We start from the raw sequence: 57671 nt of genomic DNA, 5'->3' as shown, positions 1-57671 counted from the left end.
CCACCGGCCTGCGGTTGCGGATCTCCACCCGCAGCCCGTCACCGGGCCCCCCGTCGAGGCCGACGGTGACCGCGGCACCGTGGGCGTGCTTGCGGGCGTTGGTGAGCCCCTCCTGCACGATGCGGTAGACGCTGCGTCCCACAGCCACCGGTAGCCGGTCCGGCGCGGACACCTGCTCCCGCAGGTCGACGCGGGTTCCGGCCGCCCGGGACTCGGCGATCAGGGCGGGTAGGTCGTCGAGGGTCGGCTGGGGGCGTTCCGGGTCGTCGGGCAGCGAGGTCTCGGCGCGCAGTACGCCGATCACCTGGCGCAGATCCTGGAGGGCGGCGTGTGCGCTGTCCCGGATCACCCCGGCCGCCCGGGCCACCTCCGGGGCGGGCGCGTCGGGGCGGAACTCCAGCGCCCCGGCGTGCAGGCTGAGCAGTGAGATCCGGTGGGCGAGCACGTCGTGCATCTCCCGGGCGATGCGGGTCCGCTCCAACTGCCGCGCCTGGGCGACCCGTAGCTGCTGCTCGGCCTCGGCCCGCTCGGCGCGCTCACGCAGCGACAGCACAAGTTGCCGGCGCGCCCGCACGAACATGCCCCAGGCCAGCACCAGCAGGGTGATCACCACGCCCCAGAGGGTGGATATCCAGTATCCGCTGACGGGATCGGGACGCAGCAGGGCGAAGAAGAAGTTGGTGACCAGCCCGGCCCCGGTGACGGCCAGGGCGACCGCCGTCCGACGGTGCACCACCACCGTGAAGTAGATGATCAACAATGCGATGCTGGAGGCGACGGAGAACATCGCCAACGGCAGCGTCGCCAGGGCCACCCCCACCGGCCAGCGACGCCGCAACCAGAGCGCCGCCGTGCAGAGCTGGCCGAAGCTGGCGTCGACCGCGATCATCCAGTCGTGGGGTAGCCGATCGGCGAAGGTCGGGTTCGGGGAGGCGGCGTCGAAGGTGGCCAGCACCACCCAGGCCAGGGAGACCAGGAAGGCGAGGCTGTCGACAAGCCAGTCGCGGGGAGTACGCCGCGGCCGACGGCCTACCCCGGGGTCCAGCGCCCCGGGCAGCAGACCCGGGTGATCGAGTACGACAGCGCTGGTCACAGGCGCAATGGTAGGCAGCCTGCCGGGCACCGGACCAGCTACCAAAGTCGAGACCTCAACATCGACCTTGGTCTGCGCGGGGCAGACCGATGGCCGCTGTGGATGGCCGGCCGGCTCGGACAGGCTGGCAGCCATGATCGCCGTACATCAGCTCACCAAACGGTACGGGCGGCACACCGCCGTCGAGGACGTGTCGTTCCACTGCGAACCGGGCACGGTGACCGGGTTCCTGGGCCCCAACGGGGCCGGCAAGTCCACCACCATGCGCATGATCTGCGGGCTCACCCCGCCGACCGCCGGCGCCGCCACCGTCGACGGTCAGCCGTACCGGCACCTACCCAACCCGGGCCGTACGGTCGGGGTGCTGCTGGACGCCTCCGCCCAGCACGCCGGGCGGACCGGCCGGGAGGCGCTGGCCGTGGCCGCGGCGACGATGGGCGTCGACCGACGCCGGGTCGGCGAGCTGCTCGACCGGGTGGGGCTGGGCCCGACAGCGGCCCGGCGGCGGGTGCGGGCGTACTCGCTGGGCATGCGTCAGCGGCTCGGCCTGGCGCACGCGCTGCTGGGTGACCCCCGGGTGCTGATCCTCGACGAGCCGGCGAACGGCCTGGACCCGGAAGGGATCTTCTGGATGCGCGGCCTGCTGCGCGACTTCGCCGACCGGGGCGGCACCGTGCTGCTCTCCTCCCACCTGTTGCGCGAGGTGGAGGCGGTCGCGGACCGGCTGGTGGTTATCGGGGGCGGCCGGATCGTGGCCCAGGGCGGCAAGGACGAGTTGCTGGCCGGCGCCGGCGCGGTCGTGCGGGCTCGCGACGATGCGGCGTTGCGCGGCGCGTTGCACCGAGCCGGCCTGACGGTCAGCGAGGGCTCCGAAGGGCTGCTGGTCGGTGCCGACACCGAGGCCGTCGGGCAGGCCGCACTGGCCGCCGGGGTGGTGCTCACCGAGTTGCGCCCGGCCGGCGGCGGCCTGGAGCAGTTGTTCCTCACCCTGACCGCAAGCGCGCCCGGTCCGGTCGTGCCCGCCACCACCACCGTCGAACCGACCGGGGAGGCCCTCCGATGACCACCGTCACCACCGCGCCCGGAACCGCCGTCCCGGGTCACCGCCGGGCCGAGCAGCGGCCGTCGCTGGTCCGGCTGACCGCCGTGGAGCTGCGCAAACTCGTCGACACCCGAGCGGGTCGCTGGCTGCTGATCACCATCGGCCTGGTCAGCGCCGCCATCGTCGCGCTCCTCCTGGTGTACGCCGAAGCGCCGGAACAGAACTTCACCATCTTCTTCACCACGTCCCTGTTGCCGGTCGGGGTACTGCTTCCGGTGCTCGGCATCCTGTCGATCACCAGTGAGTGGTCACAGCGCACGGCGCTGACGACGTTCGCCCTGGTACCTCGGCGGGAACGGGTGATCACCGCCAAGCTCGTCGCGGCGGTCCTGGCGGCGCTCGGAGCGGTGCTGAGCAGCCTGGCGTTCGCCGCCGCCGGCACGGCGATCGCCGGTGCCACGGGTGGCGCGGGCACGTGGCGGATCGAGGCGGCCCTGGTGGCGCACGCCGTGGTGTTCCAGGTGGCGAGTGTGCTCATGGGCGCTGGGTTCGGGCTGCTGCTGCTGAACACTCCGTTGGCCATCGTGGCCTATCTGGTGCTGCCGATCATCTGGTCGATCGTGGGCGGACTGGTCCGGCCGCTGAACCGCGCGGCCGAGTGGCTGGACACCGGACGGACCATGGAGCCGCTGTTCACCGCCGAGGTGACCGCCGGGCAGTGGCAGCGCCTCGCGGTGTCACTGGTGCTGTGGTTGGTTGTACCGGTGGTAGCCGGTACGGTCCGCACCATGCGGCGGGAGGTGGCGTGAGGGCGTACGGCACGCCGACCGTGGTCAGTGGTGGCCTCACCGAGCTGGTCGTGCTCTGGGGCGGCATTCCGCTGGTCGGCGGCGCACTGGGTGGGCTGCTGGTGGCCGGGTCCGGCTGGGTGGCCGACCTGCCCTGGGCTCCGGTGCAGGGCCTGTTCCGGGCGCTCGACGGCCTGCCCGACCGGTACGCACTACCCGGTGGGGTGGGTGTCGGCATCCTGATCGGGCTGGTAATCGCCGCCATCGGCACCGCCGAGCGGGTACGGGTGACCGTCTCCGGCACCGGGGTGCGGCTGCGGGAGGGCAACTCCGAACGGGAGATCGACCGGCGAAACACCCGGGCGGTGTACCTGGACGGCAAGCACCTGGTGCTGCTCGACGCGGACGACGCCGAGCTGGCCCGGCAGGCGAGCGACCTGCCGGCGAGGGAGCTGGCCGGGGCCTTCCGGGAGCACGGTTGGCCGTGGGCGGAGACGGATCCGCACCGCGCGGCGTACCGGCTCTGGGTGCCTGACCTGCCCGGCCTGCCGGCGGGCGCGGATGCGCTGCTGCGGGCCCGGCAGGAGGCGTTGCGGCACGACCGGGGCGGCGAGGCCAGGGAGCTGCGCGCCGAGCTGTCCCGCTACGGCGTGGTGGTCCGCGACGACGGCAAACGGCAGCACTTCCGGCTGACCCGGTCGGCCCGGCCACCGGCCTGACGCCCGCGACGTCCCGCCCGTGATCGACTTGCCGCCGGACGGCCGGCTACCGTCAGTCGTCTTGGGGAGGTACGTCGATGTACGTCGTGTCCGTGATCAACTACAAGGGTGGGGTCGGAAAGACCACGGTGACCGCCAACCTCGGTGCCGAATTGGCCAACCGGGGGATGAAGGTGCTGCTCATCGACCTCGACCCGCAGGCCAGCCTGACCTTCGGCTTCTACGACCCGGACGACTGGCGGGAGCGACTGCGGGACAGCCGTACGGTGAAACGCTGGTACGACGGCCTGCGTGAGGGCAGCCCGTCGGTCACGCTCGGTGAACTCGTGGTGTCACCGGGCCCGGCGAATTCGCGACTCAGCGGCGCCGGCCGGCTCGACCTGATCGCGTCGCACCTGCAACTCGTGGACATCGACCTGGCCCTGGCCCGCAGCGTCGCCGGTGGCGAGGAGTACGACGCCGAACTGTTCCGGGTGCGCGGTTCGCTCGCCGAGGGGCTGCTCGCCGACGGGCTCGACCCGTACGACATGGTGCTGATCGACTGCCCGCCGAACTTCAACGTGGTCACCCAGTCGGCCATCATCGCCAGCGACCACCTGGTCATCCCGGCCCGCGCCGACTACCTGTCCACCCTGGGCATCGACTACCTGCACGGCAACGTGCGGGAACTGGTCGAGCAGTACAACGCCGACGCGCGCCGGTTCGCCACCGTACGCCGGCACCAGAAGGTGGCCCCCGGCGTGGCCGGCGTGGTCTTCACGATGATCCAGTTGCTCTCCCAGCAACCCATCGCCACCCACCAGACCTACATGGACCAGGTCCGCAACCTGGGCCTGCCGGTCTTCCCCACCGCGCTGCGGGAGAACGTCACCCTCTACGCGACGAACACCCCGCGCGGCGTGCCGGTGGTGTTGCGGGACCGGGTCACCGTGCCCGCCGTACGCGACGAACTGCGGCGCCTGGCCACCGAGTTCCTCGACCATCTCCAGCCGGACCGGCAACCGGCATGAGCGAGCGCCAGCGAGCGAATCATCAACTCAGCGGCCCGGACGACGTGACCGGTGCCGTCGACCGGTTGGCGACGATGAGCAGCCGCGCCGACGGCACCGCGTACCTCTCCGGCTGGCCGCTGCGCGACCTGCGGGAGCTGGCCGCGCAGCTCGGGTTGCGCGGCGTCGGCGGGCTGCGCAAGGCGGACCTGGTCGAACGGTTGGTCGAGCACACCATCGGCTACCGCCTCACCTCCACCGCCCTGCGGCAACGCTGATTGGCGGACTTGACCTCGAGTGCGCTCGAAGACGCAGGCTGGTGCCGCGTCCATACGTCGGGCGCAGGAGAGGAGTTTCCATGCGGTACCGCACGATCGGCAGTGACCCACGTACCCGGCGCGAGGTAAGTGTGCTGAGCCTCGGGGCGATGCTGTTCGGTACCAAGACCGACGAGGCCACCTCCTACGCGATTCTCGACCGCTTCGTCGAGGCCGGTGGCACCTTCATCGACACGTCGGACAACTACGCGTTCTGGATGAACGGCGGGCAGGGTGGCGAGAGCGAGGAACTGCTCGGCCGGTGGCGGCGCAGCCGGGGCATCGGCGACGAGATCGTCATCGCCACGAAGCTCGGCGCCCGGCCACTGGCCCCCGGCACCAGCTACCTGGACAACGCTGAAGGGCTGTCGGCCAAGGTGATCCGGGAGTCCGCCGAACGCAGCCGGGAACGCCTCGGCCTGGATCGGCTGGACCTGCTCTACGCCCACATCGAGGACCACAAGGTGCCGCTGCGGGAGACCGTGGAGGGGTTCGCCGAGTTGGTCGCCGAGGGCACCGTGGGGCTGCTCGGCGCGAGCAACCACCGCACCTGGCGGGTGGAGCGGGCCCGCGCGCTGGCCGCGGCGGCCGGTCTGCCCGGGTACGAGGTGCTCCAGTACCACCGCAGCTACCTGCCGGCCCGGCTCGACGGGCCGGCCGACCTCGACGTCGACGGCAACGTGGGCGCGGTCGGCGGCGAGCTGACCAGCTACCTGCGGGCCGAGCCGGGCCTGACCCTGGTGTCGTACGGGTCACTGCTCTGGGGCGCCTACGTCCGCGACGACAAGCCGCTGGGGCCGGAGTACGACCTGCCGAGCGCGCCGGTGCGGCTGGCCGTGCTGCGCGAGGTGGCGGAGCAGACCGGCGCGACGGTCAACCAGGTGGTGCTGGCCTGGCTGATCGACGGCGACATCCCCACCATCCCGCTGGTGGGGGTCTCCTCGGTGGCGCAGTTGGACGAGAACCTCGCCGCGGTGGACCTGACGCTGACGCCCGAGCAACGGCACCGGCTCGACACCGCCTGGTGACGGGGGCCGGCAGCGCGCCGTGCCGGTGCACTGCCGACAGGTGGGGTCGGGACAGCCGCCGCTAGATCTGATCTAGCGGCGGCTGTCCGCCGTCTCGCGCCTGGGGGTGAGCCGACCACTCCCGTCGGCCAGCGTCGTTGTAGCTGGCGGGTGGCCACGGGAGGGAGCATTCTGTCGTACCCGTGGGGTGTGGTGGGGCGCCGGGTCGCGGCGGTCCGGCTCGCAGGCGTGACGAACGGAAGGACACTTCGCAATCATGAGTAGACGCACCACCGGCCTCGCCATCGAGGCCGAGGGTCTGACCCGGTCCTTCGGCGAGACCCGCGCGCTCGCCGGCATCGACCTCCAGGTTCCGGCCGGTGCCGTGTACGGGCTGCTCGGTCCGAACGGGGCCGGCAAGACCACCGCGGTACGCGTGCTGGCCACCCTGCTTCGTCCGGACGGCGGGCAGGCCCGGGTGTTCGGTCACGATGTGGTGGCCGAGGCCGACGCGGTACGCGCCCGGGTCAGCCTCACCGGTCAGTACGCCTCGGTGGACGAGGACCTGACCGGCACCGAGAATCTCATCCTGCTCGGTCGATTGCTCGGGCTGCCCAAGTCCGCCGCCCGGCAACGGGCGGAGCAGCTGCTTGGCGCGTTCGGGTTGACCGAGGCGGCCGGACGGCAGGTGAAGAAGTACTCGGGCGGCATGCGGCGACGCATCGACATCGCGGCGAGCATCCTCAACACCCCCGACCTGTTGTTCCTCGACGAGCCGACGACCGGGTTGGATCCGCGCAGCCGGAACCAGGTGTGGGAGATCATCCGGGCGGTCGTGGCGCACGGCACCACCGTGCTGCTGACCACGCAGTATCTGGACGAGGCCGACAAGCTGGCCAGCCGGATCGCGGTGGTCGACCACGGCCGGGTGATCGCGGAGGGCACCCCGGGCGAGTTGAAGTCGTCGGTCGGCTCCGGCACGGTCCACCTGCGGCTGCGCAACGCCGACCAGCGACCCGAGGCCGAACGGCTGTTGCAGGCGGCGCTGAGCGTGCCGGTCCAGTTGGAGGCCGACCCGGTGGCGATCACCGCCCGGGTGGGTGGCGACGGCAGTGAGCTGGACGCCAGCGCCCAGGCCGCCCGAGCCCTTGGCGAGTTGTCCCGGGCCGGGATCGTGGTCGACGACTTCTCCCTCGGCCAGCCCAGCCTGGACGAGGTCTTCCTGGCCCTGACCGACCACCCCGCCGTGCCGGCCGACGAGCGGGACGACGAGCTGGAGGCAGCCCGATGAGCAGCGACACCGCCACCTCGACCGGCCGGGCGCCGACGGTCTTCGTACCCTCCTCCGAGGCGCTGGCGACGGTCCTCGCGCCGGGCGCGCGACCGCCCCGGCCGAGCCCGCTGTCGGCGTCGCTCACCTTCAGCTGGCGTGCCCTGCTGAAGATCAAGCACGTGCCGGAGCAGCTGTTCGACGTGACCGCGTTCCCGATCATCATGGTGCTGATGTTCACGTACCTGTTCGGTGGCGCGCTCGCCGACAGCCCTCGTGACTACCTGCAGTTCTTCCTGCCGGGCATCATGGTGACAAGCGTCGTGATGATCACCATGTACACCGGGGTCGGGTTGAACACCGACATCGAGAAGGGCGTCTTCGACCGGTTCCGGACGCTGCCGGTCTGGCGACCCGCCGCGCTGGTCGGCATGATCGTCGGCGACGTGCTGCGCTACGTCCTCGCCGCGCTGGTGATCCTGACCGTCGGGTTGGTGCTCGGTTTCCGCCCCGACGGCGGCGTGCTCGGCGTCCTCGCCGGGATCGGCCTGCTGGTGGTCTTCTCCTTCGCGTTCTCCTGGGTGTGGACGTTCTTCGGGCTGATCCTGCGCAGCGAGAAGTCGGTGATGGGGGTCAGCATGATGGTGCTGTTCCCGCTGACCTTCCTGAGCAACGTCTTCGTCGACCCGTCCACCATGCCCGGCTGGCTCCAGGCGTTCGTCAAGGCCAACCCGATCACACATCTGGTCTCGTCCGTACGCGCAGCCATGGCCGGCACCACCGACGCCTCCGCGATGATGTGGATCACCGCCTGGAGCGCGGTGTTCATCGTGGTCTTCGGCAGCCTCACCATGTACCGCTACAACCGCCGCTGACCCACCCCACCCACCGCCCTGTTGATCATGAGGTTAGCGGCACTCACAGAGATCGAGTACGCCGCTAACCTCATGATCGACCCGCCGAAAGGGGGCTAGAGGCGCCAGGGGAGGGCAGTAGGTGGGAGGTAGCGGCAGGCGGCGCCGGTGGCGATCGTGGCGCGTAGGTGGGTGGCCAGGGGTGGGTGGCGCTGGTCGAGGCGGCGGAGCGTGTCGCGGATGCGGGCGGTGACCGTCTTGCGGGCCCGTTCCGCCTCGTCGCCGAGCCGACGGGTCCGGCCGGCCAGCCCGGCGGCGGCCCGCAACTGGTCGATCAACGCCTGCCGCTCGGCGTCCAGGGCCGCCACCCGGCCCTGGTCGTCACGCCCGGCCGCCAGGTCGATCTCGTCGTCGAGCCGGGTGAGGTGCCGCCGGTAGCGGCTTCTCGCTTCGTCGTCGAGCACCTGATCACCGCCCATCCTGCGAGCCGCGACGAGTTCCGGCCCGGCGGCCGGATCGAGCAGTTCGACGGCGGGCACGTCGACGCCGGGTCGGCCGAGCAGCAGGTGCAGATCGTGCAGCCCCTTGGCATCGGGCAGATGCACGGTGCTGCCGTCGAAGGTGAGTCGCCAGACGGCCCCCTCGCGTCGGAACTCGTACGCCGATCCCACCGCACCACCGTTGCCGGCCGTGGCCGAGCCGAGAACCGGGCCCGCCTCGGCGGGCCGCTCGGCTACCTCGGTAGCCGGCCGGGCCGATCCGGCGGCGAGTCGGGCCAGGATCTGTGGCATGTCCAGCTCGCGGGCCTCGCGCTCGACATCGACGCGCAGAGCGGCGGCGGTCGGGGCGTCGCCAGGCTCACCACGGGCGGTCAGGGCATCGGCCAGCGCGGCCCGGGCGATGAGCGACCAGGGGCGGGCACCCATCCGGTCGGCGGCGGCGCGGGCGGCGGAGAAACCGGCGACGGCGTCGTCCCAGCGCCGCTCGGCGGCATCGACCACGGCGAGCCAGTGATCCACCGGACCGCTGAGGTCGCAGCCGTAGAGCGAGACGAGCCACTGGCCCCGGTACGGCGACAGGGCCTGCCGGGCCTCGGCGCAGCGGCTCGGGTCGGCGACCGTGGCCTGGGCGCGCGCCCGCAACCACATGGGCGAGATCGACCCGGCGAAGCGGGTACCCGCGGCTTCGAGCTCCGCGATGAGATCGGCCGCCGTGCGGTGGTCACCGCGTTCGGCGGCGGTGATCGCCCGCAGTAAGCCGAGATGCGGATGATCAGTCTTGGCGAGCCCGTCGAGCAACGCGTCGGCGTCGTCGAGTCGGCCCCGCAGCAGCAGCAACGCCCAGCGCAGGTGGTGCCCGAGGAAGGCGTGGTCGGCGTGTTCCCACTCGTCCAGCTCACCGAATTCGGCATAGCAGGCCTGCGCACCGGCGAAGTCGCCGCGGAAGGCGCCGATGATCCCGCCGTCGATGGCCGCCGCCATCTGGTGCCGGGGCTTGCCGGTCTGTCGTCCACCGGTGACGAAGGCGGTGAGTTCGTCGAGATAGCGCGGGTCACCTAGTTCCAGCAACGCGACCCAGCGCAGGGAGGTCGACCACAGCTCGGTCTCCCGGTCGCCGTTGCGGCGCGCGACCTCGCGGATCTCGCCGGTGAGGGCGGCCCGGTCGGCCGCGGTGCCCAACCCCCAGGTGGAGTCGTGTCGCACCCACAGGCTGAACGTGAGTGCCTCGTCGTCCCGCGTCGACCGGGCGAGCGTCTCGGTGGCAGTGATCAGGTCGGCTTCCAGCACGGCCGACCCGGCACTGGCGTCGGGCTCGCCGATGAGTCGCCGGTACGCCTCGCGCAGCAGCGCCTCGCCGTCGATGCCTGGTACCGGCTCGAGCTGCCAGTGACGACGCACGTTGAGCGCGAACCGGGCCAGCGTCGCCTCGTCGTCGACGGTCAGGGCCAGCGCCGTGGCGTCGCGGAGCAGGTGGCGCGCCTCCTCCCGGGCACCGCAGTGGAAGAGCTGATCGGTCAACGCCGTCATGAGCTTCACCCGCTGGAGATCGTCCTGGACCACCTCCAGCGCCCGCCGCAGGTGAACGGTCGACTCCTCAAGCGCCAGCCGGCATCTGGCGTCCCGGGCCGCGTCGAGCAGCAACTCGGTGACGCGGAAAGCGTCCAGGTGCGCACCGGCCAGCCACGCGTGACGGGCCACATCGGCCGGGATCAGCAGCCGGCCCAGCGTGTCGTGTTCCTCGACGGCCCGCACCACGGCGGCGTGGCCCGCTCTGCGGTCGTCCTCGGTCAGCGTGTCGTAGAGCGTCTCGCGGACCAGGTCGTGCACGAAGGCGTAGCGGCCGTCACCCAGCCCGAGCAGCAGTCGCGCGGTGACCGCGACCTCCAGCAACTCACCGACCCGGGTCGGTGGCAGGCCGGCACTGGCCGCGAGCACCTCGCCGTGGAATTCACGGCCCAGCACGGCGGCGACGGTGAGCGCGTCGGCCACCATGGCGGGCAGATGCTCCAACCGCCGCCGCACCACCTCACGTACGCCGGGAGGGATGGTGGCCAGCCCGCCGTCGGCGTGCCAGAGCCGGGCGGTCTGCTCCACGAAGAACGGGTTGCCGCCGGTGCGCCGGTGCACGTCGTCGACGCAGTTCGCATCGGGCACCCGACCGGCGGTGCGGGTCATCAGCTCGCCGACCTCGTCCCGGGGCAGGCCGGCGAGGCTGATCGTGGTGGCCTTGGCCACCAGCGACATCAGCAGCGGCCGCAGCGGATGGTCGGCCGCCTCCACCTCGGCGTCACGGTAGGTCCCGACGAGCAGCAGCCGCTCGAACCAGGTGTGCTGGGCGGCGAACCGCAGCAGTCGCATCGACGCCGGGTCGGCCCAGTGCAGGTCGTCGAGGATCACCATGACCGGCCGGCGCTGCGAGACGGCGACCAACGCGGTGGTGACCGCGTCGAAGAGGGCGAACGCCTCCTGCTCAGCCGCATCGGCCCCACCACCCGCCGCCGTCACGGCGCTGCCCGCACCGTGCCCGCCACCGGCCGCCGTCAGGACGCTGCCCGCACCGTGGTGACCAGCAGCCGGTATCGGATCGCTGCCGGCACCATGCGCGGCAGCCGGCACCAAGGCGCCAGCCTCACCGCCTGCGCTGCCCGCCACGAGAGAACCGGGCTCGCCGCGGGGGCTGGCCGGCGCCAGTGAACTCGCCTCACCGAGCAGCAGGGCGAGCGCCGGCTCGGCCGACTCGCGCGCCACCGCCCAGTCCGCCGCCGACCGGCGCAGCCGGCGCAACACCTGCGTCCATGGCCAGTAGCCGGGTGCGCTGGCCGAGTCCCAGCAGGCGCCGCCGAGCACCAGCGCACCCTGGCGACGGGCCTCGTCGGCGGCGGCGGTCACCAGTGTCGTCTTGCCGATCCCGGGCTCCCCGGCGACCAGGACCAGCCCGCCGTGGCTGGCGGTGGCCCGGTCGACCTCGGCCCGCAACAGACCGGCCGGATGATCCCGCCCGATCATGAATCCGCCCGCCTGCCCGCCCATGGCAACCGACGGTAGCCGACCGGGCCGACACCCGGTGCCGTCGCGGCTCAGCGGGCGTCGGTGACCACGTGGGCGCAGGCGGCGCAGGCGGCCGACCCCTGCTCGGCGAACCAGCGGCAGGTGCGTCGGATGGCGCAGCGGGGCAGTTCCACCTCCGGTTCGCCGACGGTCTGCGCGTACGACGCGACGAGGCGTTCGCCGAGCCCACAGTGATCACCGGTCCAGAACCCGCACCGGCTGGTGACGCAGGGACCGGCGAGCCGGTAGCGGGCCTCCACCGGCACGTCCGCCTCCGCCGCCGCAGCGACGGCCACCTCGGCGGGCAGGGCCGGAGTCACGTACGCGACCCGGCCCGCCGGAGTGATCATGCCGAGGAAGACCGTGGCGTTGGACGCGGGCGTACTCGGGCACGACCGCTCCCCCGACGCGGCCGGTTCCTGCGGCGGTCGGGTCATTTCTGCAACCAGAAGCCGATGTCGTTGATCTTCTCGCCGAGGTCCTGCGCGAACGGACCGTCGATCACCCACAGGCCGTACCACTCGGGCCGCAGCCGCAGGTTGGCGTGGCCGAGGGCGAGTGGGTTGCTGAGCTTGGTGCCGGCGACCGAGAGCGCGGCCAGGCCGGCCTTCTGAATCTCACCGGCGATCTGGCTCTGCTGCTCGGATGTGAGGTCGACGCCGTCGACCACGAAGCGGAACTCGTGGCGTGCCATGGTGTTTCCTCCGGTTCGTTCAGTAGGTGTCGGTGTGTAGCCCGCGCCGCAGGGCCGCCCGGGTGAAGGCCGCCCAGCCGGAACGGGAGGCGGCGTCGAGACGGCCCACCTGGTGACGCCAGGTGGCGGCACCGGCGGTACGCACGCCCCACAGTTCGCGGCACGCCGCGACCGCGAAGGCGACCTGCTCGGGTGAGCCGGTGAACCCGGCCGCACCGTCGACCACGCGCAGCCCACCGTCGGCGGCGACGGTCACCTGCCCGAAGTGGTGATGCAGGCTGGCCAGGGTGCCCAGGTGCGCGCGGTCGGCTCGGCCGGCGAGGAAGGCGTCGAGCGGCCGATCGTCCACCACCACCCGGATGGCGCGCAGGGTGAACGCCGCCCCGGCGGCGTCGGCCACACCGACCACCTCGACGGGGACGCTCCAGCCACGCGGTGAATTCGCCGACCAGAACGCCAACCAGGCGCCCAGCCGCTCGTGCAGATCCGGTTGCAGGGCCGCCGGTGCGGCCAGTCGTGCGGTGGCGATCCCGTCGCGGACGACCGCCGATGCTGTCGGGTGGACCGGGGCGGCCGCCCCGGCGGATGAGGTGACGACGGTTGCGGTGACGGCTGCGGCCGAGGCGACCGCGGTGCCGGCGAGCAGCCCGCGCCGGGACAACGAAACAGATGGGGATGACATGGTCCGCCTTTCTCCGACGGCCTAGGCATCCCACGCTATCGACGGCGACAGATCATCTGAATCGCCGTTGTATCGGGACACCGACATGAATCCCGGTGATCGACGACGGCGTGAATCCGTTCATCCTGCATGCCGTCGCCGCTGGTCAATGGGTCACGGTGGTGAGGTGGGTGAGGACGGCCTGGTTGGCCTCCCAGCCGTCGGGGAACCGGACCGGCACGTCCAGTTGCGGCGCCTCGGTCGAGGGGTGGGCGTCCAGCAGTTCGCCGATGCCGGCGCGGGCCACCACCAGGCAGGCGTGCCGGTGCCGGGAGGTGAGCACGCAGAGCCGCCCCGATTCCAGGTGGAAGGCGGTCGCGTCGCGCCGACCGGAGAGCGGGTGCAGCACGATCGTCACGTCGTACTCCCGGCCCTGGAGGCGGTTGGCGGTGTCGACGGTGACGTCCGCCCCGGCCTCGCCGAGTCGCGCGCGGATGGCCGCGACCTGGTCACGGTGGGCGGCGCCGACGGCGATCCGGTCCGCGGTGACCGGCGCGCCACCGGGCGCCTGCTCGCTGACCGCGACCGCCCCGCGCCGCAGCACCCGCAGCGCGAGCGCGGCGCACGCGGCGGCGGCCTCCCCGTCGGTACGCAGGGTGTGCCGGGCCGGCAGCTCGTACAGCGCCCAGCCGGTGGCGGCGGCCGACTCCACCGCCCGGTCGACGGCGTCACCCGACCCGGGCTCGGTGAGGTGCAGCGCCCGGTCGTCCGGGCCGGTGCCGGCGCGGAAGCCGGTGAACGGGTAGAACGCGCGGGACACCACCGGGGCCGCCGAGGCGGGCAGCCGCCAGGAGACCGGCAGCCGGTGCACCGGCAGGTGCGGGTTGTGCCGCAGCAGCACCGCCACCGCCGACTGCATCGGATCCCAGGTCAACCCGGCCCACCGACCGACGTCCACTGTGGAGAAAGGGTCGAGCTGCCCCGGATCACCGACGAACAGGGCCCGCTCGAACCTGCCGGCCACGCGCAGCAGGGCGTCCGAGCGCATCTGGTACGCCTCGTCCACGATCGCCCACGGCCAGCAGCCCTCGGTGACCGTGGCCCACTTGGCGGCCGTACCGATCACCACGGCCGAGGCGGCCAGGTCGGCGGCCTTCGTGGCGACCCGGACCTGCGGATGCGCCCGCACCCGGGGCGACGCCCGGTAGTCCCCCGCCGACAGTCGCCCGATGCGCACCTGCGGCGCCCTGGTGGCGAGCCGATCGATCAGGTCGTCGACCTGCTCGTTGGTCTGCGCAATGATCATCAACGGCTCGCCACCGCTCGGCACACCGCCGCCCGACCCGATGTCGCCCGACCCGGCGCCGCTTGAACCGACGCCGCTTGAACCGGTGCCGCTTGAACCGGTGCCGCTTGGACCGGTGCCGCTTGAACCGACGCCGCCCGACCCGGCGCCGCTTGAACCGGTGTCGCCCGACCCGGCGCCGCTTGAACCGGTGTCGCCCGACCCGGCGCCGCCTGAACCGACGCCGCTTGGACCAGTGCCGCTTGGACCGGTGCCGCTTGGACCGACGCCGCCCGACCCGGCGCTGCTTGGACCGACGCCGCCCGACCCGGCGCCGCTTGAACCGGTGTCGCCTGACCCGCCGGTGGCCAGCTCGATGGCGGCCCGTACCACCAGGGTCGATTTGCCGGCACCAGGCGGCGAGTCGACCACCACGCCCCGGTGCTCGCCGGACCGCAGGTCGGCCAGCACGGCTGTGATCACCCGCTCGGCCTCGACCGCCGGCGGCACCGCCAGCTCCGGCGTCAACGCGATCTTCCCCACCGGCGGCACCCTACCGCCAGCTGCCCTGTCCCGCGCCCGCCCACTCGCTCGGCGACAGCCCACGAGATGCGGCATGTCGCGGCCTCCCGCGAGCCGGAAGCCCCAACATGCCGCAAAGCGCGACCTCCCACGGCCTGTTGCGACCTGGCCGACCGACCTGACCGTCCGGCCTCGCCGCGCGGCCTGGTCGCCCGACCGGTCCCCCGGCCAGGCACCCGGCCAGGCCCTGGTCGCCCGGCCCAGCCCTGGTCGCCCGACCCGGCCCCAGTCGCCCGATCCGGCCCCGGCCGCCCGACCGCGTCCCTGGCCGCCCGACCCCGGCCGCCCGACCCGACCCCGGCCGCCCAGCCCGACCCCAGCCGCCCGACCCGACCCCAGCCGCCCGACCCGACCCCGACCGCCCAACCCGACCCCGGCCGGCCCGACCCGACCCCGACCGCCCAACCCGGCCCCGGTCGCCGACCCGACCCCGAACCCCGCCACCCGACTCGACTCGCGGCCCGGCCCCGGCTGCCGGCCGACACGAGATGCGGCATGTCGGGCCTTCCAGCGCGACGGAAGGGCCGACATGCCGCAAGCCGTGGGCGGCACTACCCGGGCGGAGCCCCGAGGCGCGGGCCGATCGACGGAGCATGCCTGCGACGCCGGAGCCGGGGTGCCGGCGAGCGGGCGGAGCGGGACCGAGTAGGTCAGCCTCGCCGAAACGAGGCGGAGCGAGGCGGGGTGGTCAGTGGACGATGACCGGGGTCTTCGGCTGGTCGCCGGGCTGCTCTCCGGGCTGGTCGTCGAGCAGGTGGGACCGTTCCCGCCGCCGGGGCAGGAACGCGGCGGGGATGAACGTGGCCGCCACCAGGGCGAACGCCACCCAGAAGGTGGTGGCGAAGGAGTTGGCGGCAAAGTCCAGCCCGCGCTCGATCAGCGACGGGTCGGGAAGCTGCTGCGCGAGTTCCGGCCGCTGCTGGGCGGCGATCGCCAGGCCGGCCTCGGTGACCGAGTTGCCGCTGTCATCGGTGAGGCCGGGGACCTGCCGGGAGCCGTTCAGCTCGTTGGTCAGAATCACCGACATCACGGCGGCGCCGACGGAACCGCCGATCTGCTGGAGGATGTTCACAAGCGTGGAACCTCGGGCCACCTCGTGCCCGGTCAGCGTCTTGAGCGCTGACGTCATGATCGGCATCATCGTGCCGCCCATGCCCAGGCCCATCACGAACAGCGAGCCGCAGAGCAGCACGTACGAGGTGTCCGCGTCGAGCTGGGTGAAGGTGAAGAACCCGGCGAGGATGAGCAGCAGCGCGAACGGCACCGTCCGGCCGACCGGCACCTTGTCGGCGAGCATGCCGGCGATCGGCATGGTGACCATGGCACCGATGCCCTGTGGCGCCATCAGCAGGCCGGCGTGCAGCGTCGACTCACCGCGTACCTGGAGGAAGTAGCTCGGGAACAGCAGGCCGGCGCCCATGAACGCAATGATGAAGACGAACATGGTCAACGCCGCGATGGTCAGCCTGCGGTTGCGGAACAGCCGCAGGTCGAGCAGCGGGTGCCGGGGCTTGAACGAGTAGATGACGAACGCCACCACAAGTGCGGCACCGACAAGCATCGGCCCCCACACCTCCGGGTCGGCGAAGGTGCCGGCCTCGGGCAGCGTGGAGACGCCGTACAGGAACAGGGCCAGACCCGGCGAGAGCATCAGCATGCCGAGGAAGTCGAACGACTCGGAGGGCTGCGGGCTGTCCTTCGGCAGGGCCAGCTGGGCGTACACCAGCGCGACGATGCCGATCGGCAGGTTGATCAGGAAGATCCAGTGCCAGCTCGCCACGTCGATCAACCAGCCGCCGAGGATCGGGCCGCCGATCGGGCCGAGCAGCATCGGGATGCCGAGCACCGCCATCAACCGGCCGATCCGGTTCGGCCCGGCCGCCCGAGTCATGATCGCCATGCCGATCGGCATGAGCATGCCGCCGCCGAGACCCTGCAACACCCGGTACGTGATCAACTCGCCGATCGTGTCGGCGGTGGCGCACAGGCCGGAGCCGATGGTGAACAGCGCCAGCGCGATCATGTAGAGGCGTTTGGTGCCGAACCGGTCCGCGGCCCACCCGCTGAGCGGGATGACCGTGGCCAGAGCGAGCGTGTAGCCGGTCATCGTCCAGGCCACCCGGGCGTACGAGGCGTCGAACTCGCTCTGGAACGTCGGCAGGGCGACGCTCACCACCGTCACGTCGAGGATCGACATGAGCGCACCGAGCACCACGACGCCGGCCACCTTGAGCACCGCGGCGTCGAGCTTGTCCGAGGTCGGGACAGGCTGCGATGCCGCGACAGATTGCTGTGTCACGAGGTCTCCTGTTGTTGGAAATGCCCATGGGACGAGCGGTGGTGGCCGACGTGGCGCCCGACTGGCCGACGCGACGGCGGGTGAGCCCGCACGGCACAGTAGCCCTCGCCAACGACAAATCGCCGCCCGTTTAGCGACCAGCAGAGCTTTCTGTGAGCACTGCCACGATTACTGAGCGGCACGAGGGTGTGACCGGGCAGGGAACGGGTACGCGCGGCAGGCGGTCAGGGCCGGGAAGACGGGCGGGAGAGGTGGTGCCAGCGTGGCGAAGTTCCTGGTCACAGCGATCTACACGGTTCCGGGAATGGCCGGCCTGGCCAAGGAGGGCGGCACGGCCCGGGCCGAGGTGATCGAGGCCCTGATCGAGAACGCCGGCGGGCAGGTGGAGGCGGTGTACTACGCATTCGGCCAGTTCGACCTGTACCTGCTCTGCGAGGTTCCGGACAACGTGACCGCCGCCGCCCTCGGCATCGCCGTACGGGCGGCAGGCGGCGTCGACGCCCGGATCGTCCCCCTGCTGACCACGGCGGAGATCGACGCCGCCGTCCGACTGCCCGTCACCTACCAACCGCCGGCTGCGTGACGCAGATCGGGCGAGCCGCCCAACCCACCCCGATCACGCCGCCGAACGCCCGACCTGCCGGGCAGGACGCGAGCAGTCACCCAACCCGACATGCGGCATCTCGCGGCTTCCCATTACTCAGAAAGCCCAACATGCCGCAACTCGCGACCCCCACTCCTGTCGGTCAGCGGCGGCGCGAACCCCGTGGCACCGAACGCTACGAGAGCGACGGGTTACGCGATGAGCAGGAGCACGCTGATCGCCAGCATCACTACTGCGGTAGCGCCGTGGATGCCGTAGACGGCCGACTTGGGCCCACCGCTGCGCAGCACGATCAGCGCGTCGCCGATGGGGATGAGGGTGGCGGCCAGCATGAGCCCGCCCAGTAGGTGGGTTGTCCCGCCGACCACCACGATGAGGATGAAGATCCCCGCGGCGATGTCCCGCACGGCCTTGACGGACAGCCAGGCGTGAAAGGCCCGGTCCTCGGTCGGGGTGTCGGGGATGCCAAAGCCGACCGCGGCCTGCGGCGCCCAGAAGGCGCGACCGCCCATCACGATGACGGCCACACCGACCAGTCCGGCGAGCACGGTGGCGACGTTGCTGAGCATGGTTGTTCTCCTCGCTTGGAACTAGCGGCGCTAGATGTTGTAGCGACGATACGTTGCCGCCGACAGCATGTCTAGCGCTGCTAGGATCAGGCCATGTCCGCCATCTCCGAACGCCGCGAACGCGAACGCGCCCAGCGCCACCAGCTGATCGTCACGGCCGCCCGCGAACTCGCCGAGGCTGAAGGGTGGGAGGCGGTGACAACGCGGCGGCTGGCCGAGCGCGTCGAGTACAGCCAGCCGGTGCTCTACAGCCACTTCACCGGCAAGGACGACATCATGCGGGCCGTCGCCATCGAAGGCTTCGGCGAACTCGCGACCCGCCTGCGCCGTGCTCGTCTCACCGACCCCGCGCCGCCTGCGGCACTGCACGCCGTCTGCCGCGCCTACCTGGAGTTCGCAACCGAGCAGCCGGCCCTCTACCAGGCCATGTTCATGCTGCCGACCGACGTGAAGTTCGCGCACGCCGAGACGCCGCCGCCATTGCGTGCCGCTTTCGACGAGTTCGTGAGCTGCTTCCACCCGGACAATCAGCGACGCGAACTGTTCGCCGAAGTCACCTGGAGCGCGCTGCACGGCATAGCCGCCCTGACCGAGAGCGGGCGCATCCCCCCGAACGGCCAGGCCGAAAGACTCGACTTCCTCGTCACCCAGATAGCCGCCCCGCCAAGGCCAGGGGTCTGAGCCGAGCGGGACTGCGACCCCTGGCCATTGATATCCACGCATGCGGCTATCTAGCATGCGCACTATGCGTGCTCGTCAGGTCACCCTCGTCGCCGTCCTCGGCATCGTGCTCGGGCTGTCCGGCACCGCCGTCGCCCACGCGGCCGACGATCCACTGCTGACCACTCCCGGCGCACCGGTGGTGGTGGCCAACGAGCCGCACCGGCTCACCCTGACCTGGTCACCGTCGACCTGGATCGGCGAACCCGGCGACACGCCCATCCGGCACGAGGTGCGGGCCTGGCTCGGCCCCAACGTGTACCGCAGCCTCGGCACCACCACCGGCACCGACCTCACGCTCACCGATCTCGCGCCGGGCACCGAGTATCGGCTCACCGTGTGGGCGTACACAAACGCCGGGTACTCCCTCGACTCGCCGGTGACTCCGGTCCGCACCGCGTACGGCAAGGCGCGGGTCAGCTACCGCAACCTGAGCTGGTCGCCGACGGACAACCAGATCCAGCACGTCCTCCAGGTCGTCAACACGGGCACCGCCCCGCTCGACCTGGGCGACGTGCGGGTCCGCTACCACGTGACGTTCGAGGGTGGGAACACCTCGCTGACCACAAACTGCGACTGGGCGGCGATCGGCTGCGCCAACCTGCAACGCCACATCCAGTACTTCCCACCGCCCCTGCCGCCCGGCCCGCCGGGCACGCCGGGCACGCCACCGCCGGCTGCGCCATCGCCGCCCGCCCCTGGATCGTCAATGGCACCCGCGACGACCACGTCGCCGCTGCCGCGGACTCCGACGCCCACTCCGACGGTCGTCCCACCGCCCGGCACCCCGATCCCCGGCTGGATCGAACTGACCTTCACCGGCGGAGAACTGGCCCCCGGCGCGTCGACCGGCCCGATCTACCTCCGCCACCACCGGCCGAACTGGTCCGCGATCGACGAGCGCGACGACCCCAGCTGGCAGCAGGCCACCGGCGAGTGGGCCGACAACAGCCGGATCACCCTCGACGTCGACGACATCCGCGAGTACGGCGACACCTACGCCTGAGCCGTGGCCAGCGCCGGCACGGCCAGCACATCGCGCGTACCGGGTCAGGCGAGCCGGAACAACTCCTCGACCGGCCCCCAATCCAGCCCGCCGCCGGGGGCGAGAGCGGCTTCACCCCAGGAGACGCCGAGCAGCCCTTCGTCCGAGTTGCAGGCGAAGCCGACGAGCAGCGTCCTCGGCTGCGGCGTGAGTTCTTCGATGGCCGCGCGCAGCAGCGTCCGGTCCCGGGCCTCGTCCGGCGTCGCGGGCATGCCCGGCAGGGTCGGTTCGTCGTAGCCAGGCTCCGGACCGAAGAGAATCAGCAGGTCGCGTACGAGGTGGTTCTTGAGCCGCCCCCGGACGCGCCGCATGTCGAGACCGCGGCGCTTGGCGTACATCCAGGGCAACAGCAGGTGGTTGCGGCAGATGGTGACGCGCACCTGCGCACCGGGTGGATGCACGTCCTGCACGTCCGGCAGTTCGCGGAGCTGCTCGTGCAGCGACTCGTACTGCTGCTTCCAGCGGGTCGGACCGAAGGCGTGGTCCGTGGCCAACGCCGAGGCCTCCCGCGCGTTCTGCGCCAGCTCGACAGCCCGCTGGAGGGCCTTGGGGATCCGTGCCCGCAGGTCACGGACCAGGTCGGAGCCGAACTTCTCCACCGACCACTGTGACGGCTCGCCATCAATCCCCACGTCATATACCCCCTGTATCTAGGCGGTCACTGACCGATACAAGGTCTCACACCTTTCGATGCGATTAACAGCCCCGGCCGCCTGCCGTCACCGGATCGTGGGCAGGTGGATCCGGTGGGCGGGTATCCCTGCTGCGGTGAGCCTGCCCCGGGCGTGGTCGAGCATCGCGGCTGGTCCGCAGACGTGCACCTGCTGGCCGGGGCGGTAGTGGTTGAGCGCGACGGTCAGCGCGTCGCCCTGCTCGGTGGGAGCGACGAACGGGTCAAGAGAGAAGGCCGGAACGACTCTCAGCCAGGGATGGGCCTGGTCGAGCTTGTCCAGGGTGATCGCGTCGTAGAGGTCGGCCACGGTGCGTACGCCGACGATCAGGGTCACCCGGCGACCGGCCGGCGCGGCGGCGACCTGCTCGACCAGGGCGCGCAGCGGGGCCAGCCCGGTGCCACCGGCCACCAGCAGCAGGTCCCGGGCAGTGACTCGTCCTGCCCCGGCCGGCTCACCGGATGCCGCCTCGGCGGGGCAGCCAGCAGGGGACGGCTCCGGGGTGGTGGGCAGGCTCAGGCCGATGTCGACGGGTGGGCCGAGGTGGAGCAGGTCGTCGGGGCGTACCTGATGGACGAGGGTGCGGGAGACTGTGCCGGCGGGGACCGCGCGGACGTGCAGCTCGACGGTGCCGTCGGGGCGCGGGGCGTTCGCTGGGCAGTACCAGCGCCACCGGCCGGGATGCTGCGGCAGGCAGACCGGCATCGCCTGGCCGGGCTGGAACGGCAGCCGCCGCCACGGGCGTACCGTCAGGATGGCGACGCCCTCGGCGGCCAGGTCGCGGCCGACCATCTCGGCGGGCCAGAACGCCGGCCCGTCGCCCATCCGCCCGGCGGCGCGCTCGACGAGCGCCCAGGCCCGCCGCCAGCGTCGCTCCCAGCCGACCTGTTGCGGGCACAGCCGTGGCGCCACCGGCGCCAGCGCGGCACCGATCAGCGGGCCATGCTCGGGTCGCAGCCGGTACCGGCGGTGCACCCGGCCGAGCACCGCCAAAAGCGCCAACCGCCCGGCCCGGTCACCGCCACCACCGACCAGCCGGGCCAGTGCGGCGACGACGAGCGCCGTCGCCCGCTCCGGCAGCAGCCCCGGGCAGCGCAGCTCGGCCCGGAAACGGGCGGCGGCCTCGTCGATGACCGGGTGGTCGCGGGCGGAGAGAACCCCGGCCAGGTAGTCGGCGGCCCGCCGCCGCTGCGCCTCCGGCAGCCCCGGCCAGCCCTCCAGGACCGCCCCGCCGGCCGCGAGCTGCCGGGCCAGGTGCGCGGCGAGCCGGCCCCGATCAACCCCGATGAGGTACGCCGACAGCTCCGCGTCCGCCTCGACCAGCCGCAGCCAACGGGCCACCGCCTCCCGGCTCACCGCCGCTCTCCCGTCGGGTGGTCGTGGGTTGCCGACCGACAGTCGGCGTGCCGGGCCTGCCGGCCGTCGGCGTTCCGCGACTGCCACTGCCGCAACGCCTGCCGGATCCGCTCGGCCTCGGTGTTCGCGGTCGTCAACTCCCGGTGCAGCCTGTCGATCTCGTCGGCGACCCGGTCGAGGTAGGCGTGGACCTGGGCGGGGTCCAGGCCCCGCCACCGCCTGTCAAACTCGACGGCACGTATGTGATGCGCTTGCAGGCGTTCCCCGGACAAATAGATCATCGCCGCGGTGCCTCCTGCTCGGCGATCAGCGCCTGCACCTGCCGGTCGCTGAGGCCACGCCGGTCCAGCACCCGCTGCCCCCACCGATGCAGCCGGCACGGATGCGGCGCGCGGTCGTTGCGGCAGCGCGGTCCCTCGGGCCACTGCTCGGCGGCGTGCACAGTCACCGCACGCACGGCGAAACCGACGTCCTCTGCGGTCACGTACGGCGGCATCGGCAACTCGCCGAGCACCTGGTCGATCGAATCCATGTCCCTCCCCTGCTGTGGTTCGGCACCGAGGCGGGCGGGGACGGCGCACCGTCGGGGGTCGGTACCACCGGAGCCCAGCGCCCGCCCCGGGCCATGTAAAGCAGAGTTGTGGATCAGCAGGGGGGACCGTATGACGTGGGCGAAGTAGGCGACATGCACATGCCGTATGCGGTCGGGCTACCGAACGTTGCGGCTCGCCCGGTGGTCCCGCCATTCGCGGACGGCATGGAGCAACGGTCCGTGGTGTGGACCAGGTGCGGAACGCTGCTTGCCCTCCCACAGGCGCACCAACCCGTCGGCGAAGGCGTGCAGCGCTTCGTCGGAGGCGTGCGCCCATGCCGGGATCTGCGCGGCCCATGCCTCGGCTTCAGCGGGCGGATGGCCGGCGCGGATGAGGCGGACCAGCATGAAGGCGGTGTCGATCCATGCCGCGCCAAGCGCCGGGCTGGACCAGTCGACGAGCCACAGCCGGTCACCGACGAGGAAGTTCCGCGGCGTCATGTCGGTGTGTAGAAGCGTCTCGCCGTCGACCAGGTCGGGAGCGATGAGCCCTCGCCAACGGTCAGCGAAGCGCTGCACCTGGACGGGCGGGCTGGGAGTCAGTAGGCGGCTCTGCTTGGCGAGCAGGTCCGCGACCGCAGTCAGATCGGGCGAGCCCGGAGCAAGGTCGGGATGCCGGCCGGCACCGTACTCGAAGCCGAGAATCAACCAGCCTTCCGCCTCGACCGTCCAGCGCAGACGGGGTGCCACATCGGGTAGCCAGGGGTTGACGCGGGCCTCGTTCCGGTAGAGCCGAGCGGCCGGTCTTTCAGTCTCGCCACCCTTGCAGAAGACCCGGCCGGTGTCGGTGTCGACAACGGCGGCCAGGTCGCAGGAGGCACCGGTCGGTACGGAGGAGGCGGCATGGACCGCACCGGTGCGTTGTTCGATCTGCCGGCGTACCTCCCTGGGAAGCTCGTGCCAGTCGCGGCGACGCGGCATCCGGTGGCCTCCCGAGGGCGAGCGGTCCCGGGCAGTTTATGCCCGGGACCGCTGGTGGCCTGCCTATCGAGTCGGGCTGTCGGTGCAACCGGCGTGGCACTGGGTGCAGTCGGCCACCCGGCCGCCCCACAGCTCATGATCGACGGCGAAGCCGGCGGCGGTGATCGCGGCGACCGTCCGAGAGATCGGAGCACCGATCGGCTCAGGTCCGGAGGGCGGCTCCTCCGACGTGGGCTCCGGCTGGTGGTGAATGAACCGACCGGCGACGCGCTGGCAGAAGTCGGCGTACTCGCGGGTGTGCAGGATGAACGTGTGCCAGCCGATGTCGACCAGGTCGCTCGGCCCGAGCAGTCCGGTGGTGGTGGCACAGGTTCCGAGAAAGGCGAGCGCCTGATCCAGGATGCTCGCCGGCAGGTCGGGGGCCAGTTCGGGGTAGTCATGGGCGATGCGGGCGAACAGCTGGGCGAACAGCTCGTCGGAGACGAGCGCCCGGCCGGTGCCGACTCGGTCGATGGTGAGCATCCTGCTCCTTCCGTTGGGTGGTCTCACCGCAGGCTGCGCCCGGATGCCCTCGATCCTCATAACGCTGTGGGCATTGTCGATATACGTGGTGCGTATACCGCGAGCCCAGGGAGGCGTTTGAATGGTTAGGCTCGACGGAGCGCAATGGACACAGCCACCCGCGAACGGCGAGGTTGCCGGTGACACCTGCGAACTGCCCCCGCTGCGGGGCACGCCTGGCCCGCGACAACGACAGCGGACGCTGCGCGCCCTGCCAGGCAGCCGAACGCGACAGGCTGAGCGCACCGCCGGAGGTCCCGGCGTCGTTCTGGTCGCATCCGCCGCTGCGGGCGGCCCTGGCGGAACGACACCTCGGACGGGTGATCCGGGCCTACCGACACCACCCGTACCACGGAAGGGCAGCGTTGCCGCAGGCCGTGGTGGCTGCCTGGTTAGGCATCACCCAGGCCCAGCTCAGCCGCGTCGAGAACGGCCCCCCGCTGGTGCATCTGGACCGGCTCTCAAACTGGGCAGCGCTGCTGCGCATACCCGCCGGGCACCTGTGGTTCGACGTCGTGGGTGGAGAACGTGTTCGCGGGAGCAGGTCAGCACCTCAGGCGGTTCCAGGGATCAAAGGTCCGGACGAGAGCCGGCGGATGTTGCTGGCAGGCATCGCCGCTGTGGCTGCCGGCGCGGGACTGCTCGGCGGCACCACCGCTTCACGATCCCGGCGATTTGGCACTGCCGATGTCGCGCGCTTGAACGCCGTCCTCGACCTATACCGGTCGGTCGACTATGAGTGCGGCGGCGGGGTTCTTTACCAGGAGGTGGCCCGATTCGCGGAGTCGGTATATCGGATGCTCGACTGGTCGCACCCCACCAGCCTTACACCTCAGCTCGTCGCCGCTGTGGCAGCGGCTCGACAAGTGGCCGGCTGGACGGCCTTGGATGCGGGCCGGCACTCGGACGCCCAGCGACACTTCGTCGCCGGTGAGCGGGCAGCACTGGCCGCTGACGATGGCTCCTTGACTGCCATGATCCGGTATTCGCAGGCCAAGCAGCTTCAACACCTACGGCACAATCGGGACGCCCTGGCTACCCTCCAACTCGCTCGCGGACAGCTCGGGTCCCAGGCCACGCCTGCGGTCAAGGCCCTGATCATGGGGGCGGAAGCGGCCTCGCTGGCGGCACTGGGCAACCACGCAGCCGCCGATCGAGCGCTCGGTGAGGCCAGCTCGCAGTTCGAGCGGATTCACGCAGATCGGGAGCCGGGCTGGATGGCGTTCTACGACCGTGGGGAGTTGCTGGCGCAATACGGCCGCGTCTACCGCGATAAAGCCCGTCAGGACAAGAAGCACGGGTCGGCGGCGGTGCGCTATGTGGCGGATGCGATAGCTGCCTTCGGCCCTGGGAACGTGCGGAGCAGCGCGCTCAACGAGGTCGGTCTGTGCAGCGCGCTCTTTCTCGCCGACGAACCTGAGCAGGCGCTAGACGTTGGGCGCCGAGTATTGCGCCAAGCCGAGGGCATCAGCTCGGCGCGGGTGATCGATCGCGTCGCCAACCTGCGCCGTGATATGGCACGACACCGAGAGCTTCCAGAAGTTGCCACGTTCGCGCAGGACCTCGCCGCGCTCAGGGCAAGGCTGTGAGCGTGGGTGCCACAGGCCGGTTCACCGAAGAGGCGATGACACAGGCCATGCGGCAGATCGCCGCCCGGCTTGCCGTCCCGACCGACGATGCTCGGCTGCTACAGCTCACAAACAATGCCGTCTTCGCCCTTCCTAAAGCAGGACTAGTGGTTCGAATCGCGCGGACCCATCGGCTCCACGACCGAGTGGCAAAGGTGAGCGACCTCGCGCGCTGGTTCGCGGCAATCGACGCACCCTCTATCCGACTCGCTCCGGTCGCCCAGGAGCCGATGGTCGTCGGTAGTCTGCTCGCCTCAGTTTGGGCCTACGTCCCGCCCACACTCCCTGCTCCCACGGTCGAAGATCTCGGAGAGGTCCTGCGGGAGTTCCACTCCCTCCCCGCTCCGCCGATCGCCCTCCCCGAGTGGGACCCGATCGGCGATGCGCGCCGCCGGCTGGCCGACGCGGAAGGGATCAGGCATGACGAGCACGACTTCCTCTCGCAGTGGTGCGACCGCCTGGAGCCGCAAGTAACAGCCCTAATGCGGCAGACGTCCCCTCGCCTCGTTCATGGAGATGCCCACGTGGGCAACCTCCTCAGAGAGCCCTCCGGCCGGGTCGTCATGTGCGACTTCGACGCCACGTGCCTCGGTCCCTGGCAGGTCGACCTCGCCGCTGTCGCCGTTGGCGAAGTCCGCTTCGGCGGGGTCGGTAACCACGCCAGACTGGCTGCCGCCTACGGCTTCGACGTCACCACCGACCCATGCTGGCCGCTGCTTCGGGAGGCACGCGAGCTGAAAATGATCGCCGCCGCCGTGCCGCTCTTGGCTAGCTCGTCCGCCGTCGCGGCGGAGTTCTACCGGCGTATCAGGTCGGCCCAAACCAAAGATCACGAAGCACGATGGAGGCCGTTCGCAGACCTCCAAACGCCGGCCAGAAGATAGCAGGCAGTCGCCAGAAATCTGGCCCGTGCTCGTCCCTCCCGCTAGACCGGCGCGCGATCGAACCGTCGATATCCCCCAAAGGGATGACGATGACATGCTTTAGGACGACGACACAGGGTGCGACTCGCATTACCTTCGTGTGATCCGGGGCCTAGCCGCCCGGACAGCCCAGCTATAGCCCAATCTCGTCGTTCACCTGGTGGTGGCGTACTCAGCGGGAGTTTCAGGTGACTGTCGACCCGGACGAGTTAAAGCGCGAGCAGGACTACTTCGACGCCGCCTGGGAGCATCGCGAACGGATGCGCACCAGCCTCGGTAGCGCTGCGGGTGCTGCCGCGAACAGCGGTGCAGCCGTCCGAATCCGCAGAGACACGCAAGCCCGGCAGGACAAGCTCGGCGAGCCCGACGAAGCCGTCGCGTTTGCTCGAATGGACGACGAATCCGGAGAGCGCCTGTACCTGGGGTATCACGCCATCTTCGACGACGAGTCGAACATCGTCGTCGTTAATTGGCAGGCACCGGCCGCCACTCGGTATCACAAGGCCACCCATACTGATCCGTGCGGGCTACGCCTGAAGCGCGACTTCACCAGCAAGAACAACACAATCCAGAGTTTTACCGACGTGCTCCTGGCGGATCTGTCCGCCGAGATCGCGGAGCTTGAGAGCTGGGAACGGCCCTCCGACACTTTACTCAACGAACTTGGGCGCAACCGCACGGGGTCAATGCAAGACATTGTCCGCACGATCCAGGCGGCGCAGTTCGACCTGATTCAGACGCCGCTAGAAGGGGTCATGGTCGTCCAGGGCGGGCCCGGGACAGGAAAAACTGCCATTGCCCTACACCGGGTCTCATGGCTTCTTTTCAATTACCGCCACCAGCTTACGGCGGAGAAAGTCCTCGTCATCGGCCCAAACCCGACCTTCACTCGATACACCCGTATGGTGCTTCCCACCCTCGGTGACACCAGTGTCGTGCAGCTCGATGTTCACCAGCTCCATCCACCGGTGCGTAAGGGGGGCGTCGAGCTGGCCGACGTCGCCCGCCTAAAAGGCGATCAACGCATGGCGAGCCTGGTCGAGCGAGCTCTCTATGCCCGAGTGGGTCTTCCTGGCAACGACAGGCATCTACGTATTGCAGTTGACCGGCACCGGTTCATGCTGCCAGCCCACGACATCACCGCAGTCATCGCCCGTGCTCGTGACAGCGCTGGCAGCTACTCGGAGCGGCGACAGCTCTTTCGTCAGCTGCTGCCAGAGAACATGTTCGACCTACTGGCCAAGGACGGGTCGAACGGATTCCGCGAGATTAGCGCCGCCGGTCTCCGACAGGCATTGGATCCTCTTATGGACAGAATTTGGCCGTCGGCCACCCCGGCTGCGCTACTTCGAGAGCTATACAGCTCGCGGGATCGCCTGATCGCCGCAGCTGGCGACGAGTTCACCGCACGTGAGGTATCCCTGCTGCATCGGCGGGCGGCCGACAAGTTGTCTGACGAGCAATGGACTAACGCCGATCTAGCGGTGTTAGATGAAGCCGAGCATCTAATTAACAGCGTGCAGGGTCACTTTGAGCATATTGTCGTCGACGAGACTCAAGATCTGTCACCCATGCAGTTGCGCTCGATTGCTCGACGATCAGCGAATGGATCCTTTACAGTGGTGGGCGACATCGCCCAATCGACCGGCAAATGGGCGCGCGACGAGTGGGACGACGTTGTGCGCCACCTTTCCTCCCACATGCCGGTCAACTACGAAGAACTCCGCTACGGATATCGCGTGCCGAGGCAGGTGTTTGAGTTTGCGGCGAAGTTGCTTCCGATCGCTGCACCTTCGGTGAAAGCACCGCAGGTGGTGCGGGAGGGCCCCGCAGACCCGTCAATTCACCACGTGCACGAGGGTGAACGGGCGGGTGAGGCGGTCCGGGTTGCCATGGGACACGCTGCTCACGGTCGGTCCGTAGCGATCATTTGCCCTGACACATGCCGCGAAGACATTGAGCTGGCGCTGATCGCGAAAGATGTTGCCTGGCGTGCGGCATCTGAGGGTGAACTCGGCCCAGGAATCAACGTCGTCGACCCCCACGAGGCCAAGGGCCTAGAGTTCGATGCCGTCGTGGTCGTCGAACCAGCCGACATCGTGGCCGATGATGTGCGCGGCCACCGTCTCCTCTACGTCGCCCTAACCAGGACGACGAGATACCTGGACGTGATTTGTATCGGCGATCCGCTACCCGACGTAGATGTCGAGTCCGACCGAGCGGGAGAGGCAGAGGTTCTGCCCGATGACAACGAGCCGGACCCGTGGGGGCCCGTGCTTGACGCCATTGAGGCCAAGCTGGCCGAGAAAGAACCAAAGCCGTTTAAGGACAGATGTTCCGATACTCCGACAGATCCCGCACCGGCTGCTACCGCTGCGCGCACGAAGGCCTCCGAGCGTGTCATCACGGCAGCCGCCGAGGACGTCGTGGAGCTGCTACGCGAGAGCGTGGTACCGAATCTGTGGCAGGCGGTCCTGGCCAAATCGGCCGAAATCATTGCCGACCGACCTGGCCAGAAGTAGCGAGCTGGTGGCAGTGGGTAGCTGATGGCAGCAGACGCAGGGAACGCACCTCGCCTCACCGGGGCCGCCCTCGGTGCCGTACGTCATCGAGGGTCACATCTTCAGATTGTGGCCTCAGCGGGATCCGGAAAGACCGAGGTGGTGTCCCAGCGAGTAGCAGACCTCTTGGCGGAGGGTGTTTCTCCTGAGTCCATTGTGGCCTTCACCTTTACAGCGCGTGCCGCCGAGGAGTTAAAGAACCGTATCGTTCAGCCTTCTGCAGCAGCGGGTGCCTCGATACGAGACGTACGACGTACTCGATGACAACCAGCTGACCGCCTTTCTCTCACGTGAGGCGAACCGACTTGAGCTGCGGCAACTCGATCCCGGGAACCGGCTCTTCGCGTCGATCGCGGCGTTCCTCAAGGCGGTCGACGTGGTCGAGAATGAGCTGCTCGACGCTGATCCTCTGCCCAAACCAGTCAAGACTGTCCTCCACGACTACTACGAGACCCTCGACCGCTACCGGCTGCTGACCTACGGTCAACAGGTCGTTCGCGCCGTGCGGGAACTGGAGCGCCCGGCGTTCGCATTAGATATCTATGCGACCCTGCGCCACTTGATTGTCGATGAGTACCAGGACGTCAACCCGGCACAGGAGCGCCTCATCAAGCTGCTGACCGGCCCGCAGGTGGAGCTGTGCGTCGTCGGTGACGGCCAGCAGGCCATCTACCAGTGGCGAGGCTCCGACGTCTCCAACATCGTGACGTTTCCGCAGCGCTACCCAGACGTGACAACCTTCGAGATCACCGTGAACCGGCGCAGTCGTCCCCAGATCATCGGCGTGGCCAACCGCTTCGCCGAGACAATCCCCGAGCGTATTGACAAGCAGATGCTGCCCAGCCGGCTCTCCGCCGACAGCCCGCAGCCGGAGGTTGTGGTGTGGACGGCCGAGACGGAGACGGAGGAGGCCGGCTGGATCGTCAGCTATGTCCTCGACCTGGTCGACGACGGTGTCCCGCTGAGAGACATAGCCGTGCTCGTCCGGAGCAGGGCCGCATACCCGCGCCAGGTAGAGCAGTTCGCGACCTTCGGCATTCCGGTGCAACCCGGTGGCCGATCCGGGCTGTTCGATCAGCCGGAAGCGAGAGTTCTCGGCCGCGCCTTCGCCTGGCTCGCCGATACCGAGTGGCGTGGCACCTTCGGCACGGGCCAGCCGGTCGCGGACGCGGATCTGTTCGACGAGCACGAGCGGGTCTTCAACCTGTCGAAGCTTGAGCGGCGTCAGGTTGTTCGGCTCCTTAGGGAGTGGAAGGCTGCAGTACCGCGTACCAACCGCACCGCGAACCTGGTCGGCGAGCTGTACGAGCTGTTCCTCGAGTTGCAGGTTCGATCCTGGAATTTAACCGACGAGATGACCATCAACCGCCTCGGTACCCTGGCACGCTTCACGTCCCTGCTCGCCGACTACGAGTCGGTCAGGCGTCGGGCCCGGCCTGACTCCGACGCGCCCACGGAACAGGTCGGCGGCCAGGACCGCGGCATCTGGTACTACCGGAACCTTGCGCTGCACATCGTCAACTACGCCCAGGGCGCCTACGAAGGCTTCGACGGGGAAGCGGACTTCGCGCTGGATGCGGTCGACCTGACGACCGTGCATCGCGCGAAGGGCCTGGAGTGGCCGGTGGTGTTCGTACCGTCGATGACCGCCACCCGATTCCCTTCGAGCCGCACGGGGCAGCCCCAGTCATGGCTCGTCCCGCGAGACCAATTCGATGCCTTGCGCTACGAGGGCTCGGATGCTGACGAGCGGCGCCTCTTCTACGTCGCGATGACCCGCGCTCGAGACTGGCTGTCGGTTTCGCGCCATGAGCGCGTGAGGTCGCGACGGGTGGCGCGGAGCCCGTACCACCAAGAGATTGGGCAGGTCGAGGTGAAGCCGGAAAACGTCGCCTTCCCGCCCATCGAGAGCAGCGGGCACGGCGGCAACGAGCCAATCTCAATGACCTACAGCCAGTTGGCCGCGTTCATGGACTGTGGCCAAGCGTTCCGGCTACGGGAGCTCATCGGCTTCCAGCCGCGCCTCGCCACCGAGCTCGGATACGGCAAGGCTGTACACCACGTCATGCGGGCGGTTGCCGAGGCCACGGAGGCCAACGGCCGGGTGCCGAACACGGAACAGATCGACGAAATTCTGAACGCGAGCTTCTTCCTGCCCACCGCCAACAAGGCCGCGCACCGCCAGCTCCGCGACGCCGCACGCCGGCTTGTCTTGGCGTACGCGACACAGTACGAGGCCGACCTGTACCGAGTCTGGGAGACAGAGCGCCCCTTCGAGCTGCACCTCGACGGAGTCACCGTCACCGGCCGAGCCGACGTGATCCTCGACAAGGAAGGCGGCGTAACCAACGCCCTCGCCATCGTTGACTACAAGACCTCTGCCTCGGCCGGGGAAACTGACCACGCGCTACAGCTTCAGGTCTACGCCGACGCAGCGCGACGAGAAGGCCTCGACGTGCGTGCAGCGTACGTGCATGACCTCAAGGCTTCCGCTCGCCTTCCAGTCCTTGTGGACCCAGAGGCCGTACAGCGGGCGGAGGCAGCGGTGACCGAGGCCGCCGCGCGCGTCAAGGCGCGCGACTACAAACCCAACCCCGGTCCCCGCTGCCGCCGCTGCGAGGTACGGACCATCTGCGGATCCGCCAAGTGAGTACGTCCGTCAGACGGTGAAGACCTTCATCACCTCGTCGCCGTAGTCGTTGATCACCTTGACCGCGATCTTTCCGGTATCCGGACGGGCAAAGGGCCGGGACTCGCTGCCGTGGAGGCTTTCCCAAGCGTCCGGGTCGATGTCCGCCTTGAGGGCCGCCTTCAACCGCTTGTACGGGTCCTGCCCGCCAGTGAAGTAACAGTGCCGGACGAAGAACGATTCGCCGTTGTAGGCCGTGTCGATCATCCAGAGCGCGATCTGGTCGGTGGTGTCGCTGCGCAGGTCGCCGGTGTTGGGATCGTAGACGTCGACCCCGTGCAGCAGCACTCGCAGTTCGTCGTCCTCCCGCTTGATCTCGATGTCCGGCTCGCCGAAGACGGTGAACAGGTTGCCCGCCCCGGTCTTCTTGAGTTCCTCGCCCATGACCAAGTCAGCGTTCATTCGCACAAGCAGGACCGGTACTCGACCGAGCCGCCGCTCCGCGGCGACGTTGGCGAAACCTTCCTCGGAGGTCACGTAGTCGTCGTCCGCGGTGCCGAGCACAGCTGGGTCGAAGGCGAAGGCGAGGACGCAGAGCAGGTCCGCTTCTCGCGTGCGGTTCGCCTCCCGGGCAGCATCTTTAATGAAGGACGGCCCAACCGTCCCATACTGCGGACCGACGGTGATGCCGACCCGCTTGGGCATGCCGTTAGTCGCATCCTCACGGATACCTACAGCCTGGATGTACGGCGACGCGTAAGGCTCCACGGAGTCGAAGGTCAGACGCTCGTTCTTTCGGCCGTTTTGAATTCCGGCGGCGCGAAGGTTGGCGATAACCGTCTGCTCGAACTCGGCGCTTCCGTCGAATGCGCCCTCGTCGTTCAAGCAAATTGCTTCCGGATCGTCCACTGCGCTCCCCGCGAAGGCCAGCGACCGGTGAGGTGAGAGGCTCTCGACCGTGAAGGGTCCAGCGACTCGGACTTTCCTTTTGTCCTCGTGCGGCCTGTCGTAGAGCAGCTCGTATTCGGCATGCCGCTTTATTGCCGCGTCGATCTCGGCCCGGCTCATCCCCTTGCGGATGTCCGGGTTATTTGCGATTGACTTAAGCGTGATGTGCTGCACGCGCTCGTAAACAAAGCCATGTCGAATGTCGCCGGTTGTCGCGGCAGGCGGCAGTGGGGTACCCGAAAGCTCGCTCTCCTTGACCCTTCCCTCTACCGAGTCGGCCAGCAGGTACCACGGGAAGCGCCCTCCCATGAGCCGTTGCCTGGCCAACGCGAGCGCCACCCGCGAGGTGTCAACCGTGATCCATCGCCGTCCCCACTGTTCTGCGACGAAGGCCGTCGTGCCCGAGCCACAGGTGGGATCCAGTACGAGGTCACCCGGATCCGTGCACATCAACATACAGCGTTCAATGACCCTCGAGTTTGTCTGGACGACGTAGACCTTGTTCATCGCCGAACCAGACTGGGTGTCATCCCATAGGTTGTTCAGGGGAATGGCAGGGAAATCGTCGTGGAAGCGAACGTAGTTGATATTGTTGCCGGACGGTTCTACGCGGCGAGCGGCAATAAGCCTCGCCATCCCAACTTCGTTCGTCTTCCATCGAGCCTGCATAGATGGACGGAACGTCCGGCCATCAATTTGAACAGGGAACCATGAGGCTGCGCCTTCCCCCTTAGCGCGACCCTGGCTCTGTGAGGTAAGAAGCTGCAGGCGGTAGAGGCGGCCATCCTCGGGACGATAAGAGGCCAGTTCCGTTCGGCGGAGTCGGACTCGGGTGCCGTCTGAACGCTCGAGAAGGGAATACGTCTCGTCGCCGCCCTCGCCGATGTGGCGCGGTCGATAGAGTGGTCTGAATTTCGCGGCCCTCCGGTCCTTGGCGTACCAGAGGAGGTAGTCGGTGGTGCCCCCGATAAAATCGCTAGTCGCCCCACTGGTTGTCTTGAATGTGATTTGCGAAATGAAGTTTTCGCTGCCGCAAACCTCGTCCATAAGACTACGAACCAGGTGCACGTTTTCGTCGCCGATCTGGACAAAAACCGATCCGCTCTCGGTCAGCAATTCCCTGGCGGCGGTCATCCGGTCTCGCAGGTAGGTGAGATACGAGTTAATTCCGTATTCCCACGTGTCCCGGAAGGCCTTGATCTGTTCAACCTCGCGGGTGGCGTCCTCGAGTTTGCCGTCCTTGACGTCGCGCTTGCGGGCCGACACCTGCCAGTTGCTACCGAACTTGATGCCATACGGCGGGTCGAGGTAAATCATCTGGATCTTGCCGCGGAGGCGCTCCCGCTCCGCGAGGCTAGCCATGACATTCAGCGAGTCGCCCAAGATCATGCGGTTCGACCAGTTGGCCTCGTGCTGGTAGAAGTCGACCAGATCGAGTTCGGGCAAGCCGTCAAAGGCGTCGAACAGGGTCAGCTCGGGCTCTTCCTCAGGTCGTGCTGACGTCCGCCGGAGGTTCTCGATGAGCACCCGAGGGTCGATCTTTTCCTGGATGTAGATCGGGGGAGCATTGCCCTCGAGGTACTCCGCTAGGTCCTGCTCCTCCTTGCCGCGCCACACGAGTTGCGGGCTGTAGAGCGGTCGCGGGTACTTGAAGACGAACGGGTTCTCGATCTCGGGATCCACGAAATCGTGTGCGTCGGCGGTCGGCAGGTTCGTCCGCTTGTCGTTGTAGGTGATGGCGTCGACGGGGGTCGGCCCGGTGGTGGCCTTCTTCCGCGGTGGCATAGGTGCGGGTTCCCTTCGCAGGATCAGGCGGGCAGGCCGATGATCGGCCGGTCGGCGTACAGGTTTTCGATGGCGGTGTGAAGCACGGCGTGCGCGTCGAAGGGGTTGCCAACTTCGATGTATCCCCAGCGGCCATAGTCGCCGGCGTTGTTGACGGCGGCGCACCACTGGTTCCGGGCGGTGTCGGCCTTGGCCCAGGTGGGACCGGGCGACTTCCGGCCGCCGGACACCTCGATGATTAGCGTGCGCTCGACGTCGCCCGGGTCGGTGACAAGTCGCACCAGGAAGTCCGGCACGTACTCGTGGCTTCGGCCCTCGAACACGTACGGGATGGTGAAGCCGAGTCGCTCGTTCTTGACGTACGAGTAGACCCGCTTGTCGCGCTCGAGCATGTCGGCGAGGGCTTCCTCCCAGGTGTTGCCACGCACCCCGTCGAGAACGACGTGGTTGAGATGCGACTTCTCAGGCGGAGGATCCATCACTGCCTTGCGGGTCAGGTAGCGGACGTCATCCGTGGATCCCTCGCGGTCCATGCGTCGGACGACCGGCATGAGTACCGGAGTGCGGTTGTCCTGCAGCCGGATGATCGAGGAGTAGACCTTCTCCGCGGCCCGCGCGCACGCCTGCGTCAGCAGCAGGTGCCCCTTCGTCACCTCGGGGTCCGTGGTGACCCACTCCTCCAACCACTGCTTGCAGATGTCAACCAGCTGGGGGAACAGCCACGGTCGCTCGACGCCCGCGTGTGCCGCGAAGTAGCGCTCCTCTACGATCAGCCGCTTGGCGATGGAGTAGGCGATGCGCTGGGGACGCGCGAGACGAATGTCCTCCAGGTCGACGTCGCTCGCCGCGCCCACCACGCCCTGGTTCTGTACCCACAGGGCGACCTCGCGCTGGTCGAGGTGTAGGCGGGACTCGGCCGTGAAGTCGGCGTGCAGCGTCTCATCGGGCAGCTCGACGCGGTAGCCGTCCAGCTTCGGAAAGCGAATCGCGAGATGCGACCGTTCGGGTAGCGCGCGGACCTCGACCGCCGGCCGGGTCAACTTCGGCTTCGGCATGGCCCGGTCGCTGGGGATGAACGCGAACGGGACGCCGTACACCTCCGCGTACTCCGGCTCGAAGCGGCCCTCGGCGTTCGCCGCGTAGCTGCGCCGGCGGAGCCCGCGCCCGACCACCTGCTCGCAGAGCAGCTGGCTGCGGAACGGTCGTACACCGAGGATGTGGGTGACGGTGTTGGCGTCCCAGCCCTCCGTAAGCATCGCGACGGACACGACGCAGCGGATGTGCTCTCCCAGCTTACCCTTCTTGCCGATGGTGTTCATCGCCTCGCGCAGCAGGTCGCCGTCGGTGAGGGAGTCGACGTCCGCGCCGGGGTTCCGCAGCCGATATTCCTGCTTGAACGCCTCGATCTCGCGAGCGGCGTCCTTGCGGAACTCTGGGCCGAGCGGGCCGCCGGATTCCAGCGCTACAGAGTCGACCAGGATTGTCCGCTGACGAGGTGTCCAAACGCCGTCATCGACATTGCTCAGCAGCGGCAGGTTGCCTGCGGCGAGGCGAGTCGATCCGTCGGGGTGCTCGACCTCGCGGCCGGCGATCCAGTCGAACACCCACTTGGAGACGATCGTGTTGGGGCAGACCACGATCAGCACGGGCGGAGGTTCACCGGCCGCAGCCAGCGTTTCCTCGTACCGTCGGTGGTTCTGTTCGTAGCTGCGGTAGAGGCTGCGGAGTGCCCCTTCCAACGTCTCCGGCATCACCCAGCCCTGCGGCCCGAAATCCACGCCCTTGGTGCTCCGACGCTTGGGCAGCGGTGGCTTGATGTTGTCCCAGAGGTTGAGGTACACCGGCTGCCGGGTGGCTGCGTCGTCGTCCACGGGTACTCGCGGAATCTTGACGATGCCGGATTCGATGGCGTCCATCAGCGAGAAGTCACTGACGACCCAGGGGAAGATGTAGCCCTCGTTGTAGCCAGAGCCCTTCAGGTAGTACGGCGTCGCCGAGAGGTCGAACACCGACTTGACCTTCGTCTTGCGGCTCAGATCCAACAGGCCGCGGAACCATACGCGGGCCTCACGGTTGCGCTCCTCGTCTTCCCGGTCGGCCTCGTCGTCGGGGTGCTCCAGGAGCTTGTCCTGATAGCAGTGGTGGGCCTCATCGTTGAGTACGACGATGCCACCCTCGGTGGAGCCGAAGGGCCGCAGCACCCGGTCGGCGACCATCTCCGGGGTCTCCCGAAAGGCATCGGGCATGTCCGGTCGTCCGCCCCGCAGCAGCTTGCGGGTGTTGCTGGAGACGCCCTGGATCTCCTTGGCGTCCCTGGGCAGGAAGGTGTGGTAGTTGACGACCTGGACCTGAGCCTGGAGCAGCGGCTCCCACAGGTCCGACGGAACGAGGTCCCGCTCCCGGTAGTAGTTGTCGTCCCGTTCGGGGTGGAGGACGCCGAGGCGGTCGCGGATGGTCACCCCAGGCGCCACGACAAGGAAGCGCTTGGCGAACCGCGTGTCCCGCGGCGTCATCACCTTGTTGATGGTCTGCCAGGCGATCAGCATCGCCATGACCACCGTCTTGCCGGACCCCGTCGCCATCTTCAGCCCGACCCGCGGCAGGCCGTCGTTGTGCAGCCGATTCTCCGGCTCCAGGCGTCGCCGATAGTCGGCCGTGCCGTGGCGCCCAGCGACCTCGGCGAGGAAGATTGCGGTCTCGACCGCCTCGCGCTGGCAGAACAGCACAGCGTCATCCCGATGCGGACCGGGCGCCCAGTGCGCAAGCAGCTTCCTGGTGTACGGCGTGACGCCGTTCCAGTTGTTCGCGCGCCAGCGCTCGACGGCAAGCCGGATGTCGTTGATCAAAGAGTTCGACTCGCGCCGCTCGCCGGCGACGTCGAAGTCGAAGGCCTGCTGAACGGCACCCTTGCGTCCCTTCTTGCTGACGGGGACCGGGATGAACGACTCGCTCGGCCGGCGACCGGGAAGGAGTTTCCCTGTAGGACCATGTTCGCCGATCTCGAAGTAATGCTCGGGAGGGTGATACGGCGAGTTGATGATCGGGTTGCTGAGGTCCGCGACGGAGGAGCTAGACATATCAAACCTTCGGTCGGGTGCTTAGTTCGGCAGACGAGCGAAACAGCATCAAGAGGCCGGAACGCGGGGGGCAGGCTAGATGAGCCGGGACCGCTTGGTTGGGTTTCTCGTCTCTGGGAAAAGATTGAGTTGCGCCGGCCGATCGGCAGGCGTCGAGCAGCGTCAGCTGGGCGAGATCAATCATTGGTCGCCTCCCAGAGCCCGACTTGGCCGTCGTCCGTCACCAGGAAGACGTCGATCCGCATGTTCCGGAGGGTGCCGGCAGTCTCCGACAGCTGCGACCGGTAGCGCGGCGCGTCCGGGAATGCCATAGCGACCTGGTCGCCGCTGTGCTTCTCGCGTAGCCGCAGCGCCTTCACCAATGCGTCGGCATACCAGTGTTTCGCCTGGAGCGTCGGCGGTGTCGGCTTTACCTCGCCGGCACGGCGCGGGTCGGCGTACGTCTTCGACGGGTAGCCCTTGACCTCGACGTGGAGGCGCTGCTCGGCCCGCTCGGCGACGACGTCGGTGCCTTGTTGCTTGGTCGCGGTGTCTGCCACCTGGAGCAGTTGCCAGCCCTGCTCCTCAAGCCAACGGCACAGGACCGCCTGGACATTGCCCTCCCAGTCCCAGCTGCGTTCCGAGTCCGGCACTGGGCGCGGCTGCGCCACCGGGCCAGCTGCATCCTGGTTGCGGAGCCGGTTGACGATGACGCCGCTGCTGCGGTCCCGCGTCAGGATGCCAACCGACTCCATCTGCCGGCACCGCTGGTTGATCTGCTGGTGCAGCTTGCCGATCGCGATGGCCAGCTCTGCGTCGGTCATTCCGCCAGGCTGTGCGCGTAGTCGGGTGACGATCTGCTCCTTCAGCGTCTGCTGGCTCACGACGGCTGCTCCCGGTAGGGAAACCGGCACTTCGCTCTGCTCATGCCGACCCCTTGAGGATCCGCAGCCGGTTACCGAAGAGCTGTTCTGCCTCGTCGAGCTGGACTCGCGCCCGCTCGGCCGCCTCGGCCCGCTGCGTGCGGTCAGCGTCGGCGTGCATCTCCAACTCGGCGCTTGCGGCCTTGATGACGATGGCCGGTTCAGTGGTTTCATGCCCGCCCGCGGCGCCGGGGATGTTGGCGGCGAAGCGCCAGAGCAGGCGTGCCACCGGGAGAGTCTGCTCGGGGAGACGGGCGGCCTGCTCCGCGACCTGGATGGCGGCGGTCAGGAAGTCGACCCGCGGGCTCAACGGCCCGACGATGCGCCGCTCCAGCGGCCATGTCGACACGGCGAGCAGACCTCGGGCGGGCGTCAGGTGCTCGGCGGTCAAGGCTGAGCAGAGGTAGTACGGCCGGGAGTGCCGTGCCGTCCGGAACGACCGCTCCTCGTCCCGGCGCAGGTGCGTCAGCTTGCCGGTGGCGAATGTGGTGCCAGCGACTCCGAGAAAGGCGTTTTGGACCTCGGTGATCAGCTTAGGTGCCGCTGAGGCGGAGAGCAGGGTGAGGGCATGGTGCACCTGGTCCCGCAGTGACACCAGCGGCGACTCCACCGAGGCAAGTTGCCCGTCGGCCTGCTTGGTCAGAACACCGAGGGCCTGCTCCCAGTCGCGCTCGGCGGCCCGCAGCTCGGCACGCAAGGCCGTTGCCTGAGCGCCATCGCGAGCCATCACAGCCCGCCGGACGGCAGCCCGCAGGGTGCCGATCCGACGTTCGATGTTGTCAATGGGCTCCGCCACGCCCAGCATGCTACAAGTTCCAGTCTTTTCCAGTAAAGCCCCAACTCGAATTTCATTGACGAGCGGAACATTACTTCGCCGAGCACCTGGAAGGGAGACCCGGACGGGTGATGACCACCCTCTGCTCGATCAGGTCTTCGACCTTTTGGCCGAGACGATGCAACAGCTGAGGTAGCCAGCGTTGATCGGAGATAGCAGAACTGTCCGGCATACGACAATCTTTGCCTCAGCTGTCGGACATGGGGTTCATTTCGCCCTGAATGCACGCCTGGCGGGCGCTTGAATGGATGCGAAGTCCCCGGCTCGCTGGCTAGAGTTTCGGCTCCGCACTTATCTACCCCTTAGGACAGACGTGGGAATTGTCGGCCAACCGAAGCCGACCCTGATCATGCATTTTACGCACGTCGACAACCTGCCGCGCATCCTGAAGGCCGGCCGGCTCTTCTCGGACAGCAGCGTGGGCCCGCAGTTGGCGGCCGACGTAGGCGCCGTGGAGATCAAGGCTCGCCGACGGCATCGGCCGGTCCCCTGCCCACCGGGCGGCTTCGTCGCCGACTACGTGCCGTTCTACTTCGCCCCACGTTCCCCCATGATGCACCGGATTGCGTGCGACCATCGGGACGGGAAGCCGGGCTGCTACCCGGGAGGGGACGACCCGCTCGTCTACCTGGTGAGCACGGTCGAGCGGGTTCATGCTGCCGGCCTCCGGTGGGTGGCGAGTGACGGCAACTGCGCCGTCGGACTCACCACCTTCTCGACCGAGGTAGATGAGCTGGCGGCTCTCGTCGACTGGTCTCTGTTGAAGGCGGAGATCTGGCGAAACATCCCCGAAGACATGGACCGGATGCGCCGACGAGCGGCCGAGTTCCTGGTGCATCGTGAGTTTCCACTCCACCTGCTCGTCGGTTACGTCGTACGGACGGCAGATCGACAGGAACAGGTGAGGCAGGTTTTCCGGGACGCTGGCATGATCGAGCCGTACGTCCGTGTCATACCGGACTGGTACTACGGGTACAAGCGGAGGGAGGTGCGTTGATGATCATCCTGAGTCATGGCAACCTACTGACCGCCGAGGCCGACGCGTTGGTCAACACCGTCAACACGGTCGGAGTGATGGGCAAGGGCATCGCTCTCCAGTTCAAGCGCGCCTACCCGGCCAACTACGCGGCCTACCGCGCGGCCTGCGCAAAGAATGAGGTCCGGCTGGGCCGGATGTTCGTGTTCGACTCAACCCGCCTCGGTTCCCGCAGATACGTGATCAATTTCCCCACCAAGGCCCACTGGCGGGCCAACTCGAAGCTATCCGACATCCAAGCCGGCCTCGCTGATCTCGTCCGCGTCGTGCGCGAACGGCAGATCACCTCGATAGCGGTGCCCGCCCTGGGCTGCGGTAACGGCGGGCTGGACTGGGACGAGGTCCGACCAGCTATCGAGCAGGCTTTCGCCGAGCTTCCCGAGGTGCAGGTGCTGCTCTTCCCACCGGAGGGGGCACCGGATCCGGCCGAAATGCCGGTAACCACCGAGAAGCCCTCGCTAACCCCCGGGCGAGCCACCATGCTGCGGGCCATTGACGGCTACCTGCAACGAGCACGGGCTCTCGAACCCCGCGACGGTGTCACCCTCCTGGAGATCCAAAAGATCGCCTACTTCCTCCAGGTCCTGGGGCAGCCGCTGCGTTTGGAGTTCGCTCGCGGTCGGTACGGCCCGTACGCCGAGAACCTCAACCATGTCCTCGACCGGTTGGAAGGGCACTACCTCACCGGCTTCGGCGACCGGTCGGCACGGGTCGAGGAACTCCAGCCGATCCGGCTCACCGCCGACGCCACCGAAGCGGTCGCAAGTTGGTGGGCGGCCCAGGGCTCGGCACCGCCCGACGCCCTGGAGCAGCTCTCCCTGCTGGTCGACGGCTTCGAGGCCCCCTACAGCCTTGAGTTGCTGGCCACCGTGCACTACGCGGCTACGCAGCATCCGCCGACCAGCGACCTCGCCGAGTTGACCGAGCGGGTTCGCAGTTGGAGTGGCCGCAAAGCACGCCTCTTCACACGCCCGCACATCAAGCTGGCCTATGACCGGCTACAGACCGCCGGCCTCCTACCTGCACTGAATCCGGCCTGATCGTCGCGGTGTCGAACCGGCAAAACCGTGAGATCAGCAGGAACAACAAGAAGTGGTTGGTTCGCGGGTGACGGATCTTGAGCGGGGTGTCTACGAGCATCTGGTCACGCGCGACCTGACCGACCGACTCCAGCGGGTTGACGCCACACTGATCCAACACGGGAAACTCGACCCCACCGACGCCCCTGATGCGCTCGCCGGTCACATCGCCACCTTGACCCACCGTGCCCTGCAAGCTGTCGGCGGCGACGACAGGCTCCACCGCCAGGTTGAGCTGACCAACCGCATCGCCGAAACGATCGCCGCGCTGAGCCCGCATGCCGCCACCATCGATGACCAGGTCACCGATGCCAAGCACCTTCTGCACGCCATCGCCGCCCCGCCCACCCCACCCGCGCAGCCCACCTTCCCGGTGCGCCCCACCACCCCGCTCTCGTCCGGTGCGTTGCTGGTCAACGGCCGTCACCAACCGCGCATCGGCCACGAGGTCACCCACGAGATGGCTTCCGCAGACCAGGTCGATCTGCTCTGCGCGTTCATCAAGTGGCATGGCCTGCGCATCATCGAGCCGGCCATCCGCGACCTGATCGAGCGTGGCGGCCGTCTCCGCGTCATCACCACGACATACCTCGGCGCGACAGACCAACGCGCCCTCGACCGGCTAGCCGAGTTGGGTGCCGAGATCAAGGTCTCCTACGAGACCAGGACCACTCGGCTGCACGCCAAGGCCTGGCTTTTCCGCCGCAGCAACGGCATGACCACCGCGTACGTCGGGTCGTCGAACCTGTCCAAGGCGGCGCTTGTCGACGGGCTGGAGTGGAACGTCAGGATCTCCAACGTCGAGCAGCCGTACGTCATCGACACGTTCACCGCCACGTTCGAGGACTACTGGCACGATCCGGCGTTCGAGGGTTACGAGCCGGGCCGGGACGGCGAGCGGCTGCGCACCGCGCTGCGCGGGGAGCGGCGCGACGAAGCGCCGACGGAGATCGCCAACCTGGATGTGCGGCCGTACCCGTACCAGGCAGAGGTGCTGGCCGACCTGGACGCCGAGCGGAAGGTGCACGGGCGCTGGCGGAACCTGGTGGTGATGGCCACCGGTACCGGCAAGACGGTGGTGGCGGCGCTCGACTACCGCCGGCTGCATCGGAAGAAGGCCGTCGACTCGTTGCTGTTCGTGGCGCATCAGGAGCAGATCCTGCGGCAGAGCCTGGCGACGTTCCGGCAGGTCATGGGGGACGGTAGCTTCGGCGAGACGCTCGTCGGGGGCCGGGAGCCGCAGCACTGGCGGCACGTCTTCGCCTCGATCCAGTCGCTGCACCGGCGGGAGATCGACCCCGAGGCGTACGACATGGTGATCGTCGACGAGTTCCATCACGCGGAAGCGCCGACGTACGCCAGACTCCTCACCCGACTGACGCCGCGCGTACTGCTGGGATTGACGGCGACGCCCGACCGCAGTGACGGCGGCGACGTGCGGCGGTGGTTCGATGGTCGCGCGGCCGTTGAGCTGCATCTGTGGGAGGCGTTGGAGCGGCAACTGCTCGCGCCGTTTCAGTATTTCGGGCTGCACGACGACGTCGACCTGTCGCAGCTTCGCTGGAAGCGCGGGCAGGGGTACGACCCGGCGGAGCTGGACGGCGTCTACACCGGCAACGACGCGCGGGCGCGGATGGTGCTGCGGGCGGTACGGGACAGCGTCGATGTCGACCGGATGCGGGCGCTCGGGTTCTGCGTGAGCATCGGGCACGCCGAGTTCATGGCTGACTGGTTCAGCAAGCATGGTGTGCCGTCGGCAGCGGTGACCTCCCGGACGGTGGATCGGCAAGCCCTGCTGAAAGACTTCAAGGACGGCACGCTCAAGGTGCTGTTCACCGTCGACCTGTTCAACGAGGGTGTCGACCTGCCGATGGTCGACACGATCCTGATGCTGCGGCCCACCGAGAGCGCCACGATCTTCCTTCAGCAGCTCGGCCGCGGCCTGCGCCTGGACGACGACAAGCCGTGCCTGACCGTGCTCGACTTCATCGGCGGGCAGCACGCCAACTTCCGCTTCGACCTCCGCTGGCGCGCTCTGACCGGCGTCAGCCGCCGAGCGATAACCGAGGCGGTACGCGACGACTTCCCGTCCCTGCCGAGCGGCTGCCACATCCAGCTCGACCGGGTGGCCAAGGACATCGTGCTGGCCAACCTGCGCTCGGCGATGCCGACCTCGAAGACCGGGCTGGTGAAGGAGCTGCGGCTGCTCGGGGACGTGAGCCTTGGCGAGTTCCTGCGCGAGGCCGGCGTGCAGATCGAGGACGTCTACCGGTCGGCGAGCATCGGCGGGTGGACCGGGCTGCGGCGGCTCGCCGGGCTGGAAGCCGCACCGGGCGGTGCGGACGACCGCGAGTTGGGTCGGGCCATCGGGCGGATGCTGCACCTGGACGACCCGGACCGGCTCGACCTGCTGGCCCGGGTGGCGGCCGGTGAGCGACCGGCGATCGGACGGCGCTGGGACATGCTGCACTTCGACCTGTGGGGAGCGAACGCGCCGCTGAGCCAGCGCGGGGAGCGGCTGACCCGACTCTGGGCCGAGCCGGCGCGCTGCGCGGAGCTGCGGCAGGTGGCCGAGGTGCTGCGCGAGCGGATCCACCGGGTGACGGTGCCGGTCGACGGGTTGCCGCTGAACGTGCACGCCCGGTACAGCCGCAACGAGGCGTGCGCTGCCTTCGGTATGCCGAACCCGGGATCACTGCGGGAAGGGGTGAAGTGGCTGCCGGACGCCAAGGCCGACATCTTCTTCGTCACCCTGGTCAAATCCGAGCAGCACTACTCCCCCACCACGATGTACGCCGACCGGGCCGTCACCGACACGCTGTTCCAGTGGGAGTCGCAGAGCACCACGTCATCGGCGTCAGCGACCGGGCAGCGCTACATCCACCACGTCTCACGCGGCTCCACCGTGCATCTGTTCGTACGGGAGACGAGGATCCCGGACCGCGACCTGGGCGCGCCGGCCTACCTGTACGCCGGCCCGATGACGTACCAGGAGCACACCGGCGACCATCCGATGCGGATCGTGTGGCGGCTACGCCACCCGCTACCCGCCGACATGTTCGCCGCCGCCCGCGCCATCGCCGCGTAAGCCTGTGTTGCTACGGAACCGGCACGACTTCTCTCACCAACGCCTGCATCCGAATGCGGTCTGCCGTGCTGGTAGACATCTGCTTCAGGCCGGCAGCTTGGGGCGCACCGAAGAAGCGGTGCAGTACCTCAGCGCCCTGACGGCCGGTAACGCTGCCCGGCCAGTTCCCGACCCGCAGCCCGGCCGCATAGGCCGCGTTGATGAGTCGCCACAGATCAACCGCGTCCTTCGCCGCGAATCGTCCCCGATAAGCGAGGGCCTTCAGACAGAGCGCTGAGGCCACGTCCGGCAGCATGACGCGCAGGCCGAGCGGCTCACCGCTGGTGAGCTGGACGTGGACGTCGAGTAACTCGGCAGGTCGATGCAGCGCAAGGACGAGGCCGGGCACCTCGTCGACCACCAGCTCACCGTGTCGTTGGTTGGGCACCAACGCACCCCGGTAGGACGGCGCAAGGATGTCGACCACCAGCGTCAGCGGCCCATGGGGATCTTCAACCTCACGCATGAAACGGTTGGCTGCCTCCCGAGATGTGTAGCCGCGCTCGACGAGTTCCGCTGGCAGGCGAGGGTCAGCGACGACGGTGGGCAGGGCGGCGAAGTCGGCGTCTGCCGTCTCGCGCAGTGGCACCTGTGCGGAGACGCCGTGCAGCGCGACAAGCAGGGTGACCATGTGACCGCCGACGATCCGGTGGTCGAGTTCGAGCGCGGTGGTGATCTCCGCGAGGTCGGCAAGGGTGAGAAATCCGGCGTCTGCGGCGCGGCTGGTCGAGACGAGCGAGACGGAACGCGGTGCCACTGGGGCTGGTCCGGTCACGCCGCGTGCCTCTGGTCATGGTGGCGTTGACGCAGCATGTTCCACACGCGCTGTGCCGCCTCTTCGTTGTCGGGGCCGGGCGAGCGCCGGACGTCCCAGAGGACCTGGAGCGGATCGACGAGTGGGAGGCCGGGTGCCGCCTTGCCGGGCGGCGGCCACAGGCCGGGATCCCTCGGCACCGTGAGTTCGAGCGTCGCCTCCTCATCGCCAGCGGGAACGAAGCCCACATCGGCCAGGTTCACGCCATTGCGGGCGTAGAGGATCGCGCGCGGCGGGGCACGCCATGGAGCGATAATGTCCGCCGCGACGTCGCCGGACACCACGACGCCAGCAGCATCTGTTTCCGCGACCAGTTCGACGACCGTCCGGGCCTGCTCAACCGCTGACGCCAGGCCGTACCAGTAGGTGCTGATGCCCCCCGGCCCCGGATAGGTCGACAGCCACCACAGGATCGCCTCGTCAAGATCCCGCACGACCCAGCCGCTCGGCGTGCGGCGCACGAGGTCTTTGTCAGTCAGTGCAGCCAGCGCCTGGGAGACCCGTGGTTGGGAGACGCCGACAAGGGCGGCCAGTTCCTGCTGGGTCGCGTACGGCTGTTGAATCAGCCGGCGGACCAGGGTGAAGGTGCCCCACGGGACCCGACCGCGCTTGGCAGTTCGCTTCACTGCCTCTGTTGGGGGCCGCAGCGTGACCCGTTCGCCGTCAAGGCGCAGTACACCCGTCACCTGCCGCTCGCCGTCGATCAGCCAGGACCAGCCGGCGGCCTCGACTGCTTCCCGCACTGCGACCGTCGCCGACGGGACGATGACCAGGCACGGTCCGGGGTGGCGGTCGATCGTCGTGGCGATGTCGCGCGGGGTCAGCGGAACCGGGGAGGCGATGACGGTCACCGTGACTCGGGCATCGACGTAGCCCAGCTCAGCCCGGTCGGCTCCGCGTGGCACGAGCGTGACCCCCGCTTCAGCCAGAGCGCGCCAGACGGACGACGATATAAGCATTACCCAACCCCCTTGGTTAATACTTATACACCCTGCTCACCTGCGTCTCCACCAAGTTGCAGTGGCGAGTTCGCAAGTATCGGTGCGTGCTAGGTCAGGCTGACGGAGCGGGCGAGTTTCACCGGTCGTCAGCCGCGCCGGCCGTCACCGCGCAGCGCCCGCAGCAGCTTCACCGCTGCTCGCGTGCGCTCGTACCGGACCTCATGCCCTTCCCGCCGCGACACGACGAGCCCGGCCCGGCCCAGCCGCCCCAGGTGGTACGAGACGGTGGCCGGGCTGATCCCGTGCCGCGCCGCCAGTTCGGTGGTGGTCAGCGGCGTACCCAGGTCGGTCAACAGAGCGGCCCGGCGCGCGCCGAGAAAGCCGGTCTCCTCGCTGGCCGGCGCGGGCAGCGACCACACCTGACCTCGCCCCCGCGCCGGATAGCCGACCATGATCAGGCCGGGTGCGCCCAGGTACACCGCTGGGCGGGGCAGGAACGCCGACGGGGTCAGGATGAGCCCGTGGGCCGCGTCGAGGGACAGGTCGGCGGGCGAGTCGAGGGTGAGCTGGCGGCCGTCCCAGGTCAGCCTCGGGTCGAGGGTACGGACGATGTCGGCGAGGCCGGTCCGGGTGGCCAGTGTGGCGCGGTGGCGGATGTCCTCGTCGAGCACCCGGTGCAGGGTCGGCCAAAGCTCGGCCTGGGTGTGTCGCCAAAAGCGGGCGAGCTGGTCGATAACCCGGGTGAGCAGCGCCGTCTCGCCGCGTCGGGCAAGGAACCGGGCGACCGTGGCCGGCAATGGTGGGCGGGGGTCGCGTCCGGTCGGGCTGCGTTCCAGCAGGGCTGGCGGGGGCGGGCCGATCCGGAACGCCGTCCGCAGCTGCCGGCGGACGTCCTCGGCGGTGGTCGCCGCCACGGCCGCGAGTTCCTCGTCGAAGGTGGGCTGGTAGCTGCCGGGCAGCGGGGACAGAAAATCCGGGATGTACGCGGCGGCCCCGTTGACCAGCGCGAACAGCACGTCGACCGAGCCCGGGTCGAGGGTACGCCGGGTCTGGCTCACCCAGCTGCGGGCGTACGGTGCCCGCTCGGGGTGGGCGAGCACCTCCAGAGCGTTTGTGACTTCCGTCAGCCGCGACAGCGCAAACCGTGACCGGACGAGCCGCTCCGCGTCGACGTGCAGAGTCAACACATCGCCAACATTAGAAGTCCCTCGAATCCTTGGCACCCGCCCTCGCCCCGCTGATCTCCTGACAACTACGGGGAAAGAGTCGCCTCCCGCCGCGGCGAGGGGACACCTTCCCCGAAGTTGCACACCCAGCCGGCCCTGCCACAGCGGCCGGCGTGGACTGGGAGAAGGGGATTTCTGTGTCGTACTCCGAAGGATTGGTGAGGCGGCGGGCGTTGCTGCTGGGGGCGGCGGCCGTGGGTGGCGGTGTCCTCGCCGCCCGGCCCGCACAGGCGCAAACCCGGCCCGCACAGGCGGAAGCCCGGCCTGCGCAGGGGAAGGCGAGGTCCGACTGCTCAAAGATCCGCTCGGTGGGCTGCTTCGAGGTGCTCGCGCTACGCGACGCTGCCGGCCCGTTCTTCCTCAACTACGACGACGCCTTCTCCGGGGCGTCGGGAAATGACTGGGCGGCGGCACGGCGCATCGACCCGGCCGCGTTCGGGCCGGACCGGACGTGGCACCTGGGCTTCCGCTGCTACGCCATTCGCCGTCCCGGCGACCGGTACACGCTTGTGGACACCGGTGTCGGGCCGGAGGGCAGCCCGGCCTCGGCCTGGGCGCCGGTGCCGGGCGCGCTGCCACAGGTGTTGGCCGGCAACGGGATCGATCTGCGGCGGGTGGACACGGTGGTGCTGACGCACCTGCACGAGGACCACGCCGGCTGGGCGGTCACGGCCGAGGGCGTGCCGATGTTCCCGCACGCACGGTACGTGGTGCAGCAGCGTGAACTCGACGCGCTGGAGGCGGGCGGCAGCGAGATGCTGGGGTACGTGGTGCGGCCGTTGCGCGCGGCGGGGCAACTGCACCCGGTGGACGGTCCGGTGGTGCTGAGCGGCGACCCGGCGAAGGCTGGCCGGCGTACCCTCGCCGGTCGACGTGGTGACCGCATCCGGGTGGTGCCCACTCCCGGCCATACCCCCGGACACCAGTCGGTGCTGGTGGAGGGTGGCCGTCACGACCAGGTGGTGATCACCGGCGATGTGCTCGTCCACGCCGTCCAGGTCGTCGACCCGGACGTGGCCTACCGGTACGAGGCGGATCAGGACGAGGCCCGGCTGACCCGCCGCAGCCTGCTCGACACGGCCCGGCGCGAGCGCGCGGTCCTCGCCACCGCGCACCTCAACCGCCCGTTCGTCGAACTCGACTGAATCGACGACCACCCGATCGGCGTCGCCGGAATACCCGGTCTCGAATTCCGCAAAAGGTGGTCGATCGACCCGTTCTTGCTGATCGATGGCGGTAGAGGGTTGCCTGATCGAGGGCGACGTGCACAGGATACGGGGACGCTCGATCAGCGTGCGTAGATCCACCGGTGCCTGGGCCACCCCGGGCCGGTGGTCTTCCACCTATGAGGAGGTTTCGTGGCACGACGCCGCTTCGCGGGGATAGCAGCCAGCGCCATCGTCCTACCGTTACTCGTCATCGCTCAGCCGACCGCCGCCTCGGCCACCCCGGAGGCCGCGACCGTCAAGCCGGTGCCGGCACCGGCCACCGGGCTGGCCAGCGATGTCCGGGAGCTGACCCGCAAGGACTTCACCTTCAACGGCCAGCGCCTGGAGGCGCCGACCCAGTACCAGCCGCGTACCCAGGCCCGGTCGACGGCTGCGGCGGCCGAGACGCCGCCGGTCGGCACGGTGCGGCAGTGGCTCGCGCTTGACGACTACCAGGGCATCATCTACCTGAAGGACTACACGCTGCGCGGCGTGGGCGACAACATCGAGGTGTGGGTCGCCAACGACACGGAGTTCCCGGAGGGTGACTGCCGCCGGCAGATCCCGAACTCCACGGTGGTCACCGACGAGCAGGTCGCGGGCCTGGTCAACGAGTTCGACACCAACATGTACCCGAAGTCGACCGCCGCGTTCAGCACCCCGCCGGAGCGGGACGGCAGCAACGCGCAGATCGACGGGGACTTCACCGGTGCCGGCAACCGGACGGTCACCCTCGTCGACAACGTACGCGACGACAACTTCTACGACTTCCCGGCCGCCCCCAGCTACATCGCCGGGTTCCACTTCTCGCTCTTCAACGAGCTGCTCGACCGCAACATCATGACTGTCGATGCGTTCGACTGGGCGCACCGCACCGGTGCGAACCCGCCGAACGAGCCGACCGACGACCTGTGCACCAGCCGGCCGGCCCGCCCGCAGCTGTACGAGGGCACGTTCATCCACGAGTGGCAGCACCTGGCGCACTACTACACCGACCCGTTCGAGACGACCTGGCTGAACGAGGGTCTCTCCGACTTCGTGCAGACGCTCGCCGGGTACGTCGACGCCACGGCCCGGGTCGACGAGCCGGGCACGGACAGCCACCTCTACTGCTTCCAGGGCTTCGGCATCGTCCAGACGGACTACAACACGAATCCACGGGACTGCGGTGGCCCGGAGAACTCGATAAACCTGTGGAACGAGGGCAGCACGTCGAGTGGGGTGCTGGCCGACTACGGCAACGTCTACTCGTTCGTGCTGTTCCTCTACGACCGCTACGGCCTGGACTTCATCTCGCGGCTGCACCGCGACGGTGAGCTGCAGGGCTTCGCCAGCCTTGAGGCTGCGCTGAAGGCCGAGGGCGTCAAGGACATGTACAAGGTGATCCACGACTACCAGACGATGAACCTGGTGGACCGGATCGTCGGCAACTCCAGGCTGGGCATCATGCTCGGGGTGGACAAGCGCCGGGTCACCACGGCCAGCCTCGACGCCACCGTTAACCTGGCCAACCCCGCCTCGTACGCGGCCGGCGGCGCGGCACCCAACGGCGCCGACTACGTCACGTTGCAGAAGGCCAACGGCAAGCCGCTGGGCCTGGGCGACCTGCGTTCGATCAAGTTCCAGGGCGCGAAGACGCTGCCGCCGGTCCCGCTGGCCTGGCAGGTCGTCAGCGACGACCCGGATCGCAGCGGAAACCCGGTGCTGTGGTCCGGCAACGGCAACAGCCTGGACGTCGCGGCGGTCACCCCGGTGACCGTGCCGGCCGCCGACCCGACGCTTACCTTCCTGGCGAAGTACGGTGCCGAGGCCGGCTACGACTACGGCTACGTGAGCGTCTCCACGGACGGCGGCGAGACCTACACCGTCATCCCCGGTGAGGAGACCGTCGCCGGTCCGCTCGGCCCGGCGCTGAACGGCACCACCGACGGCTTCCAGCCGCACTCGTTCGACCTGTCCGCGTACGCCGGGCAGGACGTGCTGGTCAGCTTCCGGTACGTCAGCGACGGCGGGGTCAACGAGGGCGGTCTGCTGATCGACGACATCGCGGTCGGCGGCACGCTGGTCAGCGACGGTTCGAGCCTGGAGCCGTTCGACTCGCCGTCGGAGATCAACCCGACGCCGGTGGCGAACTGGAACGTCCGCTTCGTCGGCATCAACGAGAAGCTGAAGCTGGCCTACCAGGTGGAGGTCGACGGCAAGTCCAACTTCACCCTCGGTCTGATCCAGACGGCGCTGCTGTCCGCCTTCCCGAAGGTGGTCGCCATCGTCGCCTACGACGAGCCGACCGAGCAGGTCACCCAGTACGCCCCGTACACCCTCAGGGTGAACAACGTGGCGCAGCCCGGCGGCACTCCGCTGAGCTGACCTGAGCAGGAACTCCCGGTGCCGCCCGGCGCGGCACCGGGAGTTCTCTGTTTTCGCCGGGCGAAGCTGCCGGATCCGGCGACGCGGCCCGGCGGCGGTCCCTAGCCTGACGGGCAGGGGCATCGTCGGGGCGAGCAGCGGGGGACACCATGACCAACGCGATAGGTGACGCACTTGATGGCGTACAGGAGGTCGAGTTGACCGTGACCGGCCGCAGGAGCGGGCGGCAGATCACCCATCCGGTGTGGTTCGTGCAGGAGGACGACAACGTCTTCCTGGTACCGGTGACCGGCTCGGACAGTCAGTGGTACAAGAACGTCCAGCAGACCCCGATGGTCCAGTTGGCCGTCGACGGCACCTCGTTGAGTTCGAGCGCCACCCCGATCACCGAGGCCGACCAGGTCGACCACGTCGTGGCGATGTTCCGCGACAAGTACGGTGCCGACCAGATCGCCTCGTTCTACCCGAAACACGACGTCGCCGTCCAGGTCCCCCTCGGGTAGCTGTCGCAGATCCGGGTTACCTTGCCGCGATGGAGCAGCGTCTCAGTCTGATCACGCTCGGCGTGACCGACCTGGCCCGGTCCCGCGAGTTCTACCGTCAGCTCGGCTGGCAGGGCCAGGAGGTCGAGCAGACCGTCTTCTTCCAGGCCGGCGGGCTCGCCGTGGTGCTGTGGGCGCGCCGGTCGCTGGCCGAGGACGCCGGCGTCGAGGACCGGGACGCGGGCGGGTTCGCCGGGGTCGCGCTGGCACACAACGTACGTGAGCGCGCCGAGGTGGATCAGCTGATGACCGCCGCCGCCCAGGCCGGGGCCGCGGTCACCCGACCGGCCCGCGACACGTCCTACGGCGGGTACGCCGGCTACTTCACCGACCCGGACGGTCACCTCTGGGAGATCGCCTGGAATCCGGGCTTCCCGATCGCCGCGGACGGCACGATCACCGTCCCCGACTTCGGCACACCCTGACAAGACGGCGACCCGGCGACATGTCACAGCGACATGAATACGTCCGTGTGCCAGGGATCAGCGGCGGCCGACGCCGACAGGGTCAGCGCTGACTGCGTCGGCGTGGCATGCTCTGCACGCCATTTAGGTGATCGAGGTGTCGTTGTGGAGCTACGCAGGAATCGACGTTCGCTGGCGCTCGGGGTGCTGCTGCTCGCGTTCGGGGTGTCCCTCCTGCTGGGCTCGCCCGGGATGGGCGCATCGATCTTCGCCGGAGCCGCGCTGCTGACGGGTGGTTGGATCACCGCTCGGTCGCTGCGACCGTTCCGATTCCGGATCGGCCCCGACGGGCTGGACCTGAGGGTCGCCGGGCTCAACCGGTTGGTGTCGTGGGCCGAGATCGACACGATCGTTTTGGGGCAACCCGCACGGGCAGCGGCCGCGGGACCGGCTGCTCCGTCGTTGCTGCTGGTCCCGGGCGTCGGGTCGACAATCGACCGTCCGCTCGTCGGGCGGAGCCCGGTCGACGACCGACCTGCCCTGGTACTGCTCAACCTCGCCGACGTGCGGGAGTCCGCGGACGAGGTGGCCGCCGAGTTGACCCGGATCAGCGGTGGTCGCTTCACCGACGCCCGGCGCAATCGAGCCGAGCTCCGGGAGGGCCAGCCGGAAACGGTCTCCGAGCCGGTCTTCGACACGGTGCTGCGCGGCTATTTCAAGAACATGGTGGACGACCTGGTCCGGCGGGGCCTGGACGCGCTCGCCTCGGGGACGGCGGCGCAGCGTCAGGCGGTCAGGGCGGAGCTGGATCCCACGACGCTCACCGTCGCGCTGCGCGGCTACGACATGGGGCAGGTCGACGCCTACCTGGAACGGCTCTCCGCCGCGCTCGCCAACGAGCCGGAGCGGCCCGCAGAGTAGCCGGCGCAGTCGCAGCTACCGCACGCGGGCGGGGCGGGCGAGGGTCAGCAGCATCAGGAGCGAGGCGGCGGCTGCGGCGCTGAGCACCACGGCCATCGGAATCGCGCTGCCTGCTCCGCCGAGCCCGACAAGTGGGGCGGCGCTGGCCGCGACCACGGCCTGGATGCCGCCGAGCAGCGCCGCGGCGGTGCCGGCGTGAGCAGCGTGCCGGTCCAGGGCGAGGGCGGTGCCGTTGGGCATCACCAGGCCGAGCGAGCCGAGGAAGACGAAGAGGGCGGCGACGACCAGGGGCAGGTTGTCCAGCAGCGCCCCGACGAGCACGCCGAGGGCGGCGAGCAGGCCGAGGGCAAGGCCACTGACCAGCAGCGGGCGTGGGTCGTGGCGGTCGAGCAGGCGGGCGTTGAGCTGACCGACGGCGACGAAGGCGAGCGCATTGGCGCCGAAGACCAGGCTGAACGTGCCGGCGGAGAGACCGAAGACGTCCTGGAGGACGAACGACGAACCGGAGAGGTAGGCGAAGAGTCCGGCGAAGGCGAGACCCTGGGTCAGCGCGTACCCGAGATAGACGCGGTCGGCGAGCAGCGCGCGCCCGGCGGCGGCGGTCGCGGCCAGGCCACCGGTGCTGCGTCGGGTGGCGGGCAGGGTCTCCGGTAGCCGCAGCGCGACGGCGGTGGCGAGCAGGGCACCCACCAGGGCGAGGGCGACGAAGATGGTGCGCCAGTCGCCGACGTTGAGCACCAGGCTGCCGAGGGCGGGAGCGACCATCGGCGCGATGCCGAAGATCAGGACGAGTCGGGAGAAGTACTTCGCCGCGGCCCGGCCGGAGTACAGGTCACGCACCACGGCGCGGGCGACGACCGTGCCCATGCCGCCGGCGAAGCCCTGGGCGAAGCGGGCCACCGCGAGCGTCTCCGCCGACGGCGCGAGAGCGCAGACCAGCGACAACAGGGCGTACGCGGCGACGCCGACAAGCACCGGGCGGCGCCGGCCCCAGCGATCGCTGAGCGGGCCGGTGACGAGTTGACCCAGGGCCATGCCGATCAGGCAGGTGGTCAAAGAGAGCTGGATCTGTGCCTGGCTGGCCGCCAGGTCGCGGGTCATCCCGGGAAACGCCGGCAGGTAGGTGTCAAGCGACAGCGGGCCGATCGCGGTGAGGGAGCCGAGCAGCACCAGCAGTGCGAGCGCGGCGCGGCCGGCGGGTGGGGTGATCCGCTCCGGCGGGCGTACGGGCACGTCGGTCTGCGGCATCGGTGGTCCCCTCGGCGGTCGGCGCCGCCACGGCGTGGCCGGCTGCCGGGGGCGTCCGGCTACGATAGCTCTGCCTACAGAGGTGTTGCAGCGTGGAGGGGCGGCACTGTGACCGACGAAACGCTCGACCAGCTCGGCGACGCGCTCAGCGACCTGCACCGGGTACTCCGCCGCCGGGCCCTCCAGCGGACCGGCCGGGCCGCCCTGCCGGACGCGCAGGTCGAGGTGCTGCGGCTGGTGCAGCGTCAGCCCGGGATCAGCGTCCGGGAGGCCGCCGCGCGTCTGGGCACCGCCGCGAACACGGTGAGCACCCTGGTCGGCGAGCTGACCACCGCCGGTCTGCTGCGCCGGGACCGGGATCCGGCCGACCGGCGTACCGTCCGGTTGGCGTTGACCGAGGTGGCGTACGAACGCATCGCCGCCTACGGGCAGTACCGCCGCGAGCTGCTCGCCGCCGCCCTGGCCGACCTCGACGCGACCGACCGGGAGCGGCTGCGCGCCGCCGTGCCCGCCCTGTCCCGCCTGGCCGACCGCGCCGCCGAGCTGCCCTGACCGCCGTTCCCCGGGCGGTCCGGGGCGGGTGCAGCCGCAAGCCCGATCAGCGCCTCGCTCTGATCACCTCGTACAGGGCGGTCCAGTCCTGGTCGCCGTGTCCGGCCGCGACCGTCCGCTGGTAGTGCGAGCTGACCGCCTTCGGCAGCTCGGCGTCGACGCCGGCTGCTTCGCTGGTCCGCAGGATGTGCTCGGCCGTGGCGCCCATCATCCGTGCCGTGCTCAGGCCACCCGGGTGCTCGCCGGCCTCCAGCGCGTGCGCCAGCTCCAGCCCGTCGCCGACCATCGCCGGGATGTCGGTCAGGGTGGTCAGCGCGCCGGGCAGGAACTCGGCCGCTGGTACGCCCGCCGCGGTGACGAGTGCGGTGGCGTGCAGCAGGCTCGACAGGCAGGTCAGGAAGACGTCAAGGTGTGCCTGGTAGAACAGTTGCGCCAACCCCGGATCGGCGCCCAGGTACCTCGGTTCGCCGATGATCCGCAGCACCGGCTCGCCGCGGTCGTACGCCTCGCGGGCTCCGCTGTAGAAGACGTACGCATCGCCGGTGCCGATCATGGGTGCGGGCACCATCACCCCGCCGGTCACGAACCGTGCGCCGTGACCGGCGGCCCACTCGGCCGCCTGTCGCGAGGTGTCGGGGGTGTCGGAGCTGAGGTTGACCAGGGTGCGGTCGGCCAGGGCCCCGGGCTCGCCGGCCAGCGGGCCGAGGATGTCGTACATCGCCGGGTAGTCGGTGAGGCTGAGGATTGTCAGTTCGCTGGCGGCGACGGCGTCGGCAGGCGTAGGCGCGAGGGTGGCTCCCCGGGTGACCAGGGTGTCGGCCCGGCTCGGGGTGCGGTTCCACAGGGTGACCGGATGTCCGGCGCGCATCAGGGCGGCGGCCATCGCCTGCCCCATCGGCCCGAGACCGATGACCGTGACCGACCGGAGATCGTTGTTCATCGGACACTCCTCAGTTCCTCGAACATGCGGGCGGTGCCGTGCTCCCCGAACCCGGCGGCGAGCTGCCGACGGACCATGTCGTGCACCGGCTTGAGCACCCCGTCGGTGACGCCCTGACCGGTGCTGGCCCGCATCACCGTGCTGAGGGCCGTCTCGGTGAACCGCAGGCTCTGCTGGCCCGGCCCGAGGTAGTCCTGCTCGTCGATGGTCGCGGCGAAGCCGGCCAGTTGCTCGGTCATCGCGGCGAGGAACGGCGCCTGCCGCCGGACGAATTCGCCGGCCGGCACCCCCTCGGAGCCGACCATCGCCGCGCCGTGCAGGAAGCCGGCGAACATCGCGTACATGCCGGCGAGCATCGCTGTGTCGTAGAGCGCCGCCATGCCCGCGTCCGGCCCGAGGTAGCTGCTCTCGCCCCACAGGTCGAGCAGTTGTCGGTGCTGCGCGAAGCCCTCCGGCGATCCGCTGTAGAAGATCGCCGACCCGGGGCCGCCGATCGTCTCCGGGACGGCCATGATCGCACCGTCGAGGAGGTCGATGCCCCGCTCACCGGCCCAGCGGGCGAGGTCACGGGACTGGTTCGGCGTCGTGGTGGTCAGGTTGATCACCGTACGACCGGACAGGCCGGTCGCCACGGGTTCGAGCACCTCGCGTACGGAGGTGGCGTCGAAGAGGCAGACGACGACCGTACGCGTACCGGAGATCGCCTCCTCGACGCGGTCGGCGATGGTGGCGCCGCGTGCTCCGAGGCTCTGGGCCCGGTGGCCGGTGCGGTTCCAACCGACGACCCGGTGGCCGCCGTCCAACGCCGCTGTCGCGAGCGCGCCGCCCATCGTGCCCAGTCCCAGGAAGGTGGTGCTGACGGTCATTCCGATGGTCCCCTGCCTTGTCCGGTGATCTGACGGGCGCGCCGATCACCATGGTTGGCGACCACAATCAGGCGGGCAAGTACCCACTATTTTGTTCAATACTTACCTCAAGGTGAGTATTGAAGATCGAGGGAGGCGGATCCATGGCATCGAGTGAGAGGTGCGGTCCGTACATCTGCGGGATCGACGCGGCGATGGACGTGGTGTCCGGAAAGTGGAAGTCGCTGATCCTGTGGGAGCTGGACAACTACGGCACCCGGCGATTCGGTGAGCTGAAACGGGGCCTGCCCGGAGTCAGCGAGAAGATGCTCATCCAGCACCTGCGGGAGATGGAGCAGGACGGTCTGGTCCACCGCGAGGTCTACCGCGAGGTCCCACCCAAAGTGGAGTACTCCCTGACCGAGCACGGCCGGTCCCTCAACGAGGCGCTCGGGCCCTTGGGCGAGTGGGGGCAGCGCCGCGCCGAGCGCCTGGCCGCCGAGACCCCCACCGCCTCCGCCTGACCGTGCCCCCCGTCACCCGCCGGCCAGGTCCGCCCACCACCCAGCACCTCGCGCCCTCACCCCCGTCACCACCCGGCAACTTCGGGGAAAGTGCGGCGTCACCCCCGCCACCACCCAGCAACTTCGGGGAAAGTGCGGCCTCACCCCCGCCACCACCCAACAACTGTCTCTTATACACAACTGACGCTGCCGACGACCATATCTGTGTAGATCTCGGTGGTCGCCGTATCATTAAAAACGGGGGGGGGGGGGGGGGGGGGGGGGGGGGGGGGGGGGGGGGGGGGGGGGGGGGGGTGGGGGGGGGGGGGGGGGGGGGGGGGGGGGGGGGGGGGGGGGGGGGGGGGGGGGGGGGGGGGGGGGGGGGGGGGGGGGGGGGGGGGGGGGGGGGGGGGGGGGGGGGGGGGGGGGGGGGGGGGGGGGGG

General features: G+C 69.3%; 50 protein-coding genes (1 of these 50 running past the window's edge). 26 read left to right on the top strand and 24 right to left on the bottom strand.

Features of this window, described 5'->3' with window-relative positions; genetic code table 11:
• Window positions 1-1093, bottom strand: the 5' portion of a protein-coding gene (locus KBX00_RS24440) for a sensor histidine kinase (protein WP_210830400.1). 152 nt of this gene lie to the left of the window's left edge; 1093 of the gene's 1245 nt are visible here — the first part of the coding sequence; its start codon is at window positions 1091-1093; its stop codon lies beyond the left edge, outside the window.
• A gap of 133 nt (window positions 1094-1226) precedes the next feature.
• Here KBX00_RS24440 and KBX00_RS24435 point away from each other — a divergent pair, with 133 nt between their 5' ends.
• From KBX00_RS24435 to KBX00_RS24400, 8 genes are all read left to right on the top strand, one after another.
• On the top strand, window positions 1227-2156 hold the full coding sequence (locus KBX00_RS24435; protein ID WP_210830399.1) for an ABC transporter ATP-binding protein: 930 nt from the start codon (window positions 1227-1229) through the stop codon (window positions 2154-2156).
• Window positions 2153-2944: an ABC transporter permease gene (locus tag KBX00_RS24430; RefSeq protein WP_210830398.1), complete on the top strand. Its 792-nt coding sequence runs from the start codon at window positions 2153-2155 to the stop codon at window positions 2942-2944. Before KBX00_RS24435 ends, KBX00_RS24430 begins: the two co-directional genes overlap by 4 nt.
• Window positions 2941-3642 carry a hypothetical protein gene (locus KBX00_RS24425; protein ID WP_210830397.1) on the top strand — a complete coding sequence of 234 codons (702 nt, stop codon included), beginning with the start codon at window positions 2941-2943 and terminating at the stop codon, window positions 3640-3642. Before KBX00_RS24430 ends, KBX00_RS24425 begins: the two co-directional genes overlap by 4 nt.
• A gap of 77 nt (window positions 3643-3719) precedes the next feature.
• Window positions 3720-4652: a ParA family protein gene (locus KBX00_RS24420; protein ID WP_210830396.1), complete on the top strand. Its 933-nt coding sequence runs from the start codon at window positions 3720-3722 to the stop codon at window positions 4650-4652.
• Window positions 4649-4909, top strand: coding sequence for a Rho termination factor N-terminal domain-containing protein (locus KBX00_RS24415; protein WP_210830395.1), 261 nt, complete (start codon window positions 4649-4651; stop codon window positions 4907-4909). The genes KBX00_RS24420 and KBX00_RS24415 overlap by 4 nt, the downstream gene beginning before the upstream one ends.
• A gap of 80 nt (window positions 4910-4989) precedes the next feature.
• The gene (locus KBX00_RS24410; protein ID WP_210830394.1) at window positions 4990-5976 is read left to right on the top strand and encodes an aldo/keto reductase; all 987 of its coding nucleotides are present in this window, start codon (window positions 4990-4992) and stop codon (window positions 5974-5976) included.
• Between the two features lie 256 nt (window positions 5977-6232).
• Window positions 6233-7246 carry an ATP-binding cassette domain-containing protein gene (locus KBX00_RS24405; protein ID WP_210830393.1) on the top strand — a complete coding sequence of 338 codons (1014 nt, stop codon included), beginning with the start codon at window positions 6233-6235 and terminating at the stop codon, window positions 7244-7246.
• Window positions 7243-8100: an ABC transporter permease gene (locus tag KBX00_RS24400; RefSeq protein WP_210830392.1), complete on the top strand. Its 858-nt coding sequence runs from the start codon at window positions 7243-7245 to the stop codon at window positions 8098-8100. The genes KBX00_RS24405 and KBX00_RS24400 overlap by 4 nt, the downstream gene beginning before the upstream one ends.
• Before the next feature lie 95 nt (window positions 8101-8195).
• Here the strand turns inward: KBX00_RS24400 and KBX00_RS24395 are convergent, their stop codons facing one another.
• From KBX00_RS24395 to KBX00_RS24365, 6 genes are all read right to left on the bottom strand, one after another.
• The gene (locus KBX00_RS24395) at window positions 8196-11609 is read right to left on the bottom strand and encodes an AAA family ATPase (protein ID WP_301548531.1); all 3414 of its coding nucleotides are present in this window, start codon (window positions 11607-11609) and stop codon (window positions 8196-8198) included.
• Window positions 11610-11656: 47 nt separating this feature from the next.
• Complete coding sequence (locus KBX00_RS24390) at window positions 11657-12064, bottom strand: hypothetical protein (protein WP_210830391.1); 408 nt, start codon at window positions 12062-12064, stop codon at window positions 11657-11659.
• The gene (locus tag KBX00_RS24385; RefSeq protein ID WP_093401959.1) at window positions 12061-12321 is read right to left on the bottom strand and encodes a hypothetical protein; all 261 of its coding nucleotides are present in this window, start codon (window positions 12319-12321) and stop codon (window positions 12061-12063) included. The genes KBX00_RS24390 and KBX00_RS24385 overlap by 4 nt, the downstream gene beginning before the upstream one ends.
• A 19-nt stretch (window positions 12322-12340) precedes the next feature.
• Complete coding sequence (locus KBX00_RS24380; protein WP_210830390.1) at window positions 12341-13003, bottom strand: hypothetical protein; 663 nt, start codon at window positions 13001-13003, stop codon at window positions 12341-12343.
• A 145-nt stretch (window positions 13004-13148) separates the two neighbouring features.
• A complete protein-coding gene (locus KBX00_RS24375) occupies window positions 13149-14810 on the bottom strand; it encodes an AAA domain-containing protein (protein WP_307869066.1) in 1662 nt (553 codons plus the stop codon).
• 727 nt (window positions 14811-15537) lie between these two features.
• The gene (locus KBX00_RS24365) at window positions 15538-17148 is read right to left on the bottom strand and encodes a DHA2 family efflux MFS transporter permease subunit (protein WP_210830389.1); all 1611 of its coding nucleotides are present in this window, start codon (window positions 17146-17148) and stop codon (window positions 15538-15540) included.
• Between the two features lie 304 nt (window positions 17149-17452).
• Between KBX00_RS24365 and KBX00_RS24360 the strand changes: the two genes are divergently transcribed.
• Window positions 17453-17731, top strand: a complete 279-nt coding sequence (locus tag KBX00_RS24360) for a GYD domain-containing protein (RefSeq protein WP_301548545.1) — start codon at window positions 17453-17455, stop codon at window positions 17729-17731.
• Window positions 17732-17943: 212 nt separating this feature from the next.
• Here KBX00_RS24360 and KBX00_RS24355 read toward each other — a convergent pair whose 3' ends face one another.
• Complete coding sequence (locus tag KBX00_RS24355; RefSeq protein ID WP_210830387.1) at window positions 17944-18321, bottom strand: DUF4267 domain-containing protein; 378 nt, start codon at window positions 18319-18321, stop codon at window positions 17944-17946.
• 93 nt (window positions 18322-18414) lie between these two features.
• Between KBX00_RS24355 and KBX00_RS24350 the strand changes: the two genes are divergently transcribed.
• Both KBX00_RS24350 and KBX00_RS24345 read left to right on the top strand, forming a co-directional pair.
• Window positions 18415-19002 (top strand): TetR/AcrR family transcriptional regulator, encoded by a 588-nt coding sequence (locus tag KBX00_RS24350; protein ID WP_210830386.1) that lies wholly within the window; start codon window positions 18415-18417, stop codon window positions 19000-19002.
• A 64-nt stretch (window positions 19003-19066) separates the two neighbouring features.
• Window positions 19067-20047: a cellulose binding domain-containing protein gene (locus tag KBX00_RS24345; protein WP_210830385.1), complete on the top strand. Its 981-nt coding sequence runs from the start codon at window positions 19067-19069 to the stop codon at window positions 20045-20047.
• 44 nt (window positions 20048-20091) lie between these two features.
• Here KBX00_RS24345 and KBX00_RS24340 read toward each other — a convergent pair whose 3' ends face one another.
• The 6 genes from KBX00_RS24340 to KBX00_RS24315 all read right to left on the bottom strand — a co-directional run bounded on the left by KBX00_RS24340 (window position 20092) and on the right by KBX00_RS24315 (window position 24148).
• Entirely contained in the window at window positions 20092-20718 is a 627-nt protein-coding gene (locus tag KBX00_RS24340) for a hypothetical protein (RefSeq protein WP_210830384.1), read from the bottom strand.
• Between the two features lie 87 nt (window positions 20719-20805).
• The gene (locus KBX00_RS24335) at window positions 20806-22113 is read right to left on the bottom strand and encodes an FAD-binding oxidoreductase (protein WP_210830383.1); all 1308 of its coding nucleotides are present in this window, start codon (window positions 22111-22113) and stop codon (window positions 20806-20808) included.
• On the bottom strand, window positions 22110-22394 hold the full coding sequence (locus tag KBX00_RS24330) for a DivIVA domain-containing protein (protein ID WP_210830382.1): 285 nt from the start codon (window positions 22392-22394) through the stop codon (window positions 22110-22112). Before KBX00_RS24330 ends, KBX00_RS24335 begins: the two co-directional genes overlap by 4 nt.
• Complete coding sequence (locus KBX00_RS24325) at window positions 22391-22645, bottom strand: hypothetical protein (RefSeq protein WP_210830381.1); 255 nt, start codon at window positions 22643-22645, stop codon at window positions 22391-22393. Before KBX00_RS24325 ends, KBX00_RS24330 begins: the two co-directional genes overlap by 4 nt.
• A 177-nt stretch (window positions 22646-22822) precedes the next feature.
• A complete protein-coding gene (locus KBX00_RS24320; protein WP_210830380.1) occupies window positions 22823-23626 on the bottom strand; it encodes a hypothetical protein in 804 nt (267 codons plus the stop codon).
• A 63-nt stretch (window positions 23627-23689) separates the two neighbouring features.
• Window positions 23690-24148 carry a hypothetical protein gene (locus KBX00_RS24315; protein WP_210830379.1) on the bottom strand — a complete coding sequence of 153 codons (459 nt, stop codon included), beginning with the start codon at window positions 24146-24148 and terminating at the stop codon, window positions 23690-23692.
• Between the two features lie 179 nt (window positions 24149-24327).
• On the opposite strand from KBX00_RS24315, the gene KBX00_RS24310 reads away from it, so the two are divergent.
• From KBX00_RS24310 to KBX00_RS24290, 5 genes are all read left to right on the top strand, one after another.
• On the top strand, window positions 24328-25776 hold the full coding sequence (locus KBX00_RS24310) for a helix-turn-helix domain-containing protein (RefSeq protein WP_210830378.1): 1449 nt from the start codon (window positions 24328-24330) through the stop codon (window positions 25774-25776).
• Between the two features lie 35 nt (window positions 25777-25811).
• The gene (locus KBX00_RS24305) at window positions 25812-26699 is read left to right on the top strand and encodes an aminoglycoside phosphotransferase family protein (RefSeq protein ID WP_301548542.1); all 888 of its coding nucleotides are present in this window, start codon (window positions 25812-25814) and stop codon (window positions 26697-26699) included.
• 227 nt (window positions 26700-26926) lie between these two features.
• Window positions 26927-29260 (top strand): UvrD-helicase domain-containing protein, encoded by a 2334-nt coding sequence (locus KBX00_RS24300; protein WP_210830377.1) that lies wholly within the window; start codon window positions 26927-26929, stop codon window positions 29258-29260.
• 24 nt (window positions 29261-29284) lie between these two features.
• The gene (locus tag KBX00_RS29885) at window positions 29285-29563 is read left to right on the top strand and encodes a UvrD-helicase domain-containing protein (protein WP_374225360.1); all 279 of its coding nucleotides are present in this window, start codon (window positions 29285-29287) and stop codon (window positions 29561-29563) included.
• Complete coding sequence (locus KBX00_RS24290; RefSeq protein ID WP_210830375.1) at window positions 29529-31949, top strand: ATP-dependent DNA helicase; 2421 nt, start codon at window positions 29529-29531, stop codon at window positions 31947-31949. The genes KBX00_RS29885 and KBX00_RS24290 overlap by 35 nt, the downstream gene beginning before the upstream one ends.
• Window positions 31950-31958: 9 nt before the next feature.
• Here KBX00_RS24290 and KBX00_RS24285 read toward each other — a convergent pair whose 3' ends face one another.
• From KBX00_RS24285 to KBX00_RS24270, 4 genes are all read right to left on the bottom strand, one after another.
• Window positions 31959-34661: a site-specific DNA-methyltransferase gene (locus KBX00_RS24285; protein ID WP_210830374.1), complete on the bottom strand. Its 2703-nt coding sequence runs from the start codon at window positions 34659-34661 to the stop codon at window positions 31959-31961.
• A gap of 23 nt (window positions 34662-34684) precedes the next feature.
• A complete protein-coding gene (locus KBX00_RS24280; RefSeq protein WP_210830373.1) occupies window positions 34685-37738 on the bottom strand; it encodes a BPTD_3080 family restriction endonuclease in 3054 nt (1017 codons plus the stop codon).
• Between the two features lie 176 nt (window positions 37739-37914).
• A complete protein-coding gene (locus tag KBX00_RS24275; protein WP_210830372.1) occupies window positions 37915-38601 on the bottom strand; it encodes a hypothetical protein in 687 nt (228 codons plus the stop codon).
• Between the two features lie 40 nt (window positions 38602-38641).
• On the bottom strand, window positions 38642-39445 hold the full coding sequence (locus KBX00_RS24270; RefSeq protein WP_374225359.1) for a hypothetical protein: 804 nt from the start codon (window positions 39443-39445) through the stop codon (window positions 38642-38644).
• 274 nt (window positions 39446-39719) lie between these two features.
• Between KBX00_RS24270 and KBX00_RS24265 the strand changes: the two genes are divergently transcribed.
• From KBX00_RS24265 to KBX00_RS24255, 3 genes are all read left to right on the top strand, one after another.
• The gene (locus KBX00_RS24265; RefSeq protein WP_210830370.1) at window positions 39720-40472 is read left to right on the top strand and encodes a DUF4433 domain-containing protein; all 753 of its coding nucleotides are present in this window, start codon (window positions 39720-39722) and stop codon (window positions 40470-40472) included.
• Window positions 40472-41551: a macro domain-containing protein gene (locus KBX00_RS24260; RefSeq protein ID WP_210830369.1), complete on the top strand. Its 1080-nt coding sequence runs from the start codon at window positions 40472-40474 to the stop codon at window positions 41549-41551. The genes KBX00_RS24265 and KBX00_RS24260 overlap by 1 nt, the downstream gene beginning before the upstream one ends.
• A 67-nt stretch (window positions 41552-41618) precedes the next feature.
• Complete coding sequence (locus tag KBX00_RS24255) at window positions 41619-44678, top strand: DUF3427 domain-containing protein (protein ID WP_210830368.1); 3060 nt, start codon at window positions 41619-41621, stop codon at window positions 44676-44678.
• 10 nt (window positions 44679-44688) lie between these two features.
• On the opposite strand, the gene KBX00_RS24250 is transcribed toward KBX00_RS24255, so the two are convergent.
• From KBX00_RS24250 to KBX00_RS24240, 3 genes are all read right to left on the bottom strand, one after another.
• Window positions 44689-45474 carry a hypothetical protein gene (locus KBX00_RS24250; RefSeq protein ID WP_210830367.1) on the bottom strand — a complete coding sequence of 262 codons (786 nt, stop codon included), beginning with the start codon at window positions 45472-45474 and terminating at the stop codon, window positions 44689-44691.
• A gap of 14 nt (window positions 45475-45488) precedes the next feature.
• On the bottom strand, window positions 45489-46382 hold the full coding sequence (locus KBX00_RS24245) for a MarR family transcriptional regulator (RefSeq protein ID WP_210830366.1): 894 nt from the start codon (window positions 46380-46382) through the stop codon (window positions 45489-45491).
• Between the two features lie 236 nt (window positions 46383-46618).
• Entirely contained in the window at window positions 46619-47659 is a 1041-nt protein-coding gene (locus KBX00_RS24240) for a helix-turn-helix domain-containing protein (RefSeq protein ID WP_210830365.1), read from the bottom strand.
• Between the two features lie 347 nt (window positions 47660-48006).
• On the opposite strand from KBX00_RS24240, the gene KBX00_RS24235 reads away from it, so the two are divergent.
• From KBX00_RS24235 to KBX00_RS29730, 5 genes are all read left to right on the top strand, one after another.
• Window positions 48007-48843, top strand: a complete 837-nt coding sequence (locus tag KBX00_RS24235; protein WP_210830364.1) for an MBL fold metallo-hydrolase — start codon at window positions 48007-48009, stop codon at window positions 48841-48843.
• Between the two features lie 213 nt (window positions 48844-49056).
• Complete coding sequence (locus tag KBX00_RS24230; RefSeq protein ID WP_307869065.1) at window positions 49057-51273, top strand: choice-of-anchor J domain-containing protein; 2217 nt, start codon at window positions 49057-49059, stop codon at window positions 51271-51273.
• 149 nt (window positions 51274-51422) lie between these two features.
• Complete coding sequence (locus KBX00_RS24225; RefSeq protein ID WP_210830363.1) at window positions 51423-51776, top strand: nitroreductase/quinone reductase family protein; 354 nt, start codon at window positions 51423-51425, stop codon at window positions 51774-51776.
• Window positions 51777-51805: 29 nt separating this feature from the next.
• Window positions 51806-52240: a VOC family protein gene (locus tag KBX00_RS24220; protein WP_210830362.1), complete on the top strand. Its 435-nt coding sequence runs from the start codon at window positions 51806-51808 to the stop codon at window positions 52238-52240.
• Window positions 52241-52384: 144 nt separating this feature from the next.
• Complete coding sequence (locus KBX00_RS29730; protein ID WP_210830361.1) at window positions 52385-53140, top strand: DivIVA domain-containing protein; 756 nt, start codon at window positions 52385-52387, stop codon at window positions 53138-53140.
• A 15-nt stretch (window positions 53141-53155) separates the two neighbouring features.
• Here KBX00_RS29730 and KBX00_RS24210 read toward each other — a convergent pair whose 3' ends face one another.
• Window positions 53156-54388: a multidrug effflux MFS transporter gene (locus tag KBX00_RS24210; protein WP_210830360.1), complete on the bottom strand. Its 1233-nt coding sequence runs from the start codon at window positions 54386-54388 to the stop codon at window positions 53156-53158.
• 108 nt (window positions 54389-54496) lie between these two features.
• On the opposite strand from KBX00_RS24210, the gene KBX00_RS24205 reads away from it, so the two are divergent.
• Window positions 54497-54940: a winged helix-turn-helix domain-containing protein gene (locus KBX00_RS24205; protein ID WP_210830359.1), complete on the top strand. Its 444-nt coding sequence runs from the start codon at window positions 54497-54499 to the stop codon at window positions 54938-54940.
• Window positions 54941-54986: 46 nt separating this feature from the next.
• Here KBX00_RS24205 and KBX00_RS24200 read toward each other — a convergent pair whose 3' ends face one another.
• Window positions 54987-55880: an NAD(P)-dependent oxidoreductase gene (locus KBX00_RS24200; RefSeq protein ID WP_210830358.1), complete on the bottom strand. Its 894-nt coding sequence runs from the start codon at window positions 55878-55880 to the stop codon at window positions 54987-54989.
• Window positions 55877-56746, bottom strand: coding sequence for an NAD(P)-dependent oxidoreductase (locus tag KBX00_RS24195; protein WP_210830357.1), 870 nt, complete (start codon window positions 56744-56746; stop codon window positions 55877-55879). Before KBX00_RS24195 ends, KBX00_RS24200 begins: the two co-directional genes overlap by 4 nt.
• Before the next feature lie 143 nt (window positions 56747-56889).
• Here KBX00_RS24195 and KBX00_RS24190 point away from each other — a divergent pair, with 143 nt between their 5' ends.
• Window positions 56890-57249 carry a helix-turn-helix domain-containing protein gene (locus KBX00_RS24190; RefSeq protein WP_210830356.1) on the top strand — a complete coding sequence of 120 codons (360 nt, stop codon included), beginning with the start codon at window positions 56890-56892 and terminating at the stop codon, window positions 57247-57249.
• The last annotated feature ends 422 nt before the right edge of the window (window positions 57250-57671 follow it).

Source organism: Micromonospora sp. C95, from assembly GCF_018070465.1.
In the GTDB taxonomy this organism is placed as follows: Bacteria; Actinomycetota; Actinomycetes; order Mycobacteriales; family Micromonosporaceae; genus Micromonospora.
Note: the sequence above shows the minus strand (reverse complement) of the source record. Positions and strands in the feature narration are given on the sequence as shown.

Bases quoted from the DNA above. Each gene is read 5' to 3' on its own strand.
- KBX00_RS24435 (WP_210830399.1), top strand. From the start codon at position 1,227: ATGATCGCCGTACATCAGCTCACCAAACGGTACGGGCGGCACACCGCC.
- KBX00_RS24430 (WP_210830398.1), top strand. From the start codon at position 2,153: ATGACCACCGTCACCACCGCGCCCGGAACCGCCGTCCCGGGTCACCGC.
- KBX00_RS24420 (WP_210830396.1), top strand. From the start codon at position 3,720: ATGTACGTCGTGTCCGTGATCAACTACAAGGGTGGGGTCGGAAAGACC.
- KBX00_RS24415 (WP_210830395.1), top strand. From the start codon at position 4,649: ATGAGCGAGCGCCAGCGAGCGAATCATCAACTCAGCGGCCCGGACGAC.
- KBX00_RS24410 (WP_210830394.1), top strand. From the start codon at position 4,990: ATGCGGTACCGCACGATCGGCAGTGACCCACGTACCCGGCGCGAGGTA.
- KBX00_RS24405 (WP_210830393.1), top strand. From the start codon at position 6,233: ATGAGTAGACGCACCACCGGCCTCGCCATCGAGGCCGAGGGTCTGACC.
- KBX00_RS24400 (WP_210830392.1), top strand. From the start codon at position 7,243: ATGAGCAGCGACACCGCCACCTCGACCGGCCGGGCGCCGACGGTCTTC.
- KBX00_RS24395 (WP_301548531.1), bottom strand. From the start codon at position 11,609: ATGGGCGGGCAGGCGGGCGGATTCATGATCGGGCGGGATCATCCGGCC.
- KBX00_RS24390 (WP_210830391.1), bottom strand. From the start codon at position 12,064: ATGACCCGACCGCCGCAGGAACCGGCCGCGTCGGGGGAGCGGTCGTGC.
- KBX00_RS24385 (WP_093401959.1), bottom strand. From the start codon at position 12,321: ATGGCACGCCACGAGTTCCGCTTCGTGGTCGACGGCGTCGACCTCACA.
- KBX00_RS24380 (WP_210830390.1), bottom strand. From the start codon at position 13,003: ATGTCATCCCCATCTGTTTCGTTGTCCCGGCGCGGGCTGCTCGCCGGC.
- KBX00_RS24360 (WP_301548545.1), top strand. From the start codon at position 17,453: ATGGCCGGCCTGGCCAAGGAGGGCGGCACGGCCCGGGCCGAGGTGATC.
- KBX00_RS24355 (WP_210830387.1), bottom strand. From the start codon at position 18,321: ATGCTCAGCAACGTCGCCACCGTGCTCGCCGGACTGGTCGGTGTGGCC.
- KBX00_RS24350 (WP_210830386.1), top strand. From the start codon at position 18,415: ATGTCCGCCATCTCCGAACGCCGCGAACGCGAACGCGCCCAGCGCCAC.
- KBX00_RS24345 (WP_210830385.1), top strand. From the start codon at position 19,067: ATGCGTGCTCGTCAGGTCACCCTCGTCGCCGTCCTCGGCATCGTGCTC.
- KBX00_RS24330 (WP_210830382.1), bottom strand. From the start codon at position 22,394: ATGATCTATTTGTCCGGGGAACGCCTGCAAGCGCATCACATACGTGCC.
- KBX00_RS24325 (WP_210830381.1), bottom strand. From the start codon at position 22,645: ATGGATTCGATCGACCAGGTGCTCGGCGAGTTGCCGATGCCGCCGTAC.
- KBX00_RS24320 (WP_210830380.1), bottom strand. From the start codon at position 23,626: ATGCCGCGTCGCCGCGACTGGCACGAGCTTCCCAGGGAGGTACGCCGG.
- KBX00_RS24315 (WP_210830379.1), bottom strand. From the start codon at position 24,148: ATGCTCACCATCGACCGAGTCGGCACCGGCCGGGCGCTCGTCTCCGAC.
- KBX00_RS24305 (WP_301548542.1), top strand. From the start codon at position 25,812: ATGACACAGGCCATGCGGCAGATCGCCGCCCGGCTTGCCGTCCCGACC.
- KBX00_RS29885 (WP_374225360.1), top strand. From the start codon at position 29,285: ATGGCAGCAGACGCAGGGAACGCACCTCGCCTCACCGGGGCCGCCCTC.
- KBX00_RS24285 (WP_210830374.1), bottom strand. From the start codon at position 34,661: ATGCCACCGCGGAAGAAGGCCACCACCGGGCCGACCCCCGTCGACGCC.
- KBX00_RS24280 (WP_210830373.1), bottom strand. From the start codon at position 37,738: ATGTCTAGCTCCTCCGTCGCGGACCTCAGCAACCCGATCATCAACTCG.
- KBX00_RS24270 (WP_374225359.1), bottom strand. From the start codon at position 39,445: ATGCTGGGCGTGGCGGAGCCCATTGACAACATCGAACGTCGGATCGGC.
- KBX00_RS24265 (WP_210830370.1), top strand. From the start codon at position 39,720: ATGGATGCGAAGTCCCCGGCTCGCTGGCTAGAGTTTCGGCTCCGCACT.
- KBX00_RS24260 (WP_210830369.1), top strand. From the start codon at position 40,472: ATGATCATCCTGAGTCATGGCAACCTACTGACCGCCGAGGCCGACGCG.
- KBX00_RS24225 (WP_210830363.1), top strand. From the start codon at position 51,423: ATGACCAACGCGATAGGTGACGCACTTGATGGCGTACAGGAGGTCGAG.
- KBX00_RS24220 (WP_210830362.1), top strand. From the start codon at position 51,806: ATGGAGCAGCGTCTCAGTCTGATCACGCTCGGCGTGACCGACCTGGCC.
- KBX00_RS24210 (WP_210830360.1), bottom strand. From the start codon at position 54,388: ATGCCGCAGACCGACGTGCCCGTACGCCCGCCGGAGCGGATCACCCCA.
- KBX00_RS24200 (WP_210830358.1), bottom strand. From the start codon at position 55,880: ATGAACAACGATCTCCGGTCGGTCACGGTCATCGGTCTCGGGCCGATG.
- KBX00_RS24195 (WP_210830357.1), bottom strand. From the start codon at position 56,746: ATGACCGTCAGCACCACCTTCCTGGGACTGGGCACGATGGGCGGCGCG.
- KBX00_RS24190 (WP_210830356.1), top strand. From the start codon at position 56,890: ATGGCATCGAGTGAGAGGTGCGGTCCGTACATCTGCGGGATCGACGCG.